55 protein-coding genes and 1 tRNA gene (1 of these 56 running past the window's edge) are annotated in these 57,671 nt (G+C 39.4%); 25 read left to right on the top strand and 31 right to left on the bottom strand.

The window, feature by feature from the left end; translation table 11 throughout:
* Positions 1-455: the beginning of an ABC transporter permease gene (locus tag B4A24_RS10935; RefSeq protein ID WP_293944889.1), read on the bottom strand. The gene continues 790 nt to the left of window position 1, outside the view; the window shows 455 of its 1,245 coding nt (coding positions 1-455); it begins with the start codon at positions 453-455; its stop codon lies off the left edge, out of view.
* Between the two features lie 184 nt (positions 456-639).
* Here B4A24_RS10935 and queA point away from each other — a divergent pair, with 184 nt between their 5' ends.
* Entirely contained in the window at positions 640-1,689 is a 1,050-nt protein-coding gene (gene queA / locus B4A24_RS10930; protein ID WP_293944887.1) for a tRNA preQ1(34) S-adenosylmethionine ribosyltransferase-isomerase QueA, read from the top strand.
* An 84-nt stretch (positions 1,690-1,773) separates the two neighbouring features.
* On the top strand, positions 1,774-2,463 hold the full coding sequence (locus tag B4A24_RS10925) for a 2-C-methyl-D-erythritol 4-phosphate cytidylyltransferase (protein WP_293944885.1): 690 nt from the start codon (positions 1,774-1,776) through the stop codon (positions 2,461-2,463).
* Positions 2,464-2,468: 5 nt separating this feature from the next.
* Here B4A24_RS10925 and B4A24_RS10920 read toward each other — a convergent pair whose 3' ends face one another.
* The 9 genes from B4A24_RS10920 to B4A24_RS10880 all read right to left on the bottom strand — a co-directional run bounded on the left by B4A24_RS10920 (position 2,469) and on the right by B4A24_RS10880 (position 9,413).
* The gene (locus B4A24_RS10920) at positions 2,469-2,621 is read right to left on the bottom strand and encodes a lmo0937 family membrane protein (protein WP_293944884.1); all 153 of its coding nucleotides are present in this window, start codon (positions 2,619-2,621) and stop codon (positions 2,469-2,471) included.
* A 70-nt stretch (positions 2,622-2,691) separates the two neighbouring features.
* Entirely contained in the window at positions 2,692-3,468 is a 777-nt protein-coding gene (locus tag B4A24_RS10915; RefSeq protein WP_293944883.1) for an MBL fold metallo-hydrolase, read from the bottom strand.
* Positions 3,465-3,737, bottom strand: a complete 273-nt coding sequence (locus tag B4A24_RS10910; protein WP_104382585.1) for a hypothetical protein — start codon at positions 3,735-3,737, stop codon at positions 3,465-3,467. The genes B4A24_RS10915 and B4A24_RS10910 overlap by 4 nt, the downstream gene beginning before the upstream one ends.
* Positions 3,738-3,892: 155 nt before the next feature.
* Complete coding sequence (locus B4A24_RS10905; protein ID WP_293944880.1) at positions 3,893-5,020, bottom strand: glycosyltransferase family 4 protein; 1,128 nt, start codon at positions 5,018-5,020, stop codon at positions 3,893-3,895.
* A gap of 6 nt (positions 5,021-5,026) precedes the next feature.
* The gene (locus B4A24_RS10900) at positions 5,027-5,977 is read right to left on the bottom strand and encodes a glycosyltransferase family 2 protein (protein ID WP_293945652.1); all 951 of its coding nucleotides are present in this window, start codon (positions 5,975-5,977) and stop codon (positions 5,027-5,029) included.
* A gap of 99 nt (positions 5,978-6,076) precedes the next feature.
* A complete protein-coding gene (locus tag B4A24_RS10895) occupies positions 6,077-6,679 on the bottom strand; it encodes a DUF4199 domain-containing protein (protein ID WP_293944879.1) in 603 nt (200 codons plus the stop codon).
* Between the two features lie 2 nt (positions 6,680-6,681).
* Positions 6,682-7,356, bottom strand: a complete 675-nt coding sequence (locus B4A24_RS10890; protein ID WP_293944877.1) for a hypothetical protein — start codon at positions 7,354-7,356, stop codon at positions 6,682-6,684.
* A gap of 3 nt (positions 7,357-7,359) precedes the next feature.
* The gene (locus tag B4A24_RS10885) at positions 7,360-8,628 is read right to left on the bottom strand and encodes a dihydroorotase (protein WP_293944875.1); all 1,269 of its coding nucleotides are present in this window, start codon (positions 8,626-8,628) and stop codon (positions 7,360-7,362) included.
* A gap of 215 nt (positions 8,629-8,843) precedes the next feature.
* The gene (locus B4A24_RS10880) at positions 8,844-9,413 is read right to left on the bottom strand and encodes a UbiX family flavin prenyltransferase (RefSeq protein ID WP_293944874.1); all 570 of its coding nucleotides are present in this window, start codon (positions 9,411-9,413) and stop codon (positions 8,844-8,846) included.
* Positions 9,414-9,759: 346 nt separating this feature from the next.
* Between B4A24_RS10880 and B4A24_RS10875 the strand changes: the two genes are divergently transcribed.
* Positions 9,760-10,410, top strand: coding sequence for an ankyrin repeat domain-containing protein (locus B4A24_RS10875; RefSeq protein ID WP_293944873.1), 651 nt, complete (start codon positions 9,760-9,762; stop codon positions 10,408-10,410).
* Here the strand turns inward: B4A24_RS10875 and B4A24_RS10870 are convergent.
* Together B4A24_RS10870 and ribD are read right to left on the bottom strand one after the other, a co-directional pair.
* Positions 10,407-11,684, bottom strand: a complete 1,278-nt coding sequence (locus B4A24_RS10870; protein WP_293944871.1) for a DUF2851 family protein — start codon at positions 11,682-11,684, stop codon at positions 10,407-10,409. The genes B4A24_RS10875 and B4A24_RS10870 overlap by 4 nt on opposite strands.
* Before the next feature lie 76 nt (positions 11,685-11,760).
* Positions 11,761-12,804 (bottom strand): bifunctional diaminohydroxyphosphoribosylaminopyrimidine deaminase/5-amino-6-(5-phosphoribosylamino)uracil reductase RibD, encoded by a 1,044-nt coding sequence (ribD, locus tag B4A24_RS10865; RefSeq protein ID WP_293944869.1) that lies wholly within the window; start codon positions 12,802-12,804, stop codon positions 11,761-11,763.
* Between the two features lie 33 nt (positions 12,805-12,837).
* On the opposite strand from ribD, the gene prmC reads away from it, so the two are divergent.
* The 5 genes from prmC (at position 12,838) to B4A24_RS10840 (ending at position 17,377) form a co-directional block, all read left to right on the top strand.
* Positions 12,838-13,698, top strand: a complete 861-nt coding sequence (gene prmC, locus B4A24_RS10860) for a peptide chain release factor N(5)-glutamine methyltransferase (protein WP_293944866.1) — start codon at positions 12,838-12,840, stop codon at positions 13,696-13,698.
* A gap of 118 nt (positions 13,699-13,816) precedes the next feature.
* Positions 13,817-13,889 (top strand) — tRNA-Lys (locus B4A24_RS10855).
* Between the two features lie 263 nt (positions 13,890-14,152).
* A complete protein-coding gene (locus B4A24_RS10850) occupies positions 14,153-15,214 on the top strand; it encodes a LacI family DNA-binding transcriptional regulator (RefSeq protein WP_293944863.1) in 1,062 nt (353 codons plus the stop codon).
* Between the two features lie 86 nt (positions 15,215-15,300).
* Positions 15,301-16,611: a Gfo/Idh/MocA family protein gene (locus B4A24_RS10845; RefSeq protein ID WP_293944861.1), complete on the top strand. Its 1,311-nt coding sequence runs from the start codon at positions 15,301-15,303 to the stop codon at positions 16,609-16,611.
* Positions 16,612-16,624: 13 nt separating this feature from the next.
* A complete protein-coding gene (locus B4A24_RS10840; protein ID WP_293944859.1) occupies positions 16,625-17,377 on the top strand; it encodes a 3-keto-disaccharide hydrolase in 753 nt (250 codons plus the stop codon).
* 84 nt (positions 17,378-17,461) lie between these two features.
* On the opposite strand, the gene B4A24_RS10835 is transcribed toward B4A24_RS10840, so the two are convergent.
* The 4 genes from B4A24_RS10835 to B4A24_RS10820 are packed head-to-tail and all read right to left on the bottom strand — an operon-like array spanning position 17,462 to position 20,339.
* Entirely contained in the window at positions 17,462-18,307 is an 846-nt protein-coding gene (locus B4A24_RS10835) for a hypothetical protein (protein WP_293944857.1), read from the bottom strand.
* On the bottom strand, positions 18,304-18,687 hold the full coding sequence (locus tag B4A24_RS10830; protein ID WP_293944856.1) for a GntR family transcriptional regulator: 384 nt from the start codon (positions 18,685-18,687) through the stop codon (positions 18,304-18,306). Before B4A24_RS10830 ends, B4A24_RS10835 begins: the two co-directional genes overlap by 4 nt.
* Before the next feature lies 1 nt (position 18,688).
* Entirely contained in the window at positions 18,689-19,504 is an 816-nt protein-coding gene (locus tag B4A24_RS10825) for a hypothetical protein (protein ID WP_293944854.1), read from the bottom strand.
* A complete protein-coding gene (locus tag B4A24_RS10820) occupies positions 19,488-20,339 on the bottom strand; it encodes an ATP-binding cassette domain-containing protein (protein ID WP_293944852.1) in 852 nt (283 codons plus the stop codon). Before B4A24_RS10820 ends, B4A24_RS10825 begins: the two co-directional genes overlap by 17 nt.
* A 738-nt stretch (positions 20,340-21,077) precedes the next feature.
* Here B4A24_RS10820 and B4A24_RS10815 point away from each other — a divergent pair.
* A complete protein-coding gene (locus B4A24_RS10815) occupies positions 21,078-21,551 on the top strand; it encodes a hypothetical protein (RefSeq protein ID WP_293944850.1) in 474 nt (157 codons plus the stop codon).
* Here B4A24_RS10815 and B4A24_RS10810 read toward each other — a convergent pair whose 3' ends face one another.
* The 3 genes from B4A24_RS10810 to B4A24_RS10800 are packed head-to-tail and all read right to left on the bottom strand — an operon-like array spanning position 21,552 to position 24,330.
* Positions 21,552-22,328: an enoyl-CoA hydratase/isomerase family protein gene (locus tag B4A24_RS10810; RefSeq protein WP_293944849.1), complete on the bottom strand. Its 777-nt coding sequence runs from the start codon at positions 22,326-22,328 to the stop codon at positions 21,552-21,554.
* A 7-nt stretch (positions 22,329-22,335) separates the two neighbouring features.
* Positions 22,336-23,175 carry a hydroxymethylglutaryl-CoA lyase gene (locus B4A24_RS10805; protein WP_293944847.1) on the bottom strand — a complete coding sequence of 280 codons (840 nt, stop codon included), beginning with the start codon at positions 23,173-23,175 and terminating at the stop codon, positions 22,336-22,338.
* Between the two features lie 9 nt (positions 23,176-23,184).
* Positions 23,185-24,330: an acyl-CoA dehydrogenase family protein gene (locus tag B4A24_RS10800; protein ID WP_293944843.1), complete on the bottom strand. Its 1,146-nt coding sequence runs from the start codon at positions 24,328-24,330 to the stop codon at positions 23,185-23,187.
* Positions 24,331-24,483: 153 nt separating this feature from the next.
* Between B4A24_RS10800 and B4A24_RS10795 the strand changes: the two genes are divergently transcribed.
* Positions 24,484-26,091 (top strand): acyl-CoA carboxylase subunit beta, encoded by a 1,608-nt coding sequence (locus B4A24_RS10795; protein WP_293944840.1) that lies wholly within the window; start codon positions 24,484-24,486, stop codon positions 26,089-26,091.
* A 109-nt stretch (positions 26,092-26,200) separates the two neighbouring features.
* Here the strand turns inward: B4A24_RS10795 and B4A24_RS10790 are convergent, their stop codons facing one another.
* Positions 26,201-28,132 carry an acetoacetate--CoA ligase gene (locus B4A24_RS10790; RefSeq protein WP_293944838.1) on the bottom strand — a complete coding sequence of 644 codons (1,932 nt, stop codon included), beginning with the start codon at positions 28,130-28,132 and terminating at the stop codon, positions 26,201-26,203.
* 166 nt (positions 28,133-28,298) lie between these two features.
* Positions 28,299-29,345 (bottom strand): ferredoxin--NADP reductase, encoded by a 1,047-nt coding sequence (locus B4A24_RS10785; RefSeq protein ID WP_293944836.1) that lies wholly within the window; start codon positions 29,343-29,345, stop codon positions 28,299-28,301.
* 177 nt (positions 29,346-29,522) lie between these two features.
* On the opposite strand from B4A24_RS10785, the gene B4A24_RS10780 reads away from it, so the two are divergent.
* On the top strand, positions 29,523-30,239 hold the full coding sequence (locus tag B4A24_RS10780) for a superoxide dismutase (protein WP_293944834.1): 717 nt from the start codon (positions 29,523-29,525) through the stop codon (positions 30,237-30,239).
* Positions 30,240-30,304: 65 nt separating this feature from the next.
* Here the strand turns inward: B4A24_RS10780 and B4A24_RS10775 are convergent, their stop codons facing one another.
* The gene (locus tag B4A24_RS10775) at positions 30,305-30,703 is read right to left on the bottom strand and encodes an SRPBCC family protein (protein ID WP_293944832.1); all 399 of its coding nucleotides are present in this window, start codon (positions 30,701-30,703) and stop codon (positions 30,305-30,307) included.
* A gap of 19 nt (positions 30,704-30,722) precedes the next feature.
* Positions 30,723-31,373, bottom strand: coding sequence for an orotate phosphoribosyltransferase (gene pyrE, locus B4A24_RS10770; RefSeq protein ID WP_077435452.1), 651 nt, complete (start codon positions 31,371-31,373; stop codon positions 30,723-30,725).
* A 22-nt stretch (positions 31,374-31,395) separates the two neighbouring features.
* On the opposite strand from pyrE, the gene B4A24_RS10765 reads away from it, so the two are divergent.
* The 4 genes from B4A24_RS10765 (at position 31,396) to B4A24_RS10750 (ending at position 34,314) form a co-directional block, all read left to right on the top strand.
* Positions 31,396-31,983, top strand: a complete 588-nt coding sequence (locus B4A24_RS10765) for an NUDIX domain-containing protein (protein ID WP_246250653.1) — start codon at positions 31,396-31,398, stop codon at positions 31,981-31,983.
* A 57-nt stretch (positions 31,984-32,040) separates the two neighbouring features.
* A complete protein-coding gene (locus B4A24_RS10760; protein ID WP_293944827.1) occupies positions 32,041-32,757 on the top strand; it encodes a 3-ketoacyl-ACP reductase in 717 nt (238 codons plus the stop codon).
* A gap of 106 nt (positions 32,758-32,863) precedes the next feature.
* Entirely contained in the window at positions 32,864-33,925 is a 1,062-nt protein-coding gene (locus B4A24_RS10755) for an NADH:flavin oxidoreductase/NADH oxidase (RefSeq protein ID WP_293944825.1), read from the top strand.
* Positions 33,922-34,314, top strand: a complete 393-nt coding sequence (locus B4A24_RS10750) for a VOC family protein (protein WP_293944823.1) — start codon at positions 33,922-33,924, stop codon at positions 34,312-34,314. The genes B4A24_RS10755 and B4A24_RS10750 overlap by 4 nt, the downstream gene beginning before the upstream one ends.
* Before the next feature lie 57 nt (positions 34,315-34,371).
* Here B4A24_RS10750 and infB read toward each other — a convergent pair whose 3' ends face one another.
* The 4 genes from infB to B4A24_RS10730 form a co-directional block, all read right to left on the bottom strand.
* Positions 34,372-37,512, bottom strand: coding sequence for a translation initiation factor IF-2 (gene infB, locus B4A24_RS10745; RefSeq protein WP_293944822.1), 3,141 nt, complete (start codon positions 37,510-37,512; stop codon positions 34,372-34,374).
* A gap of 103 nt (positions 37,513-37,615) precedes the next feature.
* Positions 37,616-38,857 (bottom strand): transcription termination factor NusA, encoded by a 1,242-nt coding sequence (nusA, locus tag B4A24_RS10740; RefSeq protein WP_104382659.1) that lies wholly within the window; start codon positions 38,855-38,857, stop codon positions 37,616-37,618.
* A gap of 5 nt (positions 38,858-38,862) precedes the next feature.
* Positions 38,863-39,327, bottom strand: a complete 465-nt coding sequence (gene rimP / locus B4A24_RS10735; protein ID WP_293944819.1) for a ribosome assembly cofactor RimP — start codon at positions 39,325-39,327, stop codon at positions 38,863-38,865.
* 139 nt (positions 39,328-39,466) lie between these two features.
* Positions 39,467-40,243, bottom strand: coding sequence for an XRE family transcriptional regulator (locus tag B4A24_RS10730; protein WP_293944817.1), 777 nt, complete (start codon positions 40,241-40,243; stop codon positions 39,467-39,469).
* 99 nt (positions 40,244-40,342) lie between these two features.
* On the opposite strand from B4A24_RS10730, the gene B4A24_RS10725 reads away from it, so the two are divergent.
* A complete protein-coding gene (locus B4A24_RS10725; protein ID WP_293944815.1) occupies positions 40,343-40,666 on the top strand; it encodes a hypothetical protein in 324 nt (107 codons plus the stop codon).
* Positions 40,667-40,762: 96 nt separating this feature from the next.
* Here B4A24_RS10725 and B4A24_RS10720 read toward each other — a convergent pair whose 3' ends face one another.
* Positions 40,763-43,135: a penicillin-binding protein 1A gene (locus B4A24_RS10720; RefSeq protein WP_293944813.1), complete on the bottom strand. Its 2,373-nt coding sequence runs from the start codon at positions 43,133-43,135 to the stop codon at positions 40,763-40,765.
* A 377-nt stretch (positions 43,136-43,512) separates the two neighbouring features.
* Here B4A24_RS10720 and rpoN point away from each other — a divergent pair, with 377 nt between their 5' ends.
* From rpoN to B4A24_RS10705, 3 genes are all read left to right on the top strand, one after another.
* Entirely contained in the window at positions 43,513-44,979 is a 1,467-nt protein-coding gene (gene rpoN / locus B4A24_RS10715; RefSeq protein ID WP_293944812.1) for an RNA polymerase factor sigma-54, read from the top strand.
* An 80-nt stretch (positions 44,980-45,059) separates the two neighbouring features.
* The gene (locus tag B4A24_RS10710; RefSeq protein WP_293944810.1) at positions 45,060-45,935 is read left to right on the top strand and encodes a carbon-nitrogen hydrolase; all 876 of its coding nucleotides are present in this window, start codon (positions 45,060-45,062) and stop codon (positions 45,933-45,935) included.
* Between the two features lie 79 nt (positions 45,936-46,014).
* Positions 46,015-47,091, top strand: coding sequence for an agmatine deiminase family protein (locus B4A24_RS10705; RefSeq protein ID WP_293944808.1), 1,077 nt, complete (start codon positions 46,015-46,017; stop codon positions 47,089-47,091).
* A 183-nt stretch (positions 47,092-47,274) separates the two neighbouring features.
* Here the strand turns inward: B4A24_RS10705 and agaR are convergent, their stop codons facing one another.
* The 3 genes from agaR to proS all read right to left on the bottom strand — a co-directional run bounded on the left by agaR (position 47,275) and on the right by proS (position 50,541).
* Positions 47,275-48,036, bottom strand: a complete 762-nt coding sequence (gene agaR / locus B4A24_RS10700; protein ID WP_293944806.1) for a transcriptional repressor AgaR — start codon at positions 48,034-48,036, stop codon at positions 47,275-47,277.
* A 231-nt stretch (positions 48,037-48,267) separates the two neighbouring features.
* Positions 48,268-49,056, bottom strand: coding sequence for a GDP-L-fucose synthase (locus B4A24_RS10695; protein ID WP_293944805.1), 789 nt, complete (start codon positions 49,054-49,056; stop codon positions 48,268-48,270).
* 12 nt (positions 49,057-49,068) lie between these two features.
* A complete protein-coding gene (proS, locus tag B4A24_RS10690; RefSeq protein ID WP_293944804.1) occupies positions 49,069-50,541 on the bottom strand; it encodes a proline--tRNA ligase in 1,473 nt (490 codons plus the stop codon).
* A gap of 177 nt (positions 50,542-50,718) precedes the next feature.
* Here proS and B4A24_RS10685 point away from each other — a divergent pair, with 177 nt between their 5' ends.
* The 6 genes from B4A24_RS10685 (at position 50,719) to purH (ending at position 57,627) form a co-directional block, all read left to right on the top strand.
* Complete coding sequence (locus B4A24_RS10685) at positions 50,719-51,858, top strand: hypothetical protein (RefSeq protein WP_293944803.1); 1,140 nt, start codon at positions 50,719-50,721, stop codon at positions 51,856-51,858.
* A 69-nt stretch (positions 51,859-51,927) separates the two neighbouring features.
* Positions 51,928-53,523 (top strand): hypothetical protein, encoded by a 1,596-nt coding sequence (locus tag B4A24_RS10680; protein WP_293944801.1) that lies wholly within the window; start codon positions 51,928-51,930, stop codon positions 53,521-53,523.
* A 113-nt stretch (positions 53,524-53,636) separates the two neighbouring features.
* Entirely contained in the window at positions 53,637-54,392 is a 756-nt protein-coding gene (locus B4A24_RS10675) for a hypothetical protein (RefSeq protein ID WP_293944799.1), read from the top strand.
* An 11-nt stretch (positions 54,393-54,403) separates the two neighbouring features.
* Positions 54,404-55,315 carry a LysM peptidoglycan-binding domain-containing protein gene (locus tag B4A24_RS10670; RefSeq protein WP_293944797.1) on the top strand — a complete coding sequence of 304 codons (912 nt, stop codon included), beginning with the start codon at positions 54,404-54,406 and terminating at the stop codon, positions 55,313-55,315.
* A gap of 33 nt (positions 55,316-55,348) precedes the next feature.
* Positions 55,349-55,987, top strand: a complete 639-nt coding sequence (locus tag B4A24_RS10665; protein ID WP_293944795.1) for a uridine kinase family protein — start codon at positions 55,349-55,351, stop codon at positions 55,985-55,987.
* 113 nt (positions 55,988-56,100) lie between these two features.
* Positions 56,101-57,627: a bifunctional phosphoribosylaminoimidazolecarboxamide formyltransferase/IMP cyclohydrolase gene (gene purH, locus B4A24_RS10660; protein WP_293944793.1), complete on the top strand. Its 1,527-nt coding sequence runs from the start codon at positions 56,101-56,103 to the stop codon at positions 57,625-57,627.
* The last annotated feature ends 44 nt before the right edge of the window (positions 57,628-57,671 follow it).

Genomic DNA, 57,671 nt, shown 5'->3' with positions numbered 1-57,671 from the left:
GCAAAATATCGACCGTCAACAATATTTAAGTTTTGAATATATAGATTTTCATAGGTAGCTGCATTTACGGACGAACCTTGGGCCGAATTGTTCTTATACTTAATCGTCGTATTGCCGATGTTGATCATATACGCCATATACTCGGCCGTGGTCATACGACTCCTTAAATCCTGGTAATTATTATAGGTAGGTTCAGGCCTATTCAAATATTTCCACCAAGGGTAATTGGGACCGCCATCCCAGGGCCATTTTTCGATATAAAGTGTCTTACTACCGATCTTCTTGACAGATTCCTCAATATTATTTCGTAGGGTATCTACCGCCGAAAACACTCCTATAATGGTAAAAATACCAATAGTCACGCCCAGCAAGGAAAGCAGGGTACGTGTACGATTGTCCTTTAATGCTGAAAACGCAAACTGACAACTTTCCAATATCAATCGAAGGAATAACATAATTGCATTCTAAAATACAATATAGTTTTGATTTAATGTCAAAATCAATAAAAATATATCCATAAATTAGAAATAAGGCCTTTTCATACCCAAAAAAGTTATAACTTTGTATGCTTTTTGCACCCTAGTATTTAGTGCACTGTAATGCACTGAAAGGCAGACATTAAAATATATATCATTAAAGATGAAGTTATCTCAATTTAAATTCAACTTACCAGAATCATTGCTTGCTTCTGAACCTTCTGAAAATCGTGACGAATCACGTTTGATGGTCCTACATAAGGATACTGGTAAAATTGAACACAAAATTTTCAAAGATGTATTGGACTATTTTGACGACAAAGACGTCATGATATTAAACAATACAAAAGTTTTTCCAGCACGCCTATACGGTAATAAAGAAAAAACTGGAGCTACGATTGAAGTTTTCTTGTTACGTGAATTAAACAATGAGCTTCGTCTATGGGATGTATTGGTTGATCCTGCACGCAAGATCCGTGTCGGCAACAAATTATATTTTGGTGAGGATGACTTATTAGTCGCTGAGGTTGTTGATAATACAACTTCACGTGGACGTACGATCAGATTTCTTTTCGATGGTACTGACGAAGAATTCCGTCGCAACATCGAAATTTTAGGGGAGACACCACTACCTAAATATATTAAACGTAAAGCAACTCCAGAGGACAAATTCCGTTACCAAACTATTTATGCCAAAAATGAAGGCGCTGTTGCAGCACCTACGGCTGGTCTTCACTTTTCCCGTGAATTAATGAAGCGTTTGGAACTTAAAGGTGTAGATTTCGCTGAAGTTACTTTACATGTTGGACTTGGTACCTTCCGTACTGTCGAAGTGGAAGATTTGACGAAACATAAAATGGACTCAGAGCAATTTATCATCACAGATGAAGCTGCAAAAGTAGTGAACAGAGCAATCGATAACAAACGTCGTGTATGTGCTGTCGGTACCACTTCCATGCGTGCAATTGAATCATCTGTATCTGCAGATCATCATTTAAAGGCTGCATCAGATTGGACTAGTAAATTCATCTATCCTCCTTATGATTTCAGTATTGCAAATTCAATGATTACTAATTTCCATACACCGGAATCTACTTTATTGGTCATGATTGCAGCGTTCGCGGGATATGAGAATGTGATGAATGCCTATGAGGTTGCTGTAAAAGAAAAATATAGATTCTACAGTTATGGCGATGCGATGTTGATTATCTAAACAACGTAGATTAAAAATATCTTGAAACGTGGGTAGCATGCAAACTATCCACGTTTTTTAAATAAATACACGCAATCTCTGTCTATGAATTTTGTCATTATCGTTGCCGCTGGAACGGGGAGCCGTATGAACAGCGACCTACCAAAACAATTTCTTGATATAAATGGTGTACCTGTGATTATGCATACCATTGATTGTTTTCAACAATCATCAGTTATTTCGGAGGTTATCCTTATCATCAGTAAAGAAATGGAGCAATTTTGGATGGATTTGTGCTTAAAAAGGCAGTACAACACGGCGGTTCATTTGGCTTTTGGGGGCTCTACTCGCTTTGAGAGTGTAAAGAATGGCCTCGCATATATTCAGGAAAATTTTGAATTAAGAACAAGTGATTATATCGCTGTTCATGATGGGGCTCGCCCTATTGTTTCCGACTCTTTAATTGCTAGGGCGTTTCAAGGCGCCTACACCCATAAAGCAATCGTATTGGCCCAAAAAAGCATCGAATCGGTACGGGTCGGCAATAGCACCTCAAATAGTGCTACCGATCGAAATCATATCTGGCTAGTGCAGACTCCCCAAGTATTTCACGCAGACTTACTGTTACAAGCGTACCGTCAAAAAGAAGATCCTTTATTCACAGATGACGCCTCTGTGGTCGAAAAAATGGGCAATCGTATCTACATTGTTGAAGGAGATGCTAAAAATATTAAAATCACCTATCCACAAGACCTACAAATTGCCCAGTTTTATTTGAATCTGATTAAAAAATGAATTGTTTAGGCATTACCGCGGATTACACGCAATAGCACAACAATAATTGCAATCACCAAAAGGATATGGATGATATTTCCACTTGCATAACCTCCAAAAAAGCTGATCGCCCAGATGATCACTAAAATAACGGCGATGATGTACAATAAGTTTCCCATTTCTTTATAATTTAATACCCTATTCTGTTTTATATAGGTATAACAACAAGAAATGATGTATGGTTTTATATTAAATGGATTCGTCTAGATTTATTTGTAAACCATCATAAGCTAAATACATGTTGGCAGGAAGTTCTTCCGACACCTCGGCATGTAAACCCATCCGATGCCCAATATGTGTAAAATAGGTCTTATCAGCGTTCATATCCTCTGCAAATGCTATCGCCTCCCGCAGGGTTAAATGGGAAATATGAGATTCCTTTTGCAGTGCATTGACGACTAGAATTTTTACACCTTTTAGTAGCTTCCTAGATTCTTCGGAGATAAATTTCGCATCGGTAATGTAGGCAAAATCATCTATCCTAAATCCAAGCACAGGCATTTTATAATGCAATACTTCGATAGGCATAATCTCTTTTCCAAATAGAAATAGTGGCTCCCCCGCTTTTATTTCTTCTAAGTCCAATCGCGGGGCTCCGGGATATTTAATTTCAGTAAAGGCGTAGTAAAACTCACGTTTTAGGGCTTCATGAAGCGCTTCCGTCCCATAAATAGCGATGGAAGAATGCTGCTGATAGTTAAACGCCCGTACATCATCCAGCCCAGCTATATGATCTTTGTGCGCGTGTGTCATCAAAACGGCATCCAGATGCATTACTCTTTCGCGCAACATCTGATAGCGAAAATCAGGACCGGTATCGACCACAAGCGTATGATCATTATATTCAATAAGAATAGAAGAACGTAGTCGCTTATCATGTTTGTCTTGAGATTGACAGACTTGACATTGGCACGCAATAACGGGCACCCCTTGTGATGTTCCGGTTCCTAAAAATGTTATTCTCAAACTATTGTCTTTGATTTCAATACCTCTTCATAAATCGGAAAAAGCTTTTCAGAAATAACCTCCGAATCAATTTCCACCTCCAATAAAATATTCCATAAGGACTGAATTTTTATCTCCAGATTGGAAAACTTATTCACGACAACAACCTTTGTCGCCTGCAACATGCAGGCCCCGGTGCGGAATGAACCTTTTTCATACCTTACTTTAAAGCCCTGCTCTTTAAAAAACTCCTCTATCTTTGTTAAACTACTCTGTGTAAACGGCAACAAAATCTCTCCTTCTTTTTAGTTTTTTTCTCAGTATTCCAAACTTAGATAAATTTGCCTTTATATACAAATAAATTCACTTACACACATTTTTCAGGTGTTTAAAATACAATTTCAAAAACCGCTATAGCACGGGATATTTTTGTTATTTCCAGGTATCAATCAACCAACTTAAGAATCTCATTTCCAAAGGTATCCCAACTGAATTTTTTCTTTTCGTCTATAATATTTGTTCTGAATTGTGCTTCCTTATCATGATGATAGAAGGAAACTATACCATTGACTATACTCTGCACATTTGGTTCTACCACATAACCTACGCTGCCGTCCTGTACCAGTTCGGGTAAGCCACCGACATTACTTACAATCATCGGTAAATCGAAGTGATAAGCAACTTGTGTAATGCCACTTTGTGTGGCGGTTCGGTATGGCAACACAACACAGTCAGCAGCTGAAAAATACCAGCCAACCTCATGATTGGGAATAAAATCAGTACGCATATAGATCCTATCTTCCAAATGGTATTTTTTGATAAGCGCCAGATATGGTGCTGGGTCTCCGTAAAACTCTCCGGCTAATAGCAATTTGATATTTAATTTCTGAACCTGTATGTCCGCTAAAGCTTCCAATAGCATATCCAACCCCTTATATTGTCGAATAAACCCAAAAAACAAAATAACGCGATCTTGCCGATCGATATTGAGCAACTTACGCGACTCAACCTTACTCAAATGGAGTCCATAATTATCGTAAAGAGGATGAGGTGTGTAGACAGCAGGCATACGTGGGCTCAACATCTTTAAATCAGCCAATACGCTTTTGCTCATAGTGACACAGGCATCCACAGATTTTAAAAAATAACGGATTAGCAATTTGTCGCCGAACCGCTGTTCGTGCGGAATGATGTTATCTGCTATGCAGACAATTTTTGTGTGTTTATTTTTTCGTACTTGGCGTTGAATAGTACCTAGGCAAGGACCAAAAAAAGGCATCCAAAAACGAACGATGAGTAGATCGTATTTTGCTTTTCTGAGTTCCCTTCCGATGCTAAACCAATTCAAGGGGTTGATTGAATTAACTTTAGTCTTGATATTCAGACCTACCGGGGGAGATTCATCCGAGTATTGGGATTTGCCAGGAAACAAAAAATTGGGATACTGTAAAGAAAAAGAATAAATATCCACCTCATGCCCCAACGTTTGAAAGTGGGATGCTAATCGTTCGTTGAAAGAAGCAATCCCTCCTCCTCTTAAAGGGTATGCAGACCCTAGGATCACGATACGCATGGTGAATTAAATAACTTTTTCAATTTGATAATCATTCCGATCCGAACTACTTCTTGAAACCAGCTCAGCCAAAAAACCTGTCAAAAACAATTGAGTCCCCAAAATAATTGCAGTCAGTGCAAAGAAAAATAGTGGCTGATCAGTTATATCCCTAAATGGCGTACCGCTAGCTATACTCATTAGTTTGTGGCAAATCATATAAATTGAGATAAATAAACCTGCTAGGAAGCTTACAACCCCCATTACACCGAAAAAATGCATTGGACGTTTAGCGAATTTTCCAACAAAAAATATAGACAAGAGATCCAAAAATCCTTTAACAAAGCGCCCAGGGCCAAATTTCGTCGTACCGTATTTACGTGGATAATGTTGAACAATTTGTTCTTGAATATTCGTAAATCCAGCCCATTTTGCGATAACAGGAATATAACGATGCATTTCACCGTATACTTCTATATTTTTAATTACTTCTTTTTTGTATGCTTTGAGACCGCAATTAAAATCATGCAGATTATGAATACCCGACATTGATCGCGTTACACCATTAAATAATTTAGTTGGAATCGTCTTTGTCAATGGATCATAACGCTTTTGTTTCCAGCCCGAGACCAGATCAGCGCCTTTATTCATAATTCGGTCGTATAACTCTGGAATCTCGTCTGGGCTATCCTGCAAATCCGCATCCATAGTAATGACCACATCTCCTTGAGCTGCTGCAAATCCGACATTTAAAGCAGCAGATTTACCATAGTTACGTCTGAATTTAATGGCTGAAATATTGCCATTTTGCGCTTTCAATTCTTCAATGATTTTCCAGGAATTATCCTTACTCCCATCATCTACCAAAATAATTTCGTAGGAAAAGTGATTGGCTGCCATGACACGGTCAATCCAGGCTGTCAATTCGGGTAAAGATTCTTCTTCATTAAATAATGGAACAACAACAGAAATATCCATGTGAATGTTAATCATGCTAAAAGTGTACTATATTAATACAAACAAAGGTATTACTTTTCTCAGCAATACCTTGTGCGCTATATTTTATTTTATAAAAAACTAGGTCGTACTTTGATTAAATGTCAATTTTTCTCTTTTTGAGAGCGCAGACAATAGCAAAGCAAACACGAATTGAAATAACAACGTAATGGCCAAGCCCTTAAAGATCTGACCCAAGGTTATTTTTCCGATCGCGTCAACCTGTTTTTCCAATTCGGCAATTTTCGAATCAATGACTTCGTCCGGCACATTATTTTTTTCCATGTACTCAATGGTCACATTAATTGTATGTTTCACCACCTGCTCCTGCAAGGAAGGATTGACAAAATTAACATAAACCTGTGTTCCGATCGTTGAAATAATCGTCGAAATAGCCAACATCATAAAAATGGATTTAAGTGCAATGGAAAAACTCCAGTAACCTCCATTTGCCTTTCTAAGAGAAAAAGAAAACAACGCGGATATAATAACAAATATACCGGTATTAACAACAAATGACATAGACATAACTCCCCAGAAGGAATTCAGGTCTTTAACGACGAATAAAACGATCAAACCGAGAATGAAAGAGATCACACCTAAAACGATGCCATAGATAATACTCTTTTTCTTATTAAATACCGCATCGAATCCGGCACTACTGGGGTTAATTGAATCCGTCATAATTAATTATTATAATAAGTGCTAAGTACTTTATAAAGCGCCAAATCAAAAGCTTTATTGTTTGATGCCGCAACGTAGTCCTCAAATTGTTGATCGCTTGGTTGCAATTCACCGAAGAAACTCATTACTGGATAAAAAAGCTCATATACTTCGCTTCTAGGGTTGACTCCTTTAGCCACTTTGGCTATTTCAGCATAAGGGCTATCAACTAAAATCTGATTAGCGATAATATCTTCGTAGATTTCATGTTCATCTTGAAATTCATCTTCATCGACTAATAAAAACTCTTTTAGAAAATCATCTAATTCCGGCTCTATCTCGTCATCTTTACATTCACCTAAATATAGAAAAATATTCAATAATTCAGTTCCACGATCTATTGTCTCATCTTCAATAGCTTCCCATTCTTCCGAATCTAGGTAGTCATCCTCAAGCTTGAGCACGTCGTTAGAAAAGAAATTCATCAATAGTAAGTCAACATAGACTTCACGAAGTTCATCAAACAACGGATAATCGTCAAAAGACTGATCCAGAAGTTCCAATTTCTCCAGATAGGTAGCTTCAGTATTGAATACTTGAATGATTTTCGTCAGAAATTCTGGGGCCGTTTCAATCCCGTCAACTTTTCCATAATTTAAAATACCTGCTTCAACAGCAGCTTTTATGTTTGCTTCCATGGTTTAATCGTTTTTAATGATTTGATTATTATTGATGACCAATTCGACAGCCCCCTTTAATGTCTGTCCGAATAACGGGGAATTTTTTGATTTGGATTTGTTTGTCTTTTCATTGAAAGTCCAGGATTTCGCAGGGTCAAACAACACAAGGTTCGCCATAGCCCCTGCTTTAATTTGCGGGATAGCCATCCCAAGAATTTGTCTTGGCCTAACAGCTAGGCTGTGTACAATTTGCTCTTCGTTTAATCCAGCACGAATTAGTAAAGGTAATACTGTTTGTAACCCTATAATACCATTTTTTGCAATATGAAATTCCACATTTTTAAATTCTATTTCCTGTGGCGTGTGCTGTGATACCACAGCATCTATTACACCATCCTTAACGCCTTTTATCAGCGCTTTTGCATCGGCTTTGGTTCTTAATGGCGGGCTCACTTTATAGTTACTGTCAAAACCTATGATATCCTCATCTGTAAATACCAATTGATGTGCTGCCACGTCACAAGTAACCCGAAGGCCTTTAGCTTTCGCTTTTTTAATTAGATCTACGGCTTCAGGCGTACTGATTGACGCAAAATGGATCGGGGCTTCCGTATATTCCGCGAGATATAGATCACGGGAAACCATCAAAGATTCTGCAAGATTAGGAATTCCTTTCATTCCTAAATAAGTGCTCATCGTACCCTCATTCATTTTATTGCCACCCGCCATGGATTCATCTTCGGCATGCGAAAAAATCAGTCCTTCAAATCCTTTTGCATACAACAAAGCTCTACTCATTAGTCCAGCTTGTTGCACGCTCCTATTTCCATCACTGAAAGCAACAGCACCATTCTGTTTCATATCATAGAGTTCAGCCATTTCCTTACCTTCCCGCTTCTTACTGATTGCGCCAATGGGATGTATATCGACAATATTTCCCTTTGCGGCATTGACCACGAGTGCCACTTCGGACCGGCTTTGAATAGCAGGTTCGGTATTGGGCATTACGGCCACGGCCGTGAAACCACCAGCAGCGGCAGCAGCCGTTCCCGTCCGGATATCTTCTTTGGTCTCTAAACCCGGTTCCCCAAAATTGGCATGTAAATCGAAAAATCCAGGCGATAAAATCTTACCTGTTCCATCGATGGTCTCTACGTTTTTATCAGCTACTTTGATGGTTTTGCCAATCTGTATAATCTTCCCTTTTTCGATAAATACATCAACAGTCTGCTGATGATATTCGTTACCCGGTAAAATTACTTTAACAGAAGTAATCAATAAGCTTTTCATATATGAATGTGATTGAAATTAATAGGATACAAATCGTCTATTGAAGCATGTAGCGTGTTCTCTAGCAACAAACAAAAAACGAATTTATCACTATATATTGTATAGCTATAAACAGATTTTTCGCGTGATGCTTTTGATTGCTTCATTTCGAGAAACAAAGTTACAAAATACAATTTTATTATAGAACACTAAAAATTGATTTTAGTGAACATTCATTAGGAATTTTCTCCCCATTGATAATGTTTAAAATCAAATCCAGCTAAGCTCAAAATCCGATCAACCACAGTCTCAGCCAACTCCTCCAAAGTTTTTGGCAAGCTATAGAAAGATGGAGAAGCAGGACAAATGATTCCACCTGCCTCGGTAACGAGTTTCATATTCTGAATGTGAATAATACTTAATGGTGTCTCACGTGTAACTAAAATAAGTTTTCGTCTTTCCTTTAACATAACATCCGCTGCACGGGTAGTAAGATCTGAAGACGTTCCATAGGCTATTCTTGATAAGGTCCCCATAGAACAAGGACATACAATCATCGTGTCAAAGCGCGCCGAACCCGATGCAAAAGGAGCGAAAAAGTCATTTTTATCGTAGAATTGAAAAGGTGCATCTTGATAGCTCTCATCGCCCAATTCCGCCCGCCATACATCCTTGGCATTATTTGACATTACGATGCCGACTTCTGCAATCTGAGATTTTAGAGAATTCAATTTTTCTAACAACAACTTGGCATATATAGAGCCGCTTGCCCCCGTAATAGCAACAACAATTTTTCTCTTTGACATTTCTTTTAAATATAAAACAAAGCTATAAAAAAAGGGTCGAAGTGAGAAACACTCGACCCTACATCTACCTATGAAAAACATGCCCTTGGGAGGGGCTTAACAAAAGTACATCTACTTTTTAATTTTCAAAAATATTATATGAATTACTACACATTTGTGTATATAAATTTTCCAAAAATGCCTTTTTCAGCCCGGTTCACATCCAAAATATTGTCCAATATTATACCCCAAGACATTTTTCAGGATGTTATGTCAATCTGATTTAGCAAATAAATTCGCTATTCAAACCGTTATTTTCATTAATAAAACCTATTTTAGTGGGAGTGTTACGCAATTACGTTTGAAAATGAACCTTTCTGTTTTAGAACAATATATTGAAGAAGGCAAAAGTCACGACATCGACCTCCTATTGATTGGAAACCCTGAATTATTACAAGAGACAACCAGTCATGGGATTTCTCCGTTATTATTGGCATGTTATTATAACAAACCTCAAATTATCCGAATACTCCTTCAACACAGCAAAACGATGACCATCCATGAGGCATGTGCAGCAGGATTAACCTCATATGTGGAGGCAATTATTCAGCAAGCTCCATCGGTTGTCAACGAATGGTCTTCACACGGTTTTACACCTTTGTTGTTAGCAACGTATTTTAACAAAGCGGACATTGTGCGTCTTTTGTTATCCAAAAAAGTAAATCCCAATATTGCCAGTAGAAACGAACAACTCTGCTACCCACTACATATCGCTGCCTCAAATAATAATGAAGAAATCGGCAAAATGCTCATTGAAGCCGATGCCGATGTAAATGCTATTCAGGCAACCGGTGAAACCGCATTGCATTTTGCTGCCCAACATGGAAATATTGACTTTATTGTGGCCCTACTTGAATTTGGCGCCGACACAAAAATTTTCAACCTCGCCGGATTAAGTCCGGCAGACTTGGCTATGGAGAAAGGATATAAAGAAATTGCCGAAATACTAGCAAACTAATCACCTCGCAAAATTTCGGCTCCAATCCGACAATGCAGACATTGTCTCTTGTCGCAATACATTTTCTTCAATTGTAATATTGCTTGGCTTTGAGAGGCGTTTTGAGCATGCCAATCCAATTCACCAAACTTTTTAATGATTGCATTTTTCTCAACAGGAAGCATTTCCAAAAAATGAACGGCTTTGTCTATATATTTCACTATCCCATAATATTTTCCATAAGCAAAGAGAAATAGCACCACAACATTAACAATGAGAATATCAATGGTATCTTTTCCAATTTTTCCAGAATGCTCAATAGTAGCCTTTCCTCCTATTGAAAAACGAGATTTCCAATAATCATTTAGTTGATCAAGACGAAACAATGAATGTGCATCTGCTAGATTTTCCAGATCCAAAATCTTTGAAAGACTTAGGGACTTCTCCTTAAATAGGGCTGTCAACTGTGCAATGCGGAGTTCAGGAAAACTATATGGCCTCAATCTCAGTTTTTTCCATTCACCATTCACCACTGCAATTCCATGAACACGTTGCTGGTAATTAAACTCATTATACAACAATTTCGTATAATCATCCTGCTTGTCACAGGTTAAGAAACCAGCAATTCCAAAAAAAATAGCTTCAACCTTCAACGGTTCTGAACGATATTTCTGCAATAAAGATAGTGGTAGTTTTTCTCCGAGTTCATGAAATGTCTCTGCGTTCACCTTCAATCCCATGCACCTACACATCCAGATCCAGAATACCTTTTCCCAATCGTTTTCATTATCATCCAGCAATTTAAAGATGGTCTGAACTTTCATTTCCAACCGTTCATAAGATAATATATCCAACCACATTGTTTTTTTTAATGAATCAATTGAACTTAGCTGGGCCTGACAAGGAATCCAGTTTGTCGTGTTCATCATCATTGAATACTTATTGAGTAAATGCTGATTTACAAATGCTGAAAGTACTAGGGTTGGAATAACACTTCCATCACTCCTGTGTATGATCTTATCATTTATCCAGACAATATGTAGTATGACATTGTTATAAGCAGTATCTTCCTGATGTCGATGTCTATCCCAGTCGGACGAACGAAGATGGAGTTCGATATTCCCATACCATTCTTTGTCCCCGAGTATTATACGAGATATCAAAAAATCTGGTCCTGCATCCCTGTTATGCTGACCAACGTTTATCACGATCAACGGCTCCCCATCGCTCGATTGTAGTCCTTTGGTATTGAATAGCCGTAGTTTCCAGATAAACTGCATTAAGTTTTCTGTCATCACCATAATTGTATACTAAGAAATTAAGCTAACCGGCTATGATTTATAATTTCCTAAATATACAATTTTATCTGAACTATTTCACATAAACCATCAGCAAATCACTGGAAATCATCCGTTTTTCCAAAATGCGTCCATTCAACTTTGGAGCGGAAACACCGCTATGCAATTCCTTCTCCGATTGAAACACGCGTGCTTCATCCCAAAGACCAGCATCAATAAATGTTTGTAAAGTCTTTGCTCCCCCTTCAATGATAATGGACTGTACATCCATCAGGTACAATTGATAAAGGATACTTTGCGGTAAATACAGGCCATAATTTTCAAGTTCAATATATTTAATATGCCCTTGCCAATCTGTTATTTTTGCGTTAAAAACGATCGTTTCAGCAGTTTCATCAAAAATTTTTGCCTCCGGAGAGATGACTAAATCTCGGTCTATCAACACACGGGTTGGATTTTTACCTTTCCAATGTCGTACTGTCAAATTAGGGTTATCAATTCGCGCGGTATTCGTACCTACTAAAATGGCATCCTCCTCTGCTCGCCAACGATGAGTCAGTTGCTGGCTAGCAGCATTACTAATCCACACTTGCTTATCCTCTTGACCTATAAATCCATCTTTAGATTGCGCCCATTTTAAAATAACATACGGGCGATGTTGACTAATTCGCGTAAAAAAACGACGGTTGAGCCAGATAGCTTCTTTTTCCAAGAGTCCAATTTCAACTTCAATACCGGCGGCCCTTAGTATTTCAACGCCTTTACCATTAACTTTAGCATAAGGATCCAAGCAAGCTATAAAAACTTTTTTCGGTTTTAAACCGGCGATCAAATTTGCACAAGGAGGTGTTTTACCATAATGTGCGCAAGGTTCAAGACTTACATAAAATGTACTTGCAGCCAATAAATCCTGTGCCCCCTTACCGTACCTATCCAACACCGAATTTATAGCATTAACTTCAGCATGGGGACCTCCGTATGGAGAAGTATATCCCTCGCCAATAATTTGGTCATCAAGAACGATAACTGCACCCACCATGGGGTTTGGGCTTACAGATCCTGCGCCTAACAGAGCGAGATCCAAACAACGTTGCATATATTGTCTGTGCATATTCATAACGCAAATCTATGAAAATCGTACCTTTGGTGGATGAGAATACTTCAAGATTTCGAATTATCATTTCAACATGAATTAAAAGCAGTCTACGACAGCAATGAAATAAAATCCATATTTCTACTTGTTGTTGAAGAGTTATTCGGTATAAAAAGAATAACATATCAATTAAAAAAAGGCAATATAGTATCGGAAATAGATACTGTTCGCTTGCAAGAAATTCTTCGGGATCTAAAAAAAAACAGACCCATTCAGTATATTTTAAATAAGGCAGATTTTTATGGGGAATTTTTCGAAGTCAACGAATCGGTTCTGATACCGAGACCAGAGACAGAGGAACTTGTTGACTTAATTATAAAAACACATGCTAACCCGCCTAATCTAAAGGTGATTGATATTGGAACTGGTTCTGGCTGCATCCCTATTATTCTGTCAAAACACCTTAATCAGGCACAGGTGACTACGGTAGATATTTCTAAGGATGCTATCAATACTGCGAAAAAAAATGCACAGCGACTAGGGCAACTTGTTCATTTCATCAATGCGGATATTTTGGAATGGGAATATATTTTTTCAGACCAACAATACGATATTATCGTTTCCAATCCTCCGTATATCACACCACATGAAAAACAGCACATGCAGCAAAATGTGCTGACTTATGAACCCGAGATCGCATTATTCATTGAGGATAGTGCACCTTTGATCTTTTATGATGTTATTTCGTCATTTGCATTAAAACATTTAGTTCCGAACGGAGCTCTCTATTTTGAAATTAATCAATATCTAGGGCCCGAAACAAAGGATCTTATCGAAAAAAAAGGCTTTCAGCATGTCGAGCTCATTAAGGATATCAATGGCGCCAACCGGATAATTCGCGCAAAGAAGAGTGGTTAACAAAAAATAATCTTTTTATTTATTAGACAGTTAACCTTGATTTAGCAAATTTTAGAATCAATTATTTGGAGCATATTGAAAGAAATTCTACCTTTGCATCACTTTCAAAATCGGAAAGGATTCCGTAGCTCAGCTGGTAGAGCAATACACTTTTAATGTATGGGTCCTGGGTTCGAATCCCAGCGGGATCACAAATAAAAGCTAATCGCAAGATTAGCTTTTTTTGTTTATGCTTTACCCTACTCTCTTCTGCTATATCAACTACCTAAAATAAAGCTTTTAGCCGGAACTACCATTGGATTTTGCAATCTCCATTTGAAAACCTTTTTTTTATCTTATCTTTATAATTTAATAATTCATCAGCTAAATACAATTAGACCTGGTAAGCAGCATTCGTAAAAATAAATTTACTTCATTCCGTCGTGAATGAATAAAACATGTATGGTTATAAGAAATGGAGAGGAAAGAGAACATGAAAAGAGTCACCTTAAAAGAGATCGGAAAACAATTAAACCTTTCACCGGGAACAATTTCCAAGGCGCTTAACGATAGTCATGAAATCAGTGCGGAAACAAAAAAAATGATTCGAGCTTACACACAAAAAATCAACTATATACCAAACTTTTCTGCCAAAAGCCTAAAAACAGGGCGTTCAAACACACTCGCCATTATCGTTCCCTTTATCTCTAGTTCATTCTTCTTTGATTTCTATGAAGAAATCTCACATATTCTGTCTCAAACAAATTATCAATTAATCTTGTTGCAGACGTTCAATGATGAAAAAAAAGAAAAAGAAGCGCTAGAACTCTGTGTACAAAGTAATATTGACGGCATAATCATTTCACCAGTAAAAAATGACTCTAGTTTATCCCTTTTGATGTATATTATGGATCAAATATGTCCAATCATCATCTTTGATCGAATAAACCATAAACTTAATACCTTTAAAATTGGAATACAAAACAACAAAGTGATTTATCAAGCGACAGAGGATATGATAAAAAACGGCCGTAAAAACATCATTCTACTACTTTGCAAGGATATTGGAGGAAATGCCAGCAGAATTAAAGGCTACAAAGATGCTCTTTTTAATTACTCAATCCCGTATAAGGAAGAAAATATTGTTGAAATATCTTATTCAAGCCCAAAAGATGATATCGATGAAGAACTCGAACGGAAAATAAGTGCTCTATTAAGCAATTCTCCGCACCCAGATGCACTTTTATCGACCACTGACACCTTATCTTTAAAGATCTTACATATTTTAAATAAGTTAAAAATAAAGATTCCAGAAAATATGAATTTAATCGGATTCAGCAACACACCCTTTGCGAATAGCCTGAACCCATCTTTGACAACTATTACTCAGCCTACACGTCTCATGGCAGATAAATCCGTAGAACTCCTACTTGAAATGCTAAAAAAAAGAAACAAGAAAAATTATTTTGAATTTGAGACTTATTTTCTAGATTGCCAAATAGAACATCGAAAATCGACTTCAGTATTTCTTGATTAAGCCAGGCTCTTGATAGACTTCATTCAAACGGTTTTGTGACAATTATTTAACCTTATTACAATCATTTATAAACATAGAATACGAATATGCCACTTCATTCCGATAATTATCCAGGAAACGATTCAAGAAGGTCTTTCCTGAAAAAATCCAGTATCATTGCGCTCGGAAGTTCACTACCAACTTCCTCCCTATTATCCTTTACAGATCGGTCGAAAGAACAGGTGATCAAAGTAGGATTAATAGGTTGCGGCGGCAGGGGAACCGGCGCAGCGATCCAGGCACTACAGGCTGACCCAAACGCTCAAATTACTGCAATGGCAGATATTTTTCAGGATCGTATGGATGAATCTTATGCCGCTTTGATGGAGGTCCGTCCAACACAAGTGAAAATCGACAATGGAAGCAAATTTTTGGGATTCGACGCATTTGAAAAAGTTATCAACAGCGATGTAGATGTCGTGTTGCTCACCACACCTCCAGCATTTAGGCCGCTCCATTTAAAAGCTGCTGTTCAGGCAAAAAAACATATCTTCTGTGAAAAACCAATGGCTGTCGATATCCCCGGATTACACAGCGTCCTGGAATCGGTAAAAAAAGCAAAGGAATTAAATTTATCGCTTGTCTCTGGTTTTTGCTTTCGTTATGACCTCCCTAACCGAGCCACGTTTACCAAGGTATTAGAAGGAGCAATAGGCCAAGTAAAATCAGTCAGCACATTTCGGTATGGCGGCGAGGCAACTTATATCGAACCTCGCCCAGAATGGAATAAAATGACGCAGCAAATGAGAAACTGGTTCTATTACAACTGGCTTTCAGGCGATTTTATCGTCGAGCAGGCAGTCCATAGTCTGGACATGATGTCCTGGGCCATGGGTGATGTCATGCCTATTTCTGCAATGGGCACAGGAGGCAGACAAGTCCGTGTAGACTCGAAGTATGGAAATATATATGACCATTTTGCAATCGAATTTAAATATGCAAATGGAGCGATCGGAACGCACTTCTGTCGACAGCAGGCGGGAACCACTCCAAGAAACTCAGTGAGCATGTTAGGAACCGAGGGGCTCGCTGAAGTCGTCATAGGCGGAAAGCATACCATATCAGGAAAAACAGACTGGAATTATACCGGCGCAAAAAACAATATGTACCAAACACAACATGATGAACTGTTTGCTGCCATCAGAAATAACAAACCGATCAATGATGGAGAATGGATGACCAATAGTACACTTCTCGCTATCTGGGCACGCATGACGGGTTATACGGGACAAAATTTGACATTTGACCAAGTAATGAATTCAAAAGAAAACCTTGGTCCTGAATTAGCTTCCTATAGTTGGGAACTCAACATTGATGGTCCACCAATTGCCATACCAGGAAAAACAAAATTTAGTTAAGGAGTAAAACCTGATGAAAAAACTCATTTATACTATTTTCAGCATGTTATTGCTTAACAATAGTAACCTTCTAGCACAAACCAAAACCTTATTCGATTTTGGTCAGGAAATCCAATGGGAAGATTTGATATCAAATGAGAAAAATTCAAAAACAATACATTGGATCAATGTCAATACGGATCCGGACACTTGGCTTATCAAGAAAGATCTCCTTATTTGTAAAGGAAAACCAATAGGTGTTGTACGCTCCGCAAAGCAGTACGAAAACTTTATGATTCAGGTTGAATGGAACCATCAGTATGCGGGCGGTAATTCAGGAATTTTCGTCTGGTCTGACGCCAAGCCCGACCCATCAGGTAGACTTCCCGGAGGCGTCGAAGTACAAATGCTCGAATTAGACTGGGTAAATCAAAACCTTATGGATGGAAAACAGGCACCGATCGCCTATGTACACGGCGAGCTTTTTGGCGTAGGGGGTGTCACAACAGTTCCGGACAACCCCAGAGGCACACGCAGCAAGTCCATTGAAAACAGGGCTAAGGGCAAAGGCGAATGGAACAAATACACCATCGTATGTATTGATGGCACCATTAAATTAGCGGTCAATGGAAAGTTCGTCAATGGCCTACGAAATTCAACCGTAAAAAAAGGCTACCTCTGCCTTGAATCTGAGGGATCAGAGATTCACTTCCGTAATTTCAAACTCATCAAACTGCCTCCCGGTGTCAAAAGTGACCAACAAGCTGCAGCAAGCATCACCCCATAATCGTTAATAGAAAAGGTCAACATTCCAACTGAGGGAATGTTGACCTTTTTTATCAGATACCTACAATAAAATTAGAAAATCTTGCTATTTGATCAAACCCCGTAGCGCATGCACGGGCAAATCTATTTTCGTGTCGTTTGATAGATTTCCTCGCAATGTGTTCCACTGCAAGCTATCCAGCCGAACAGAAGATACCCCTTCCGTTGTGATATCCAACACATCAACTTTGGATTTATCCCCCTTTTTATTGAAATAGATTTCCGAATTCTTTGCAAGAATATGAGCTGTCTTGTAATCAACACGCGGCAATCCCAGCATCGTATTCGTTGCATCAACGAATAAATGATTAACAGGCGCCGTATTTTTGTCATCACGGTACCCAAAATCGTCTATATGCGAATTTGTCAAAATCAAATTAAGTGTATTTATAGCGGTCTCTCCACTTAATGAAAAACTTTCAATGCTATCACCGACAATGGTAATTTCATCCAGCTTCGCCGAAAATTCATTCACACTAGCATTTTTCAATTTTAATATGTCCAGGTCCGGCGCAAAAACATAAACTGATTTGTAGTACCTATCACCGCCTTCCAAAAAATCCAGGATAAGGAAACCATCTCCATCCACCTTTGCCTTTACAAAATCAGCCTGGTTCTTATTGATCTTTACCAGAAACTTATCGCTTTTTACCAGGTACAGATTTATCCCCTTCGCATCCGCTCCGAGTAACTGAAGCTTATCAAATTTCCCGACCGGGAAGGATCGAAAATAAACATCCTTTGTGTCTGCACTTGACACTTCTTTACCCATCTCCGCATGATAAAGATTTGCATCTACCCGATTGGTTTGAACGATATAAGAGGCTACCAATGTTGGAATCACAAAAAGGATTACTGCGAGCCCTATCAATAATTTAGTACTTAATTTCATGATTCATTTTGATTAAAATTCTGTTCAACAAACTGTCTGTAACGTCGCTCCAATTCACTTAGACCAATTTCCAATAAATAGATATTCCGAAAGAAAGGCGGAAGATCCTCTTCCAAAAAAATGGTCTTCCGGTAGGATTTAACCTTTTTGACAGAATCTTCGGTCAGGAAGAAACCGATCCCGCGTTTATTTGCAATAATCTCCTTCTGCTGCAGTAGATCGTATGTCCGCATAACGGTATTTGGGTTAACCTCCAGCTGAACCGCCAATTCCCGTACGGATGGCACCTTGTCGTTCGTTTTCCAGGTCTCCATTAAAATATGATCACATACATATTCCGCAATTTGTAGATAAATCGCTTTGTTGGCATTAAATTCCATATTAAATCTCCTTCTCTTTTAGCCTTAAAAAGGCAAGCCCCCAGAATATCACCGTGAGCACTATTCCTGCAACGGTGATTAAACCAAAAATGTGATAGACATCTGACCAATAATTATCATCCATACGCTGCACGGTGTTCTCCGTTTGCGTTTTCATCAGGTACACAAAAAAGCATATCCAGATCACGCAGTAAAGAACAAGTGAAATGGCTGTTTTGATATATTGATAATTCTTAAAGACAATACCGCCCAGTAAAAATACCCCATTCAATAAGAATGGTAAAAAACATAAATAAAAAACTCCTCTTGGATAATCCACACTAAAATAATATGGCCAAAAATCCACGGTAACCTGCTCACCAAGCGAATTTACCTCAGTTCTTATGGCTGGGCCAAAGCCACGTAAATAAGAGACAAAGGCCAAATCGATCAGGTAATAGATCAATAAGTAAGAACTGATGCTAACGACCACCGTATAGAAAATCCCCACCAGAAATTTTTCCAGCCGGGAGGCCGGTATCATCAATTCAAAAATTGCTTTTGTCTTACTTCCGAGATCCGCAAAATAGCTACTCGAGATTACGGTCACAAAAAACATCCCTAAAACACAAAACAACGGTGATCTAAAGTTCAACACCGAATAAATTTGGATAGATTCATTTTTTATGTCATTATAATTTGCACCGATATTGAACGCATAAAAACAAAATATAATACCTGCTATCACCCCTATTGACATCAGATAAATTCGTCCAAAACCGATCCATTGCCTGCGGACCAGCGCAAAAAAACGAGTTGTATTAAATAGGTTTGACATATTCATCGACTTTAATAAGATTTGTAATTTTTTCCTTCTGCAACAATACGGCATTGAACAGCAACTCCAGATCTAGTTTGGAATCCTCCCCCAATGTATTTGGAAGAATCGCATTGAAACCTCCAAGCGCTTCTTCAGCATGGAGCGCATCAAAAGACAGCTCTTTCATCTTTTTGAAACAGAGCTTATCGGTAATCAGGTTAATAGGTGCATTCAACGCAACCTTATGCTCATCAAGCAAAATGACCGCATCAATCAAATTATCTAGATCCCGCACCTGATGGGTCGAGATAATTACACAACGGTCGTCTGTGATAGCCGAAGCCATAATTTTACGAAATTGTGCCTTAGAAGGAATGTCCAGACCATTTGTAGGTTCGTCCATGATAATGATTTTCGTATTGGAAGCCAAACCGAAGGAAATAATGTATTTCTTCTTCTGGCCATAGCTCATCTCCGCCAATTTTTGTTCTACCGGAATTTCAAACTCATTGATCAGGCGATAAAAATATTCCCGATCAAAATTTGGATAAAAACCAACATTGGCTTTTAAAAATTGTTCCGACTTTACCGCGGGCAAATAGAACTCCTCAGGAATAAAACTGATCTCCCGCAACAGCGAAGGTTCCCGTCGATTTGGGTTATGTCCCAGCACCTCAACATGCCCCGAAACGGGAAATACCAATCCGGCCATGTTCTTAAGCAAAGTAGATTTGCCCGCCCCATTCTTTCCAAGTAATCCGTAAATATGACCCTGCTTCAATGTGAGATCCATATGGAGAAAGAGCGGTCTGGATTTACTATAACTGAAATTTAGATTTTGGATAGTAATCATACTACTGTATTATTTAATTAATACACTAATATAGACACTAATTTCCCAAGTTTCCAAAAATTATTAAAAAAAAATAACGCTTTCAAAGTTTAAGGGGATCGATGGCGTACTTCCTATAAAACCCAAATTCACGAAGAAAAAAGAAAACAAATACTTTATATAAATAAATTTAAACACATGAAGATAAACAAATTAAATATAAATATTACGAAATTCATAATGAAAAAAACAAAGATAAAGACACTTGATTCGGCTTCCAAGCTAAAGTATACTCAATCGAAAAACGTTCATATTAGCCCCGTAGAAAGCGTTCGTATTTTTCCTAACAAAGGACTCGGTTATGTTATCAAGACAGCTTAGATCGCTTAAAAACCACATAAAACAGCCGCAAACACCTCAACCTCGTCTCCTTGATTCCAATTGGAGATATTCAACGGAAATTTTTAGTCGAACAGTTCAATTTTCAAATACAAAAAACGCATTTATCAGCTCAAAAACAGCATTAACCTTAAGTTAATAAGAAGCTATTATAATATTTAACAAACTAAAAATCAAAATAATAAAAAGATTATATAAACATAAAAATCACCCTATATTTAACAAGCATACTCCCCTATTTCTTCGATCAATGTTAACACCTGACATCCGGTTTATTCCTCAGATCGGTCTATTTATCCCGATCAAATTGGTACTATTGATGTGATTTTTTTTCCATTTTATACGCATCTTTGTCATGTGATGACTTCGATTTACCCTTTCATTTTGGCACTGCATTCCATCTGGCGATGGATTGTTTTGATTATTTTTATAAGCAGTTTACTACGTTTTGCTTATCAAAAAAAGAACAGACGTCGCTTCACCCCTACTGATAATTTCCTGAAAAATGCAGTTATTTTCACGTTTTATACACAGGCATTATTGGGTATCATACTCTACATATTAAGTCCGATCACACAGTATTTCCTGACTCATTTTAACACAGCCATACACTTACGACAGATTCGTTTTTTTGGAATGGAGCATAGCAGCATGATGATTCTCGCTGGCATATTTCTACTCATCGGTAGTCTAAAAAGCAAAAACGCCGATACGGATGATCGACGTTTTAAAATACTTTTAATCTGGTTTGGCCTTGCTTTACTGATTGCCCTGAGTTCTATTCCCTGGGAATTTTCCCCGTTGACCAGCAGACCAAGCTTCCGTTCGTTTTGATTAGCTATTCTTCCAATGCCCTTTTCGTTTATCGCGCATTGCCGCCATCCCTTCTTGGAAATCGGCCGTTTTGCGAAGCTTAGCGAGCTCATCCAGCAGAAAAGCATAGTTATCTGCCTGTGGATTTTTTTTCAATTGACGAAGCGCCTCAAAACCCCTAGAAATAGCCAAAGGTGCATTCGCTATAATAGCGTCTCTCAATGCTTCCAATTCAGCTTCCCCCGGCTCCAAAACGGCATACAGCAACTGCTTTTCCAGGGCTTCCACGGCGGAGAAAGATCCCCCACGGATACAAAGATCCATTGCTCTCCTTTCGGGCATGTATTCCAGCAGCAAAGCCAGCACCTGAAATGGAAAAAGCCCAATCTTCACCTCGGGCAGTGCAAACCGCACATCTGGCGTAGCAAACAAATACGTACAGGAAAGTGCAATCAAAAATCCGCCCGCAATAACATCACCCCGAACAACACAAATAGATGGCTTATTTAGCTGTGCAAACAACTCGGCCAACGACTTTTCTACTTTTGGAATACCGGGATTTCCGACATCAACCGTCGGGTCTTCGAAAGCCTTTAAGTCCATCCCTGCGCAAAATACCGGTCCCTCAGCTTCGATCTGTATCAAACGAACCTCTGGATCACTGTTAGCGATTTCCAGGGCGTAGGCAATCTCACTGACCATTGTTGGACTAAAGGCATTCCTTTTCTCTGATCGGGCAAGGATCAATATAAATACATGCTGTTCGCGACGTACCTTTATGAAATTTAATTTTTCCATGATTTATCTACAAGATCATTTGTCTGAAACTGTCTTCTAAGCGTGCTCTTTCGGTCAGGCTACCTCGACCGAAAAGATCCAGTAAAATTTCAGAAGGAATATTTCCAACCAGGTCGTCCTTGGCAAAAGGGCAGCCACCGTACCCTAATAGGGCGCCTTCAAACTTCCGGCAACCGGCATCATAGGCAGCACGAACCTTTACAAGACTATCTTCCCTTTTTGCGTGAAAATGTGCACCAATGGCTAACTGCGGATATCGCGTTCGAACAAGACCGTAGAGATCGGTGATCTGTACAGCATTCGCCTCAGAAGTTGTATCCGCCAAAGAGAATTCTGTGATACCTAGCTGCATGAGCTTATCAATCCATTCCTCAACCAGTACCGCAGACCAAGGATCGTTATATGGATTGCCAAACGCCATACTGATGTAGACGACCAGAACCTTGCCATTGGCATCAGCCAACGCCTTCATTTCCTTCAGTTGCTGATAAGATTCTTCTAGACCTCTATTCGTGTTCCGCAACTGAAAGGTTTCTGATATCGAAAATGGGTAACCTATCAAATCTATTTTTTCTTCCTGAACAGCATCCTGAACACCCCTCAGGTTGGCGACTATTGCCAATAACTTTATACGATCATCTTTTATAACACCGGCCAGCACTTCTTTGGTGTCAGCCAACTGCGGAACTGCCTTCGGAGAAACAAAGGAGCCAAAATCAATCACATCAAACAGACCACTTTCAATCAACCTATTGATATGTTTAATTTTCTTATCCGTTGCAATAAAATCATGCAGTCCCTGAATGGCATCACGTGGACAATCGACCAATACAACCTGATCTTTCATACGGTATAATTAAATATCTTTTTCAATTTCCCGGGCAATTACCATCTTTTGAATGCTGGAAGTCCCCTCTCCTATCGTACACAGTTTGGCATCGCGAAAGAACTTCTCTGCGGGATAATCTTTCGTAAACCCATATCCCCCAAAAATCTGCACAGATTCATTGGAAACACTTACTGCAGCCTCCGAAGCATATAATTTAGCCATTGCACCAATTTTAGATACACGCTCACCATGATCTTTGAGATAACCTGCCTGACGGGTCAATAGCTCACTGGCCTCCACTTGAGTAGCCATATCCGCCAAGGCAAATGAAACGGCCTGAAAATCGTAAATCTTCTTTCCAAACTGCTCTCTTTCATGCGCATATTTTAGCGCACATTCATAGGCCCCCCGGGCAATACCCAGCGAAAGCGCCGCAATAGAGATCCTACCGCCGTCTAAAAGTTTCAATGCCTGTACAAACCCTTGCCCCTCCTCACCAATCAGCTGATCGCGGTGTATTCTACAGTTGTCAAAAAACAGACATGCCGTTTCTGAAGCACGCATGCCTAATTTATTCTCTTTTTTCCCTGCAGTAAAACCAGGGGTATCTTTTTCAACGATAAATGCAGACATACCCTTTTTATCGCCCTTTCCCCCCGTACGTGCAATCACAACAGCAACACTCGAGCTAATGGCATGCGTAATAAAATTCTTTGAACCATTCAACACATAATAATCCCCATCCCGCTCAGCAAAGGTGGTCATACCGCCGGCATCCGAACCGGACCCCGTTTCTGTAAGTCCCCAGGCCCCGATCCATTCTGCTGTGGCCAGCTTTGGAAGATAACGCCGCTTCTGGTCTTCATTGGCAAAGCTTAAAATATGATTGGTACATAAGGAGTTATGTGCCGCAACCGAAAGTCCGATCGATCCACAAACTTTGGAGATTTCATCCAGCACGGTGATATACTCCTGATACCCCAGGCCCGAACCTCCGTATTCCTCAGGCACGATAACGCCCATGAAACCATGTTCACCTAATTTTTTAAAAAGTTCTATTGGAAATATTTGGGCTTCGTCCCATTCCATCACATAAGGTTTGATATGATGCTGTGCAAAATCACGTGCACTTTGTCTGATCATATCCATTTGTTGTTTATTTTCAATAAACATAAGCATGAATATTAAATTTACAATCGGTAATACAATTCAAATATATCAAAATATTTAGGAATAAAATTGCAAATATTTTAAAATTTTATTTTAAATTTATCTAAAAATAAGAAATTCTTAATTACATCGCTTTTTAAACCAGAATTATAAACTATGAAGGAGCTGCTCGCATTACTTCACCAAAAAAGAGAAAATCTAAAGCTCGGTGGTGGCATCGATAAAATCAAAAAACTAAAAGAAAAAGGCAAATTATCGGCCTGGGAGAGAATAACCTACTTACTGGATGCTGACCGCGAGTATCTTGAGATTGGCATGTTTGCAGGGGAAGGTATGTATGTTGAGCATGGCGGATGTACCAATGGAGGTTGTGCGGCTGTAATAGGTTATGTTAAATCCAAGCTTTGTGTAATTGTCTCAAATGATGCTACCGTTAAAGCTGGAGCTTGGTTCCCCATTTCAGCAAAAAAGAATCTTCGTGCGCAGGAAATCGCCATGGAAAACAATCTACCAATTATTTATCTGGTAGATTCCGCAGGTGTTTTCTTGCCTATGCAAGATGAAATTTTCCCCGACAAAGAACACTTTGGGCGGATATTTCGCAATAATGCGCGCATGTCGTCCATGGGCATTCCGCAGATTGCGGCAATTATGGGTAGTTGCGTTGCAGGAGGAGCCTACTTGCCCATCATGTCAGACTATGCTTTCATCGTCGAAGGCACTGGATCCGTATTCTTAGCCGGCCCTTATCTGGTTAAATCCGCCATCGGTGAGACCGTCGATGCAGAAACACTTGGCGGAGCTTCTACACATTCAGAAATATCTGGTGTTACAGATAATAAATTTCCCGATGACCAGACTTGTCTTACGGCTATTAAAAATGTTATCGATAAAATCGGTGGTCATGTGCAGGCAAACTTCAATCGAAAGGAAAGCCGTCCACCAAAAACAGATCCTGAAAAAATCGTAGAAATACTTCCGGAAGACCGCACCAAACCCTATCGGATGCAAGATATCCTCGAAGCAATTATTGATGCAGACACACTGGAAGAATATAAACCCGATTACGGCAAAACGATAGTGTGTGCACTTGCACGTGTAGAGGGATGGGCGGTTGGTATTGTTGCCAACCAACGGGAGATTATCAAAGCTAAGAAGCCGGGAAATGCAATGGAAATGCAAATGGGTGGTGTTATTTATAGTGACTCAGCAGACAAAGCTGCACGCTTTATTATGAACTGCAACCAGCAAAATATTCCCCTTGTTTTCTTTCAGGATGTCACTGGGTTTATGGTCGGCAGCCGGTCCGAGCAAGGCGGAATTATTAAAGATGGTGCCAAAATGGTCAACGCAATGGCAAATTCGGTTGTCCCTAAATTCACTTTTATTGTAGGTAACAGCTATGGTGCGGGAAATTATGCCATGTGCGGAAAGGCTTATGATCCACGCTTGATCTATGCCTGGCCAACCGCCCAAATGGCTGTCATGAGCGGGGCTGCAGCTGGTAAAACGTTATTTCAAATTCAGGAATCAGCATTAAAAGCAAAAGGGAAAGAAATCAATGAAGAAGAAAAAAACAGCCTTCTCAAGTCCATTGAAGATCGATATAATGAACAATTAAGTCCCTATTATGCCGCTGCCAGACTCTGGGTGGACGGCATTATCGCACCGCAGGAAACCCGAAAGGTAATCAGCATGGGCATAGAAGCCGCTAATGAAAAACCTATAGTCGAGCGGTACAACGTTGGTGTAATTCAGGTTTAGGAATATTCGACAAATAGGCTCCCTAAAAGATTTATCCCAACAATACAGCCCCCTCCACGATCGATAATCTTGGAGGGGGCTGTATAAAAGAGAACCATACATCTTTTATTTATGACAACTTATTCCATGTTTTGCTAATTATTTCAAATCCATTCACGGACTCCGGATTGCGCATGACATCTTTTGAGACTGCCCGCTCAGTAGGAATACCTGAGAAAATCTTTTTTATTGGCAGTTCCAGTTTTTTTCCGCTCCAGGTATAGGGGACGTCGGGAACCTGGAAAATTTGGTCGGGCACATGCCGGGGGCTATACTCCCTTCGAAGAGATTTCTTGATTTTATCCTTCAGTTCATCCGTTAAGATTCCGCTTTTTAGCTGAACAAAAAGTAACATATCAGAAGAGCCATTTTCGTGATCAACACAAATGACCAAGCTATCCTGCACGTCATCTGTTGCATTCAATACATTATAGATCTCGGCAGTCCCGATACGTACACCACCGCGATTAAGGGTAGCATCAGAGCGACCATACATAATTATCCCGTCATTCTTCGTAATCTGAATCCAGTCACCATGGCTCCAGATACCAGCATACTTATCGAAGTAACTATCGTAATATTTTTGATTCTCCGCATCATTCCAGAAGTAAATCGGCATACAGGGCATTGGTTCCAAAATCACCAGTTCCCCCACCTCTTCATAAACAGCGATTCCCTCTGTATTAAAAGCTTCTATTTTGGAACCTAAGGTACGGCATTGTATTTCGCCGGCGTGCACATCAAGCAATGCGCATCCTGAGAGAAAAGCACTGCAGACATCCGTACCACCACTCAACGAAATAATCTGGGTGTCCGGAAATTGCTGATGAATCCATTCAAAAATAGCTGGTGGTAATGGAGAACCGGTCGATCCAATTGTTTTTGGCGTATACGCCAATGCTTTTAAATCTTGATCCTGGCAAGAAATTAAATAAGCGGCACCCACGCCAAAATGATCAACACCTGTTTCTTTTGCAAACCTCCACAGGCTCAATTTATCCGGAAAGTTGGTTGCCCCGTCATATATACACAAGGTATTGCCCATTAATAGTGCCGAAAGTGCATAATTCCACATCATCCAGCCTGTTGTCGAATACCACATAAACCGCTCTCCCTCCTGCACATTCTGATGCAATCCCAAGGCTTTCATATGTTCTAACAGCATCCCTCCGGCGCCATGTGTGATCGCTTTGGGTTTGCCTGTCGTTCCCGAAGAATACAAGATCCATATGGGATCTTCAAAGGCCACGGCTGTAAACTGAAGTTCACCTTGGGGAATGGCAGAGTCCATTATCATTTGCCAGTTTTTATCATGGATAAAAACACAGGCCTTCAGAGAGGGCAAACGTTCCGCAAGCTTTCGTACACTTTCTTCCTTCTCAAAGACCCGTCCATTATAAACGTAGTCCGCATTTGCAAAAAGCAGCTTTGGCTCGATTTGCTCAAAACGATCTTGAATACTTGCCTCACCAAAATCAGGGGAACAACAGGACCAGATTGCTCCGATTGAATTCGTAGCCAAAAACAACGCTATGGCTTCCACTCCGTTAACCAGCACGCCTGCCACGCGATCCCCTTTCGAGACTCCCTGATTTTTTAAATACACCTGTAATCTGAGCACCATTACCCTCAACTCTTCCCAGGAGACTTCACGTGGAGAATCTTGTTCAGACCGAAAAACAAGAGCGGGCCGAGTATCGGTGGCAAGGCGAAATACATGCTCCGCGTAGTTTAACGTCGCTCCACTGAACCATTTCGTTCCGATAAAACTATCTCTGTTCGCGGGACGGGTTAATATATGCGTAAAATTTGAATGAAATTGTATGTTAAAATAAGTTGCAAGACTCTCCCAAAAGTCAGCAATATGCGCAGTTGACCATACCCAGAGCTCGTGATAAGACGCAAAGGATAATTGATATCGCTGTTCGACATACTGTTTGAATCTATTGATCTCCGATTGAGATTGCTGCTCTTCTGTCGGGCTCCAGAGTAATTTTACCATAATAGTTGGATATAAAAAACGGTTATATCCAAACTTAGCTAAATTTGCTTTGAAATGCAATTTTAATTCGGACTCAAACAGAACAAATAGATAACATCAACTACGTTATTGAAATATTATTCTGAAATACCCGTAGTTCATCAAATAAACGAGGTAAATCCGCCCTTTAAAGCACCTCGATCTCGGTTCCGTCCACCAGCGGATGACCAGTACACAGTAAGATCCGTCCATTCTCCATTTCACGGTCCGTTAGCACTTCGTTGTAATCCATTCTCACTTTTCCTTTGGAACATTGCGCAATACAGGTACTGCACATACCAGACTTGCAGGAATAAGGCAGTTTAATTTTATGTTCAAGCCCTACGTCCAGAATAGACTTATTGTAGGGAATCTCCAGATGATAGGTCTCACCTTGAAAACGTAATTTGATCCGATAAGAGGTCGTATCGATCACCCTTTCAGATTCATCGTCATCATCTTCTTCATTTTCGGGTAATAAGAACGTTTCTCTTTTGATCTGATTAGCATCAAAGCCCATTCCCAAAAGCGTGAAACGACATAAATCCATGTAAACCACCGGTCCGCAAGTGTAAAATAGTGTTTCCTCTTTTGCCCCCACGAGATGATCTTTGACGAGAGAATGAATATAATCGCGATTCAGACGGGCTTTCATCAGGTACTTGCTATTGGAATATATCCACACAATAGTGAGGCGGTCCGGGTATTGTAGAGCCCATTCCTCCAATTCCTCCCGAAAGGGCGCCTGATCAGCAGATCGATTACTGTATACCAACACGACCTTAGACTTCTCTTCAACAAGAAGCGCCGTTTTAAGAATCGAATACAAAGGTGTTATACCAATACCGGCGGCAAATAGAAACAAAGTCCTTACTTTATATTGTTCGGGCTCATAGGTAAATAATCCTTGCGGCTCCATGGCCTGAACGATATCCCCTTCGGCAATCGTATGATGAAGTAACCTCGAAATTTCGCCATTTTCAACACGTTTTACAGTGATGCTTAGCGGCTCGTTATAATCTGGGGAACTATTAAAAGAATAAGAACGACGCACCTCCCGATCACCGAACGCAAAGGAAAGCGTAATAAATTGACCGGCTTTATAACGAGGATAGTCGCCATCAGGAGATTCCAGCTGAAAAGTAATATTATTATTAGGCTGAGGAATTATCTTTGCTATTCGTAATGCGTACATAAGCCAAATATACTGTCGAATTTTGGCTTACACAAATCAAAAAACCGGATTCGAAAGCGGCTTTCTACGATGCGCTATATAACAATTTTGTTGTATTACAATTGACAGACAATTCTCGTACAATATTTGTAGAATTTCACGTTATATTTATATAAAAACTAATCATAATAAGATTATATGCAAACACGCAGAAACTTCCTTCAAAATGCAGCAAAAGCCACATTGGGTATTGCTGTATCTGGATCAATATTACAAGATATTGCTTCCGCGAAAGAAACTGAATTAAATGCCGCTACGTTAAAGTTTTCCCAAGTCAAGTTACCTTTCAGTTATGCCGCATTGGAGCCCAATATTGACGCCCTGACGATGGAAATTCATTATACAAAGCACCATATGGCCTATATCAATGCCGTCAACGAGGCCATTGTTGCCGAATCCATCAAAGAAACTTCCGAAGAGCAGCTTTTAGCTAATATATCCAAATATTCAGCGAAAGCCAGAAATAATGCAGGTGGTGCCTGGAATCACAATTTCTTTTGGGAAAGCCTGTCCGACAAAACAAGCCAGCCTTCGGAAAAACTATTGACCATGATCAACAAGACCTTCGGTTCAATCGACAAATTCAAAGAGCAATTTGCCGCGGCAGCGACCACGCGTTTTGGTTCGGGATGGGCCTGGTTGATCCTCGACGATTCAGGAAACCTGAAAATAACGTCTACGCCAAACCAGGATAATCCATTAATGGATGTTGCGGAAGTAAAAGGTATCCCAGTTTTGGGTCTCGACGTTTGGGAGCATGCTTATTACCTGCATTATCAAAACAAAAGAGCAGACTATATCAAAAATTGGTGGAACGTCGTCAACTGGAAAAAAGTAAATGAGCGAATAGCTTAACATAAAAAAAGCTCGATCTAACGATCGAGCTTTTTTTATGTTATATAATCCGTCACCAAGACCTACTATCCCAGCACAGCTTTCAGTTTGTTTACCTGAAAATCGATCAGCTTTTGAAGCGGACCCGTAGCGATCATTTTCATCATCATATTTAAATCTGCATCAATCACAAAAGTCGCTTTCGTCGCCGTATCCGATACGGCCTGCAGTTCCCAGCGTAAGGTAACCTCAAATGGTGCCTTTTCAGAAGGAATGAGCTTTATTAATTCATTAGCTACCCGTTCCTCAACTTTTAACGCCAATTTCGCCATATTTTGAATGGTAAATCGGGCTTCGTCTGCTGTTGAAGACCAGTTGTAGATATTTTCGGGCATTAACTGCTCATGATTATTGAGATCAGTTAAAAAAGCAAATACTTCGTCAACGCTCCTGTTAATTTCTGTGGTATTCTGAATAGTGGTCATAACAGTAAATTATCAATCTTTATTGAAAGTTTTCCCCCCATCCGGCAGGATTCAATCTCCATTTTTTCAAAATTTCAACATCTTCTTCCAATACATAGCTATTCTCAGCTGCGACCTGAATCAGTGCATCGTAGTTACATAAACTGAAATAAGGACATTTTGCATCTGCAAAATTATCTGTCGCTTGTTGCAATCCATACGTAAATATGGAAACCAATCCAACAACATTACAACCTGCTTCGCGCAATGCTTTTACTGCGATCAGGCTGCTTTTACCAGTTGATATTAAGTCTTCAACCACAACGACCCGCTGGCCACTAACAACTTCGCCTTCAATCATATTTTGACGACCATGATCTTTTGCTGAGCTTCTAACATAAGAAAATGGTAGGCCTAAATCCTGCGCTACTAACACACCTTGTGGAATGCCCGCCGTAGCAACTCCAGAAATCATATCTACTGATCCAAACTCTTCTTGAATAAGCTTAGAAAGCTTCTGACGAATATACGTGCGTATCGCTGGATGAGATAAAGTGATACGGTTATCACAGTAAATTGGAGACTTCCAACCCGACGCCCAAGTAAAAGGACTTTTAGGTTGCAATTTTATTGCTTTAATTTGCAATAAGGATTCAGCAACTTTTTGTTCAACCTCATTTAAATTATTCATGGCGCAAATTTATAAAATTTATATGAACGAAACCCTGCTAATTTTAGCAGATTTTGTTCCCTCGAAAACTAAAAACACGCAAACAATTAGTATTCAAGACATTGAGCTTCAAAAACTTTTCAAACAATCTGAAATTGACAAAGTTCCGAAAACATATCTCTATGTTAATAGGGATTTCGAAACTGTATTTCAAAATTTAAAAAGCAAACTTAAAATCATCAAAGCAGCTGGCGGATTAGTCAAAAACGGTGATGGAGATTATCTTTTTATTTACCGTTTAGGCAAATGGGATCTTCCGAAAGGCAAAGTTGAGGACAATGAAAAGATGAAAGAAGCCGCTGTACGGGAAGTAGAAGAAGAATGCGGTATTAAAATAAATTATTTAGGTAAGAAGATAACCACATCGTACCATACCTACTATTTACGTAACGGAGAGTTTGTATTAAAGGCAACCAATTGGTATGAAATGGGCGTTAATAAAGTTCCGAAATTGATTCCTCAAACAGCTGAAGATATTACAAAAGCGGAATGGCGTCACGTGGACCAATTTGATGAAGTGCGGGCCAATACCTATCCCATTATAGAAAACCTCATCAAAAAGCTTAAATAGGCTGCCTTTTGAGGTTCATCTGACAGTAATCTGGCAGATCATTCTTATTTTTATCGTATGGAAAATATAGCAGGAAAAAGGGCCTTAGTTACAGGTGGGGCAAAGGGATTAGGAAGGGCTATTGCTATTGCATTGGCTAAAGAAGGGGTCCATGTAGCGATTACAGGCAGAAACGAAACTGCATTGAAACAGACCGTTGCCGAACTGGCTGAATTAGGGACCGAGGTTACCTACGCGGTATTTGACGTGGCTGACAACACTGCCGTGCAACAGGAAGTTAAAAATCTCAATGAAACCTTTGGCTATTTTGATATTTTAATCAACAATGCGGGTATATCTTCCTTTTCCTCGGTGATGGATATGGACGTTAACGACTGGACGGCGATTATCAATGTTAATCTGCTGGGAACCTATTTTGTTACAAAGGCTATCCTGCCACAACTTATTGAAAAAAATCAAGGCGACATTGTGATGGTGTCTTCTACCGCTGGACTGAATGGCGCGGCTACCACCTCAGCCTATAGCGCTTCAAAATTTGGCGTTATTGGATTTGCTGATTCCTTGATGCGTGAAGTACGTAAAAACAATATCCGGGTATGTACCCTGATGCCAAGTACCATCGCTTCGGATATGTCGAAAGATCTTGGCCTCACGGATGGTGATCCAGAAAAGGTATTGCAACCCGAGGATTTCGCAGAACTAATTATTGCGAATTTAAAATTACCGCGAAGAGCGATGTTAAAATCTGCCTCGTTATGGTCCACAAATCCGTAAAAATACAATATTTTGAAGCTTCACGAATTTAGAAATTCGCAATAAAACTATTAATTGTAATCACCAATCTTCCTGGACAGCCCCTGTCCAGGATAAGAAAAAAATTATGAGTCAACTATTTTCATCAATAAACATCGGTTCTTTACATTTGAAAAACCGCTTAGTCGTATCCCCCATGTGCCAATATTCAGCTAAAGATGGTTTTGCAAACAACTGGCACCTTGTTCACCTGGGTCAGTTCGCTACCGGAGGTGCGGCGGCAGTCATACAGGAAGCAACAGCCATTGTTCCTGAAGGCAGGATCAGCTACGGAGACCTTGGGATATGGGATGATCAGCATATCGAAAAACTACGGGAGATAACAACATTCATTAAAGAAAACAATGCAGTTCCGGGCATTCAGCTTGCCCATGCAGGCCGCAAAGCAAGCAGCAATAAACCCTGGCTGGGCAGAGGTCAATTTGCCCCTACAGACCCGCTAGGATGGCAGACTGTCGCTCCATCCGCACTGACTTTCCATTCGGGAGATTATGTCCCACAGGAACTTAAAATAGCTAAAATTGAAGACCTGATTGAGCAGTTTGGACAAGCAACAAAAAGGGCAATTCAAGCTGGCTACCAAATCATCGAACTCCATGCTGCACATGGCTATCTCATTCACCAGTTTCTCTCGCCACTGAGCAATATACGAACCGATAAATTTGGTGGTTCTTTTGAAAATAGGATTCGTTTTTTACTGGAAATCATTAGACGAGTAAAACTGGAAATAACAACCCAAAGTTTATGGGTACGTATTTCTGCAACAGATTGGGCCCCGGGTGGCTGGGACCTGGATCAATCCATAGCCTTATCACAGCTCTTGACCGAGCAGGGAGTTGATATCATTGATGTATCGAGCGGTGGAGCAGTTTCCCATCAAAAAATTGATGTTGGCCCTGCCTATCAACTTCCATTCGCCCTCGCAATCAAAGAAAAAACTGGAAGTAAAACGGCTACTGTCGGAATTATTAAAACAGCAACTCAGGCCGCCGATATTATTGAGAAAGATCAGGCGGATTTAATTATGATCGCTCGGAGTTTTTTAGATGATCCACATCTCCCATTACACTTTGCAAAAGAATTATCCGTAGATATCCCCTGGCCAAAACAATACGAAAGAGCAAAATGAAATTAAGCTTAAACAAAATACATCATATTGCGATCATATGTAGCGATTATCAGCAGTCGAAAAAATTCTATACCGAGATCCTCGGCCTTGAAATTTGGCAGGAACATTATCGACAAGAGCGGGATTCATACAAATTGGATTTAAAACTCAACGAAACCTACATCATTGAACTATTTTCCTTTCCCTCCCCCCCTAATAGACCTAGTTTTCCTGAAGCTGCTGGTTTAAGACATTTAGCTTTTGAAGTCGATAATCTGGATACGGAAATACATAAATTAGAACAGGCAGGTATCGCACATGAAGGGATAAGGATCGACGAACTAACACAAAAAAGATTCACTTTCTTTGCCGACCCCGATCAGCTTCCGATAGAACTTTACGAACGTTAAAACAAAAAAAGCGTTGATTTTCATCAACGCTTTTTTATTATGTCGTAAATCGGAATATTACAATTTACGTTTTACTTCTACTTGTTCGTAAGCCTCAACGATATCACCTACCTGGATGTCGTTGAAACGGTCAATGTTCAAACCACACTCGTAACCTTGTGCAACCTCTTTCACGTCGTCTTTAAAACGTTTCAGGGAAGCCAATCTACCTGTATGGATAACCACACCTTCTCTGATTATGCGGATATCATTATTTCTATTGATTTTACCTTCTCTAACCATACATCCCGCAATGGTACCCACTTTAGAGATTTTAAATGTTTCTCTGATTTCAACCTCAGCAACAATTTTCTCTTCAAATTTCGGAGCCAACATACCTTCCATCGCAGATTTAATCTCTTCGATAGCATCATAGATGATAGAGTATAGACGAACGTCGATTTGCTCATTCTCAGCCAATTTACGTGCATTTTGTGTTGGACGTACTTGGAAACCAATGATGATCGCGTCAGAAGCAGATGCCAATAATACATCTGATTCAGAGATCGCACCCACTGATTTATGGATAATATTTACTTGGATCTCATCTGTTGACAATTTCAATAATGAATCTGATAATGCTTCGATAGAACCATCCACATCACCTTTCACGATAATATTAAGTTCCTTAAAGTTACCGATAGCCAAACGACGACCGATCTCATCCAAGGTAATATGTTTCGTTGCACGCATACCTTGTTCACGTTGTAACTGAAGGCGTTTGTTTGCTACCGTTCTAGCCTCAGATTCGCTTTCAAGAACATAAAGCTTATCCCCTGCTGTAGGCGCTCCGGCCATACCTAAAATCTGTACAGGTACAGAAGGTCCCGCTTCTTTAACACGTTCACCTCTTTCATTGGTTAGCGCTTTCACCTTACCTGAATGCGAACCTGCCAAAATTGGATCTCCAACACGAAGAGTACCACCTTGGATCAACACTGTAGTTACGATACCACGACCTTTATCCAAGGCTGCTTCGATCACCGAACCAACAGCACGTTTTTTAGGATCCGCTTTCAAATCCAACATTTCAGCTTCTAAAAGAACTTTTTCTAAGAGAAGATCAACGTTTTCTCCAGTTTTTGCAGAAATTTCTTGTGCTTGGAATTTACCGCCCCAATCTTCAACTAAGATATTCATTGCAGAAAGCTGTTCACGGATTCTATCCGGATTTGCACCAGGTTTATCCACCTTAGTAAAGGCAAATACAATTGGTACGCCAGCTGCTTGAGCGTGATTGATCGCTTCTTTCGTTTGTGGCATGACTGCGTCGTCCGCCGCAATAACGATAATAACGATATCTGTTACTTTCGCACCACGTGCACGCATTGCCGTAAAGGCTTCGTGACCTGGTGTATCTAAAAATGTAATCTTACGATCATCATCCAACTTCACGGCATAAGCACCGATATGTTGTGTGATACCACCAGCCTCGCCAGACGTGACGTTCGCTTTACGAATATAATCCAACAAAGATGTCTTACCGTGGTCAACGTGTCCCATCACTGTAACAATTGGTGCTCTAGGCACCAAATTTGCCTCAGTATCCGCTTCTTCCAGTTCCGCAGTTTCCTCATCTTCAGGTTTAATAAATTCAACTTGATAGCCAAATTCATCTGCTACAATAGTCAAAGTCTCTGCATCCAGACGTTGATTGATGGATACAAACATCCCTAAACTCATACATGTAGCGATAATCTGTGTAACCTGAACGTCCATTAAATTTGCCAGCTCATTCGCCGTAACAAATTCTGTGACGCGCAATACCTTTGCCATCAATTCTTGCTCCATTGCAGCTTCTTCTGCATGTTGCGCAACATCATCACGTTTTTGACGTCTTAATTTCGCACGTTGTGCAAATTTACCAGATTTACCAGCACCACTTAAGCGGGCAAGTGTTGCTTTGATTTGATCTTGGATTTCTTTTTCAGAAGGCTCCTCTTTATTTTCAACAGGTCTTCCTTTTCCTCTATTATCAAAACGGCCATGCTGAGGTCTACCCCCACCTTGTCCTGGTCTAGCTGGATGTTGGTTGTTTCCACCTTGTCCTGGTCGGCCTGGATGCTGGTTGTTTTGTCCCGGACGATTGTTCGGATTGTTGTTACCTTGAATCCCACTTCGGTTTCCTTGTTGGTCACGATTGTGGTTATTATTTCCATCACGAGGACCACGGTTTTGGTTGTTATGACCTTGACCTTGTCCCGCATTAGGATTTACTGGACCGTTAGGATTCGTGCGCTTACGCTTGCGTTTCTCATTATTTCCAGCATTTGAAGATGATGCCACAGGTTTGTGGGAAGGTCTAGCAGAAGGTAATTCAATCTTACCAATTACTTTAGGACCTGTCAATCTTTCTGCACGTGCAGAAATGATATCGTCTCCTTCTTTTTTCACAGGCTCCACTTTTGGAGTTACTGGTACAGCAGCTTTAGGCGCTGTTTCGTCTTTTTTCTTTTCTTCTACCTTCACAGGTTCGGTTTTTGTCTCTACAACCGGAGTTGCTTTTACTTCAGTTTTATCTACTTCAGGTTTAGGAGCTTCTGCCTTAGGTGTCACGACTTCGGTTTTTTGCTCAATAACCTTTGGTTCTTCTTTTTTGGGTTCGACGACTGGTTCTCTGACTTCAGCCCCTTTATTCTCGATCACTTTATCTACCACTTTAGGCTCCGCAGGTAAGTCGTTCGCTACTTTAGGCTCCTGCTTATTAGGTTCCTCTTTTTTAACCTTGTTTCCCCCTCTATTTAGGGCATCAAGATCTATTTTGCCTACCACTTTCATTCCTCCTTGATGAACAGGTTCATCTGCTTTGGCAGGAGCGGATTCTTTGGTAGATGGGATTTCTACAGTATTCTTAACCAAAATCTCTTTTGGTTCTTCATGTTCTTCAAAATCCTCATTTCTAGATGACTCTTTAGGAGAAGCGGACGGCGACTCCTCACGACGAATTTTGCCAATAACAATTTGTTTAGCTTCATCTTTCAGTGATTTGTCTCCCTGAAACTCTTTTAACAGCACACCATACATCTCTCCGCTCAATTTAGTGTTAGGCTTTGCTTCTACATCATATCCTTTTTTCACTAAACATTCTACGGCAGTATGTATCCCGATGTTGAGTTCCTTTGCTGCTTTAAGCAAGTTTGTTCCTTTTCCTTCAGTCATCTATAATATAAACTATTTTAATATAATTACAAAAATATGTTTTTTTCCATCCATAAACAATTTATTCCGAATGTTAGATAGAAAAAAATTAGCAAGCTGAATTTTATTCAAATTCAGCTTGCAATATGCGTACGATATCACGGATGGTGTCTTCTTCCAAATCGGTACGTCTAACCAGCTCTTCTTCACTGAGTGATAGTACAGATTTTGCAGAGTCCAAGCCAACACGTTTCAATTCGTCAATAACCCAGCTTTCAATTTCGTCGCTGAATTCCTCGATATCCACATCCTCATCAAATTCATCATTCTCTCTATAAACATCAATCTCGTAACCAGTCAATTTGCCGGCCAATTTAATATTGTGTCCACCACGACCGATTGCCAAAGAAACCTGATCCGATTTTAAATATACAGCAGCAGTTTTATTTTCTTCATCAATCTTAATGGAGCTAATGCGGGCAGGGCTCAATGCACGGGCGATATACAGGGAATGATTTGTCGTAAAATTGATCACGTCAATGTTTTCATTACGCAATTCACGCACAATACCATGAATACGAGACCCTTTCATACCCACACATGCACCAACGGGATCAATACGGTCATCATAAGATTCCACAGCCACTTTAGCACGCTCACCAGGTTCGCGGACAATTTTCTTAATGGTAATCAGACCATCAAAAATCTCAGGTACTTCCAGTTCAAATAAACGTTGTAAAAACGCTGGGGCTGTACGCGAAATAATAATTTTAGGATTGTTGTTCATCATATCCACTTTGTGAACAACAGCACGAATACCATCACCTTTTTTGAAATAATCCGCTGGGATTTGTTCAGATTTAGGTAAGATCAATTCGTTACCATCCTCGTCCAACACCAGGATTTCTTTCTTCCAGATTTGATAAACCTCACCGATGACCAACTCACCTTCTCTATCTTTATATTTTTTAAAGACTTCGTCTTTTTCCAACTCTAATACTTTCGACACCAGTGTTTGACGAGCAGCTAAAATAGCACGACGTCCAAAGCTCTCTAATGTGATCTGTTCGATAAAATCATCCCCTACTTCCAAGTCCTCATCGTGTTTTCTTGCTTCTGCCAACTCAATTTCGAGATCATCATCCTCAGAAAATTCATCTTCAACAACGACACGCGTTCTCCAAATCTCTAAATCCCCATTATCTGGATTCACGATAACATCCACATTTTCATCCGTACCGAAACGACGACGGATCATACTACGAAAAACCTCTTCTAATACTGTAATGACCGTAGGTCTATCGATATTCTTAAACTCCTTAAACTCCTGAAAAGAGTCTATCAGATTGATGTTGCTGTTACTCATTATTTTTAAAATGAAATTACCACTTTTGTTGCTTTTATTTGATCAAAAGGAAGTTCTTTTTCCACCTCTTGCGCTTTTTTACCTTTTTCTTTTACTTTTTGAAGAATGTTAATCTTGGTTTCGTCTACCATCAATAAAGTTCCTTCAATTTTTGTATTATCGTGCAACTTGACCTGTACAGTACGACCTATATTTTTTTGATATTGCCGATTATTGACAAAATTTGAATCTATACCAGGAGATGAAACTTCCAAACGATAAGCATTATCGATCACATTTTCTTCTTCTAAATGGAAACCGACATGACGACTCACTTGTGCACAATCATCAATATTAACACCGTTATCCCCATCTAAGAGAATTTCCAAAATCTTATTTGGAAGCATCTTTACACTAACAATAAACAAATCCTCGCGATCTGCTATTTTTTCTTCTATAAGTTCGATAACTCTTTTTTCTACATCTTGCATTGTTCTGCTGCCTAGAATGCTAAATTAATTGTATTAAAAAAAGGGGGCAATACGAGCCCCCTTCCTTTCAGATATGCAAATATAGTATTTTATAAAATAAAAAACAAATATCCCATCTACAGCAGAACTATTTTTTCGATTATTTTGAATTATCAACGACTGCATTAATTGTCTTTTGCATCTGAGCCATCATGCTGGTCAATGTTTCCATCGTCGGTTCAGGAGTTGGTTCCGGCAGTTGGGTGCTAATAAAAGCTTTCGCCTTCCATACCTCAAGAATATCAGGAGTCTCAACCCAGTATGGTTCGTAGGTTTTATTATCAGAAACGAGCTTTAAACCTTTATCTTCTTTAAATTTAAATGCAACCCGCTTATAAACCACCCCCTCCTCTCGAGACACGACTACATAAGTATGCCCTGGTTTTATATCATGCCAATTTTCGACATATTCCGCTACAATAATAGATCCAGATGGCAAGGGCAACATCGAATCTCCTTTAATCTCAAATGCCCGAAAAGTCCCCTGACCAAACATTGGTAGCGAAAATTTTGGAAGCTCGGCTACATACTCGGGATCACCATATCCATTTAAATAACCCGCACTTGCTTTAATGGGCACGAGCTCAATGTTTTCACGATCATTCCCGTCAACAGTCACACTCAATACCCGAAGGTTCGAAGCATTGCTTTTAGGTATAGGCTTCCATTTATCATCAATCACATCATTCGCCAACTCATCCATGGTTAACCCATAAAACTCGGCAATTTTTTTTAGCAATTCATATTTAGGTTCCGCTCTATCCTCTTCATAAGCACCGACAGAAGCTCGCTTAATCCCCATAATATCAGCAAATTGCTGCTGCGTAATTCTCTTTCCTTTTCGAAGGAATTTCAAGTTGGATGAAATATTTGACATATTATTTTTCAAAAATATTTTGCAAAAACTAAATTTATTAGTATTATTGTGCCAATAAAATTAGTAAATAAAATTTAAACATCCAAATAATTTAGCATTATGAGCAATTTTATTGTATATATATTAACTGACAACAACAGAAGACACTTTGAAATCAACTTCACCTCCAATATATTGAGCACTGTATTGGAACTCCAACAGACCAATAGCTTTATTTTCCAACAGGGCGCCAATTTAAACAGAATTATTTATTCTGAAGCCTTTACGGAATTGTCCTGCGCTAAAAAAAGAATAAACGAATTGCAGAATTTTACACATATGCAAATCGAGCGAATTATTCGTAAAAATAATCCAAACTGGAATAACCTATACCCGCAACAACAGCAGTCTTACATCAAAAGAAACAGCAGTTATGCAGCCTAATAAAATATAATAAAAAAAGCCACCTAATATTCATTAGATAGCCATTTATCTTAAATCCAAAACAGGATAATAAACTGTTAACCAACTTTACGCAAACTACAGATTCTCCGATGTACCCAAATTTTCGCTGACACCGCCTTCATTTTGGTTGCGTTCCGCATTTCCCTCTGTCGATTCTTCCTCAGGTCCAATAAAATCTTCATCTATTTGCTCCTCAACACTTGTCGAATCGCTCTGTTCTGGTTCAGGATCACTATAACGCGGGGTTTCACATTTGTAGGCTTTTGTAATTTCAACGGTAGGTTCGGGAAATTTACCCTGCGTGTACCCCAATTGTCTATCTTTATAAACAGACTCCAAAAACACGCCAAATATAGGTAGGGCTGTACGTGAGCCTTCTCCTGTGTGTGAATTTTTGAAATGTATACTTCTTTCATCACATCCCACCCAGATTCCAGTGACCAAATCCTTTGTTACTCCCATATACCAGCCATCAACATATTCCGACGAAGTACCAGTCTTACCGCCAATTTGATTTTCATTATCAAAAAGGTCCCACTCCCATAATCCCTGCGAGGTACCTCTCGGCTCTTCCATCCCACCCCGCAACATATAAGTCATCAACCAAGCATCCTGTTTATCAACCACTTGCTTACGTTCTGCCTGAAAAGTAGCAATAACATTCCCATCATGGTCTTCAATTTTAGAAACCAGTACCGGAGTAACCCGCTCACCATGGTTCATCATCGTAGAGTAACCGTTGACCATCTCAAAGACCGATACATCATTAGGTCCCAACCCAACCGATGCTACCGGATTAAGCCTACTCGTAATACCACAACGCTGTGCGGCATCCACAACTTTTGCTGGCGTGACCTTATCAGTCAACTGAACAGTCACTGAGTTAATAGACCGAGCCATTGCATGACGCAACGACATCTCACGGTATGAAAAATTCCAATCTGCGTTTTTCGGTTCCCACACTTCAATGGAATCCCCCTTATCAATCTTAATTGTAACAGGCTTATCCGTAATCTTATCACAAGGTGCCATGCCCGATTCTAGGGCTGCTAAATAAACAAAAGGTTTAAATGTAGACCCTGCTTGTCGTTTCGCCTGCATCACATGATCATATTTGAAATACTGGTGATCTATACCACCTACCCAAGCTTTAATTTCGCCCGAGTAAGGATCCATCGACATCATTCCTGCATTCAACATCATTGCATAATATTTCAAAGAATCCATCGTAGACATCTCCTTCTCGATTTTACCATTGTCCTTCCAATTATAGACCTCCATTTTTTTCTTCTTATTCAGAAAATAATTGATGCTGTCTGGACTATTAGCATATTTCTTACTCAAAAATGCATAATAAGGAGTTTTCTTAGCCAAATTCTCCAGAAAGTTCGGAAGTACTTTTCCAGAAAGATCCCGCCAAGGTTCTTGACCGGCCCATGTATTATTTAAACGTTGCTGCAACTCAGCCATCTGCTTTGCAACAGCCTCTTCTGCATGCTTCTGTAATTTAGAATTGATGGTTGTGTAAATTTTTAAACCATCGGTGTAGATATCGTAATTATTCTCCTCCGACCATTTTTCTAACCATTTAGCAACAGCGGCTCGCAGATATGAATCCCCTCCAGCGTTCACATCTCGATTATTGGCATTCAAAACGATCTTTTCTTTAATCAATGCATTATATTCTTCTTTTTTTAGAAAGCCACTCTTATGCATTTGACTCAATACCGTATTTTTACGATCAAATGCCTTCTCAGGATTTCTTATCGGATTATATAAGGTTGTTCCTTTCAACATACCGATCAAAACAGCAGCTTCATTTTGGTTCAGCTGATTAGCTCCTTTTGAAAAATAACGCTTCGCAGCGGTTTCTATACCATATGCATTATTACTAAAAGAAACCGTATTGAGATACATTTCTAAAATCTGACTTTTACTATATCGCTGCTCTAGTTTATAAGCAGTCATCCACTCTTTAAATTTCGTAATGACCAATCCGGCAACAGGCAAACGTGTCAATAATCCTCCTGCCTTATTATAACGAGTACGGTAAAGATTCTTTGCCAATTGCTGCGTAATCGTACTTGCTCCACGCTTATCCCCTTTTAAGGTAGAGACTATACCTGAACCGAGTCCAAGAAAATCAACACCATTATGCTGATAGAAACGTACATCCTCCGTCGCAATAAGCGCGTTGATAACAGTTTTAGGAATACTGTCAAAAGGAACAGGATTTCTATCCTCATCAAAATACCGTCCTATCAGTACGCTATCGGCAGTATACAACTCTGTCGAAATATTGACACTAGGCATAATAATATCTTTTTTAGTGGGAGAATAACCAAAAAGCCACAAAAAATTGAGTTGTATGGCACAAACCAAAACAACAACAAAATATATTGCAATAATGAGATAACGAAGAATCCGATTCTTTATACGTCTAAACATAAATGGAAATTTATCTTATAATCAACATATTGAATCAGCAAAAGGTTTTACCCTCACTCAATATGCGCCTATATGTGTTTCAGGGGCTAAATATACAACTAAATACATCTCCCTAATCAACTATTTACATTTTTTAACAATAAAAAATAAGCCTTTAATTTGAACAAACTCTTTCGTGAAAAACGGCCAGTAACAATACCGTCATACTCGATTTGCAAAATTAAAATGCAAAAAAATTGAAGGAGGACTTTGTTTAGATCAATAAGTTAGCCGATGCTTCCACAAATATTATACCTACTTTTGATTTAATATCTATTTTATTTTAAAATAATAATGATATTTGTTTAAATTTAGATGTAAACTAGTCAACGATTAGCATGTTAAAACAGACATTACAACAAAAGCTATTACAAAAACTGTCTCCACAACAAATTCAATTTATTAAGTTGTTGCAGGTACCAACAGTTTCATTAGATGCCAGAATAAAAGAAGAATTAGAGGAAAACCCTGCATTAGAAGATGGTAGCTTGACTAATATGACCGATCCAATCGAAGAGTACCCCGATAAAGATCCGGATGACAATTTTGACAATGAAGAGAGCTTTGATTCAGATGACTTCAGCTTAGAGGACTATATACAGGAGGATGATTATAAAGACTATGGAAATGGATACGATTATGGTGACGACGACGATGAACGAAAAGAAATGCCTGTTGCCATTCAACATTCCTTCTACGAGCAGCTGCAACAACAATTAGACCTCCTTGCCTTAGATGATAAGCATTTTCTAATCGGCCAGCAAATTATCGGAAGCCTTGATGACGACGGTTACCTACGACGTCCGATCATAAATTTGGTAGACGATCTAGCTTTTGGTCAGAATGTGATGACTGACGAGCAGGAAGTAGTGGAAATGTTAAAAATAATCCAGGACTTCGAGCCAGCAGGGATTGGGGCCAGAGATTTACAAGAGTGTCTTTTGATTCAGTTACAAAAGAAAGATGCAAACAACCCAACGATCAAACTCGCCATTAAAGTGGTTGCCCATTATTTAGATGAATTCACAAAAAAGCATTACGATAAGCTTGAAAAATCCCTAGGGGTTTCTCCTGAAGATTTAAAAAATGTGGTGAATGAAATTCTAAAGCTCAATCCCAAACCAGGTGATTCAGGAGCAGTGGCAGGCAAACAGCTTCATATCATTCCCGATTTTCATATTAGCAACAACGATGGCATTCTTCATTTAACCCTAAACGGACGCAATGCACCAGAACTTCGTATAAGCCGGGACTATCAACACATGTTTGAACATTACGAAAAGTCTGATCAAAAAGATAAAAAAATGAAAGAAGCGGTACAGTTTGTCAAACAGAAACTCGATTCGGCAAAGTGGTTCATCGACGCCATCAAGCAGCGTCAACAAACGCTCCTCAAAACCATGAATGCAATCATGGAATATCAGTACGATTACTTTCTTACCGGTGATGACCGTAAACTGAAACCCATGATCTTAAAAGATATCGCAGACAAAATAGACATGGACATCTCTACCGTCTCCCGTGTAGCGAATTCGAAATATGTACAGACTGAATTTGGAACATTTCTATTAAAATCGTTTTTCTCTGAAGCCATTCAAACAGACTCTGGAGAGGAGGTTTCCAATAAGGAAGTTAAGAAAATATTGGAAGAATGTATCGCCAAAGAAAACAAGCGCAAACCACTGGCTGATGAAAAATTAACCGAAATTCTTAAGGAAAAAGGCTATAACATCGCCCGCCGAACGGTTGCAAAATACCGAGAGGCATTAAATATACCCGTCGCAAGATTACGAAAAGAGCTCTAAGAGCTCTTTTTGTTTTACCCAATAATCAAATCTAAATTAAGAATAGTATCTTTGTGCCTGAATTAAATAAGCATTAAGGAATGAGCAAAGTAAAAGTTGGAGTTGTACAGATGAGCTGTACCGCAAACAAACAAGAGAATCTCGAAAAAGCAATCGCTAAAGTAAAAGAAGCCGCTGCAAAAGGTGCGCAAATTGTGTGTCTGCAAGAACTCTTTACTTCTTTATATTTCTGCGATGTCGAAGATTATGACAATTTCGCCCTGGCTGAATCTATCCCCGGCCCGTCTACAGACGCCCTATCCGCTGTTGCGAAAGAAGCAGGAGTCGTTATTATCGCTTCATTATTTGAAAAAAGAACTGAAGGCCTTTATCATAATACGACGGCCGTGTTGGACGCTGACGGATCCTATTTAGGCAAATACCGTAAAATGCATATCCCTGATGATCCGGCATTTTATGAGAAATTCTATTTCACCCCTGGCGATCTAGGTTATAAAGTATTTAAAACAAGATTTGGTCGAATCGGTATATTGATCTGTTGGGACCAATGGTACCCTGAGGCATCCAGAATTACAGCATTGATGGGCGCAGAAATCCTATTCTACCCAACAGCAATTGGCTGGGCTACAGATCAGGATGAAGAAACCAATAAAGATCAATACAATGCATGGCAAACCATTCAACGTTCTCATGCTGTCGCAAACGGTGTACCTGTGGTATCCGTTAACCGAGTCGGATATGAACAAGATGGTGCCATGAAATTCTGGGGCGGCAGCTTTGTAACAAATGGACAAGGCAAGTTATTGTACTTGGCCTCCCATGACAAGGAAGAAATTGAAGTCATCGAATTGGATCTAAGTGAATCTGACTATTTCAGAAAACACTGGCCTTTTCTACGTGACCGTAGAATCGACACGTATTCCCCAATCACCAAACGTTTTATTGACGAAGACTAATAGTAAATCATATTGGCCATTTTAATTTGTGATTCATGAAAAGAAGAACAGATTAAAATGGCTTTTTACATTTTAAAGCATGGAACAAGAAAGTACTTTCACTCAGGCATATTTTGACAATTCTCCCAAAAAACAAGGTTTCACATTCCCCCCTGAATGGGCAAAACAAGAAGCTATGTGGTTGAGCTGGCCGCATAAAGAGGAATCTTGGCCCGGAAAAATTGAAACCATATACGCGCCTTATTGCGAATTCATTAAAACTGTTGCTGCTGGGCAAAAAGTAAGAATTAATGTAGCTAACGAAGCCATGAAGGTGTTTGCGATCACAGAATTGAAAAAAGTAACAGTTGATTTTAGCAATATTGAATTTTATTTCAATCCAACTAATGATGCTTGGTGTAGAGATCATGGTCCTGCCTTCCTTATCAATCAACATTCAGATACAAAAGCCATTGTTGATTGGGGCTACAATGCCTGGGGCGGCAAATACCCCCCCTTTGATCTCGATGACGTTGTCCCTACACGTATAGCAGAGGAGTTCGATCTCCCTCTATTCACGCCTAATATCGTGATGGAAGGCGGTTCTGTCGAATTTAACGGCGCTGGAACCGTTATGACAACAACAGCATGTTTGCTCAATGAAAACCGAAACCCTGATTTCACAAAAGAACAAATTGAGACTTATCTCAAAGAATTCTATGGGCAAGACCAGGTACTGTGGTTAGGGGACGGGATCATCGGAGATGACACAGACGGCCATATTGATGACATTACACGTTTTGTAAATGAAAATACAGTTTTAACTGTTGTCGAAGAAAACCCTGAAGATGAAAATTATGCGATCCTTCAAGAGAATTTGGAAACACTCCGTTCTTTCAAATTATTAAATGGTGAACCGCTTAATATTGTCGAACTTCCCATGCCTGCACCGGTAATCTATGAAGATACCAGACTGCCAGCATCATACGCCAACTTCTATATAGCAAACGATGTTGTCGTTGTACCAATTTTCAAGGATGCCAATGACCAAAAAGCATTAGATATTATCCAAGGCTGCTTTCCGTCGCGAAAAGTAATAGGGATTAATTCAGTAGACATTATTTGGGGACTGGGTAGTTTTCATTGCTTGAGTCAGCAAGAACCGGCGCGCAGCTAAAGATAAAATTAAATATACAGGAAATGCTTCATTTATATGCAATGAAGCATTTCTTTTATAGCTTAATTAATACAAGTAAACACTTAACATGGTCAATCTGCTATATAAAAAATAAGAACTTTATTTTTCGATTGTTCGAAGCGTCTAACCTCATTGAAATCATTTATTGCTATCAACTAAAAGCTACACAACAATAACTTGTACACCATATTTCTCGAGCGATTCAACAAATCCGGCGCTGACTTTATCGTCGGTAATCAATATATCAATTTTATCGAAACCACAAATTCGACCAAAGCTACGTCTACCAAATTTAGAGGAATCGGCAAGTACTACGACCTTTTGAGCAGTGTCAATCATGATACGGTTTAACTGGGCCTCTTGCGCGCTGGATGTTGATACCCCATAGTCCAGATCAATACCATCTACCCCCAAAAATAGCTTACTGCAATAAAAATCATGCAGTAAATTTTCCGCATACTTACCCGTCACTGAAGTGGAGGTTTTCCGTAATGTACCGCCCATTTGCATTATTTCCACTGATGGATACTTAATTAACTCCATAGCAACATTTAACGCTGATGTGACAACTGTAATATTTCCCTTCGGTGTAATTTGCCTCGCCAATGATTGCATGGTTGTGCCTGAAGCAATAATAATTGAATCATTTTCTTCGATCATTTCAGCAGCCTTTTTTCCGATTCTACTTTTATCATCAGACCGAAGTTTCTCTTTTTCAAACACGGTCCGATCTGTTGTATAAGGATTATATTGTGTCGCCCCGCCGTGGGTCCGAAAAAGCAGACCACTCTCCTCCAATAATGTCAAATCTTTTCGAATGGTGACAGAAGATACGCCCAATTCTTCACAGAGATCAATCACTTGGACTATACCTACTTCTTTTAGTTGTTTTAAAATATATTGATGTCGTTCTACGTTTGTCATGGCTCTCTATAATATATGCGCTAAATATTAAATCCACTAGTGATTTATTCATACGAATAGCGCTGTATACCTAAAATATACCTCACTCACTATCCAAATTTTAGTGGACAACTATTCTATAAAATCTCTCTAGCAGAACTGACGTTAAAATAATGAAATTATTTAATTATTTACACCAATATGTAAATTTAACTTTATTTCAAGAACGTAAGGCCTGCGGTTTTCATAAGTTTAAAAACCCAAAGGATCAGGCCAGATATATTGATAATCCAATTCATTTTGCAGTAAGCTTCCGATCACTACTTTCTGAAAAGAATCGCCTTTTTCAAATTTGGTGGGTAAATCGAAGCCATATTTTTGTGCAGACGCCAGTATAACCTCTTTTTTTTGCGGGTGTACTGGTGCGACAACATTATAAATGCGATGACTGAAATCCTTTAGAGTAGCCAAGGTAATTAAACGCACGGCATCATCGAGGTGGACAAAATTGGCAGGCTGTTCACCTGTTGTGCAAATACGATTCGCGAAATACTTTGCGAAGATGCGATTTTTACCAAATAAGCCACCAAGTCGATATACATGAGTATCGTGCAGTTGTAACATTAGCTGTTCTGCTAAAAGGAGCTTTTCGGAAAACTCAATTCCTTCAGCATTCAATTCACTATAAACTCCATCCTTGTCTGGATAGATCCCAATGGAACTAAGAAACAGCTGCTTGGCCCATTGGATATTTTCAAGAAATCTCGAAATATTCGAAAAACGGAGTTCTAAATCCGATAGGCTGTTTTTTTTGCTGGCAGGAATGCTGTTTAACACAAAGTCAAATTGGCTTGGAAGAATCACCTCGGACGGCACATTGCATTGATCAAAGTTGGTAATAAATGAAAAAATACCGTCAGCTTTTAGCCGATGGTATTTTTCATATTGTGTTGTACTTGCCCAGACCTCATGTCCCTGATGTTTCATATCCATAGCAAATGATTCCGCTAACCATCCACAGCCTAATATGAGTATCCGCATAAGATCAAAAGATTAGTAAGCTTTCGCAAATAAAACTCGTCTATTGGAAGGTTTTCCAGTGAAGATACAAACACCCTGTTCCTCCTTTACATCCAAAGGAATACAACGGATTGTCGCCTTTGTTTCCTCTTTCACTCGTTTTTCTGTTTCTGTTGTTCCATCCCAGTGACAGGAGATAAATCCGCCTTTACCTTCCAGCACTTCTTTAAACTCATCATAAGAATTCACTTCCGTAAAATGAGATGCTCTAAAATTCAACGCTTTTTGGTAAATATTCTCCTGTATTGCATGCAATAGCTGCTCGATATTTCCCGCCAGTCCTTCTTGTGCTACAGTTTCCTTTGTTTGTGTATCACGACGTGCCAATTCAACGGTACCATTTTGCATATCTCTCGCTCCAACGGCTACACGTACAGGCACACCTTTTAGTTCCCATTCCGCAAATTTAAAGCCGGGGCGTTGAGTATCTCGATCGTCGTATTTCACGGAGATATTTTTTATCTTTAATTCGTTTGTTAGTTGATCCACGAAAACATCAATCTGTGCTTTTTCTTCTTCAGTTTTGAAAATCGGAACAATAACAACCTGAATTGGCGCCAGTTTTGGAGGCAATACCAATCCTTGATCATCCGAGTGGGCCATAATCAAAGCGCCCATTAAGCGCGTAGAAACACCCCAAGAAGTCGCCCATACATGCTCCAGTTTCCCTTCTTTAGACGTAAACTTCACATCAAAAGCCTTCGCAAAGTTCTGACCGAGAAAATGCGATGTTCCTGCTTGTAAAGCCTTTCCATCCTGCATTAAAGCTTCAATACAATAGGTATCTAAGGCACCAGCAAAACGTTCATTTTCAGTTTTACGACCGCGTATAACAGGTACAGCCAAAATATTCTCAGCAAATTCAGCATACACGTCCAGCATACGTTCTGTTTCCTCTATTGCTTCTTCCTTAGTTGCGTGTGCTGTGTGTCCTTCCTGCCATAAAAACTCTGCTGTACGCAGAAAAAGACGTGTGCGCATTTCCCAACGAACAACATTCGCCCATTGGTTTACTAAAATCGGTAGATCACGATACGATTCGATCCAGCCACGGTATGTATTCCATATAATGGTTTCAGAAGTCGGACGTACAATTAGTTCTTCTTCTAATTTTGCATCTTCATCCACCACGATTTTACCTGTACCATCATTTTTTAGTCTATAATGTGTGACCACTGCACATTCGGTTGCGAAACCCTCCACATGGGCCGCCTCTTTAGAAAAAAATGATTTTGGGATGAATAAAGGGAAGTAAGCATTGCTATGGCCTGTCTCTTTAAATCTTTTGTCTAAGATCGCTTGCATTCTTTCCCAGATAGCGTATCCGTATGGTTTGATCACCATACAGCCCCGTACAGCTGAATTTTCAGCCAGATCAGCTTTGATCACAAGGTCATTGTACCATTGCGAATAATCTTCTGCACGACTTGTAATTCCTTTACTCATATGAAATTGATAAATTATTGTAACATTATAACGTTAAGTCTCGTCTGTATTTCAATACAAAAAGCGTTCAATAAAAAATATTTGTATTTTTGATTACTTCGATTAAACCCCGTCGAGAAATTTGCGTCTAAGATAGTAAATAAGGCTGTATAATCGAAAATAACGATTTAGGATATTATGAAAAAAAATAGATTATTTATCGGAGCACTTGCCATGACAGGAGCATTTATGTTAGGTTCCTGCGGTACGAGTAGGCAAATCTATGGCGACGATGTCTATGGCAATAATGGACAAGCTAGACAGAAAGTCTATCAAAGTCCGGATTACTATTACACAGATGCGGACCAGGTTCAACAGGAAGGGCAATCACAGGGCGGTTATTATGATGACGAATATTCAGATCAGGATTACAATAACGATTCCTACGAAGATCTTGAATATGCAAATCGGATAAACCGGTTCTATTATGCCTCTCCAGGAATGACCTATTTTGACCCATTCTTCGATCCATGGTATGGTTATGGATTTGGTGGAATGTATGGATATGGTCCTTCCTTCGGTTTAGGTTGGGGTTGGGGATCTTCATGGTCAATCGGCCTAGGCTGGGGCTGGGGGTCTGGCTGGGGATCTCCTTGGTATGGTGGCTATCACCCTTGGGGCGGCTGGTATGGCGGTGGATACTGGGGATCTGGCTGGTATGGTAATGGTTATTGGGGCGGGGGCTACTGGGGTAATTCAAGACCTCGTTACGCATCCTCCCGTTCATCTTATAGAGATAACTATAATGTACGTACTTCATCTTCTCGTACCAGAACTTCGGGTTCTTATGACCGCACAGGTGTAGCTCGGGATTCAAGAGGACGCATCACCTCGGTTGCAAGTACACGATCGACTGCTGGCGGACGAACAAGAACTTCCGACGGTTCAATATCACGAAGCTCCTCCTATGATAGATCTGGTGGTAGAACTAGATCTTCAGATGGGATCTCTACAAGAGGCGGTTATATTGATAGAGGCAGAACACGTACTTCAGATAGAACCAATGGAACATATCCAAGTATGCGAAGTTCCAATGGCACTTCGAGAACTCGATCAAGCTCTGGTGAAGTTTCCCGTCCAATGAACCGTTCGATGGAAACGCGCTCAAGCAATCCGAGTTCAACTTCGAGACCTTCTTATACTCCACCAACAAGAAGTTATGATAGCGGATCATCACGCTCAAGTGGTGGCTTCTCCGGAGGCGGAAGTTCAAGATCCAGCGGCGGATTTTCTGGTGGCGGCGGAAGTTCAAGATCTAGCGGTGGACGTACACGCTAGTAAAAAACAGCTTACAGTAGCATACATAATCTTGTGTGCTACTGCTTATTTCAGACGATATTTTAGCTTATGACAATCAAAAAATTACTTTTTGGAACTGCATTTTTATTAGGTGCAGCAGGAACTGCCCAAGCGCAATATACGAAAGATGTACTTTTGTTTTCCCAAGGGGACAATGGCGGTACGGCTCGTTTCAAAGCGATGGGAAATGCCTCTACCGCATTGGGTGGTGATATTAGTTCAATTACTGGCAACCCTGCAGGTTTGGGCTACTTCAATCAATCCGATATCTCTGTAACAGGTAGGTATCTTAACAATAAAAATAAAACAGATTATTTTGGACAAAATTCAAATAGCAGCAAAAATAATTTCAACCTCGATAATGCGGGCATAGTTTTTCATTTACCAACTTACCGAAATGGTGGGAGCCTGGAAAAAGGTTGGCTAAATTTTAATGTTGGTATTGCTTATAACCGCAATTATGTCTATAACAATTTATTAGAGTATAAAGGTATTAATAACACAAGTTCAATAGCGGATGCCTATTCTGACCGCTTGTCTGCGCCGGGTGGAATGAATGGTTGGGGCCAGGAAGTCTATAATAATTCTTTGTTATTTGATGAAGAAACAGGCAATAAAGGGAGCTATTTTCCTATTACTGACTTTGATAATTTTAATGGAAAAGATGGTTTTAACCAAGTCAATTCCATCCTTGAAAAAGGAAGCAAATCAGAATCAGTGTTGTCCTTTGGTGCCAACTATAGCAACAAATTATACTTAGGAGCCGCCTTGGGTTTTACAGCTTTTACCTATGATAATTCCAGCTGGTTTACTGAATATGGCAGAACCATGACCTCCGAAAATTTGGCAAAACGCAATCCAGGCTCTGAATTTTTAGATCCAAAAAATGTCAAAAAGAATGAGATGTTAGGCAAGGACTATGAATTATATGATGACTATGCACAAGCGACGGATGGTACGGGAGTGGATTTCAAATTAGGGGTAATCTATAAATTCACACCGACCTTTAGTATGGGCTTTACAGCGAAGTCTCCGACATTCATGAGCATCCGAGACGAGTCTTATAGCAATTCGGAATTCCGTTATTTTAAACAGGGCGAAGACAAAACATTTAAGGATCCTTATCGCACCAGCGATGATGCAGGACATAGCTACCTCGAGTACAATATGAATACGCCATATAAACTTTCCTTAGGTGCTAGTCAGGTATTCTCTAGAGGATTAATTACCGCAGATGTAGAATGGGTGGATTATGCTGCGATGCGTTTTAAGGATGCGGGCGCATATAATAAAACCTTAGAACAGGAAATGAACCAAAAGATAAAAGACTCTTATCAAGGCGCCTTGAATGCGCGCATTGGTGGTGAAGTTTTATTTGACAACGTGTTTAGTGGTAGAGCTGGTTTTAATTACAGTGGTAATCCTTATAAAGATGTGGATTACACAAACTATACAGCCTCTTTGGGTATTGGTGCAAAACTTGGTCGCGGTATGTATATTGATCTGACCGGAGCCTATAATTCCATCAAGTATGAGGAAAGACCTTATCTTATAGATGAGCAGTACTGGAACAATACGAGTCCAGTAGCCAATATCAAAAATCAACGGACCAATGTCGTGTTGACAATCGGTTCTAAATTTTAAGAGATTCTTCTCAGAAAAAAACGTCCAGCTAGCCTGGACGTTTTTCATTTATTACAATCCCAACAGCCATAATTTAAAAGCTTTTAGTAAATTTGTCCTCTTGGTTAAAACACATGACGAATCAGCGCATCTTAAAAGCATTCAATATCCTATTAACATACCCCATTTGGCGGATCGAAATCGATGCTGAAAATAGACTGATTGCAGTAGAGACCAGAAATCCAGCAGACACACTCCCCTATTTCAATGTCATTACTTTTGATGGGGATTATCTGATTCAAGACCTGGAAGCAATAAGCAAAGAGTGGGTGCTTGCAGGAATTCAATGCCATAAACTAATCTTAAAAAAGATTTCCAGCAACTCACCCATTGATGCAGGTGTACACCTGATAGATTGCTATCAGCCAGATCAACAAGAAACTTGGTTTAATTATCTTTTTCTTGAAATAGTCGATGGAGGAATACTGCTTCGTCCCAAAATGATCGAACAAGGAATGCAGTTGTTTTTAGATCTAAAAACAATGTCCATTGAAAACAAAAAAGAGGAATTACTTAAACCTTTTGACAGCCAAATAGTCTACCCTATAATTTACAATGGTCAAATTCCGCAATTTTTGACAGATTTCACCGCCGATGGCGAAATTTGGATTAGCGCATTGGACGACCATTTTATTTGGGCTTTCTATGAAAAAAACACCGATAATCACTATCAAATCCGGATAGTGCGATCTACAAAAGAGAGACTAATTGATTCTATAATTGCAGTTGATCAGTTGTCCTTAAAGTTTTTCAACATCTATTTTCTTGTTAACGAACAAATATTCCTTTTGACAGACAATAAACGGGAGTTTGTTTCGTATTTAGTATAATTGCAAAATATATGAAACTATTATTCGAATTAAATACATATAAAAAGATAGTCATTTTATCGATTTCAATGCTATCTCTTCAACAAGTCGAAGCTAGAAGTTTGGCTTCTTTACATTTAAATGCGATTCCGGACTCCGTTGGTACCGAAGTGATCAATGGCGAAGAATTTGTCCTTTTTAAGATAGAAAAAGGAGATAATTATTATCAACTCAGCAAGAAATACAAAACAACAGTAGGACAGCTCACACAAATAAATGGCAATGGCACATTAAGCCTCGGTCAAATTGTTAAAGTACCCACTGGGCGAAAACCTGTTGTAAAGAAACCTTCTGGCAACAATACACAGCTGAATCCACGAGATCCACAACAGGGTTTTACAGAATATATAGTTGGCGAAAAAGAGACGTTATATGCCATATCCAAGAGGTTTGGTATAACTGTTGAAGATATCAAGAAAACCAATAACCTAAAAAACAACATCATTAGCGGTGGAATGAAATTAATGATTCCGAATCAGCCACTGCCACCGGAAAGACCAAAATTGGTTGAACCTAAAGGGATCGAAATTATTACGCCCGATTCCACAAACGATGACGATAAAGAAGAAAATCAAATTTCAACAAATCGCTATGGAATACGTGAAAAATCCGAGCGGGGGATTGGCGTATGGATTGATGGTTTGTCTACCCAAGGAACAAGCAATCTCGCACTTCACAAAAGTGCACCCGTGGGAACGATCTTAAAAATCACCAACCCGATGACAAAAAGCGTTACCTATGCGAAGGTTGTCGGAAAATTTAATGATAATGCCGAAAACCAAAATGCCATTGTAGTGTTATCAAAGTCTGCTGCAGCAAGTATCGGCGCATTGGATAAACGCTTTCAGGTCGAAATTGCCTACGGATTACCTTTAGAAAATTAATTAAATAAAATAGCTCTTATAGCGCAAACAAGAATGAATAACAAACCGTATGTCATAGGGATTGCCGGAAGTAGTGGTTCTGGAAAAACATTTTTTTTGAATAGTTTTTTGAAACATTTTAAAACAGATGAGGTTACATTGATCTCCCAAGATGACTATTACATTCCTGCCAATACAAAAACACAGGAGGAGAATAAGCTCTATAATTTTGATATTCCGACATCCATCGACCGGGAAGCTTTCTATAAGGATATCAAATCTCTTTTTAATGGAGAGACAATCTATAAAGAGGAATATACCTTTAATAACCCTTCGCTCACCCCCAAGATATTAGAGATAAAGCCAGCTCCGATATTGATCATCGAGGGACTATTCATTTTTTATTACACAGAGGTCAATGCGCTTATAAATCATAAAATTTTCCTGAGCGCTGATCAGGATATCGCGCTCCGAAGAAGGCTCCACCGTGATTTAGTTGAACGTGGTTACTTTGAAGACGATGTTATGTACAAATGGGTCAATCACGTCCTCCCCTCATATAACGAGTATTTGCTACCATTTCAGGACACTTGCGATCAAGTGATATTTAACAATACAGACGAACCTGAACCCATCTGGGATATTACCAATCAGATTTCAGAAGAGCTGAAAACAAGACTCAATTTAGTATAATATAAACAAAGGAGGCTTATCTATTGGTAAACCCTCTTTATTTAAAAGTACTTGATTAATTGACATCAAGACTTTAAATTCTTATCTTTGCGCCACGAAACAAATCCATCATAATGAACCATCCTGTAAAGATTAAAAATGCTTTGGTCTCAGTCTATTATAAAGACGGCCTAGCTCCTTTAGTTGAATTATTAAACAAATACGGTGTTACATTCTATTCCACTGGTGGGACAGAAACATTTATCAAAGATTTAGGTATAGCTGTCGTTCCAGTGGAAGACCTGACCAGTTATCCTTCGATTTTAGGAGGCCGTGTTAAGACCTTACATCCAAAGGTGTTCGGAGGTATTTTAGCACGTCGTCCGCTTGAATCAGACCAACAGCAACTTGCTCAATATGAAATACCAGAGATCGATTTGGTTATCGTGGATTTGTATCCATTTGAAGAAACAGTTGCTTCTGGTGCCGCTGAACAGGATATTATTGAGAAAATTGATATCGGGGGAATCTCATTGATTCGTGCAGCAGCGAAAAATTTTAATGATGTTGTCATCATTTCTTCTAAAAATGATTATAAAGAGCTTGAAGAAATTCTAGCGAACCAAGAAGGTAATACTTCTTTGGAGCAACGTAAAGAATTTGCAAAACGTGCTTTCAACACATCATCTCATTATGATACCGCAATCTTCAATTATTTCAACCAAGAAAACCCAATTGAAGTATTTAAACAATCTGAGCAAAAAGCTCAAGTATTGAGATATGGTGAAAACCCGCATCAAAAAGGTATTTTCTTTGGTGACTTGGACAACATGTTCGACAAGTTAAATGGCAAAGAACTTTCATACAACAACCTTGTTGATGTGGATGCAGCTGTAGCTTTAATCGATGAGTTCAAAGAACCTACATTTGCTATCCTAAAACATACAAACGCTTGTGGTGTAGCATCTCGATCAACAATCAAGCAAGCATGGATCGATGCCTTAGCCTGTGATCCTGTTTCAGCATTTGGAGGAGTCTTGATCACCAATGGTGAAGTTGATGGTGCAACAGCCGAAGAAATTAATAAATTATTTTTTGAAGTCTTAATCGCACCTTCTTACTCAGCAGAAGCAATTGCTATCCTTACGGCCAAGAAAAATAGAATTATTCTAGTCCGTAAAGATGTAAAATTACCTGCTCAACAATTCAAAACTCTATTGAATGGTGTCATTCTTCAAGATAAGGATAACACAATTGAAGCGCCTGAGCAAATGGTGGCTGTAACAACTGTAAAACCTACTGCTGAACAATTGGAAGATTTATACTTTGCCAATAAAATTGTAAAACATACCAAATCAAATACGATTGTTTTTGCAAAGAATGGCACCCTGTTAGCCTCAGGTGTTGGACAGACATCACGCGTTGATGCCTTAAAGCAAGCAATTGAAAAAGCAGTTTCCTTTGGCTTTGACTTAAAAGGCTGTGCAATGGCATCGGATGCCTTCTTCCCTTTCCCGGATTGTGTTGAGATTGCATCTGAAGCAGGTATCGCAGCGGTGTTACAGCCGGGTGGTTCTATCAAAGATCAATTATCCATTGACATGGCCAATGAAAAAGGCATTGCAATGGTAACTACTGGTGTAAGACATTTCAAACATTAAGAACGGTCTAACCACTTCATAAAAAAAGGTACTGTTTTAAATTC

The sequence above is a fragment of the Sphingobacterium sp. UBA7249 genome (assembly GCF_002472835.1).
Taxonomy (GTDB): domain Bacteria; phylum Bacteroidota; class Bacteroidia; order Sphingobacteriales; family Sphingobacteriaceae; genus Sphingobacterium; species Sphingobacterium prati.
This window is presented reverse-complemented; position numbering and strand designations above follow the sequence as displayed.

Coding starts and splice junctions, on each gene's coding strand:
- queA (WP_293944887.1), top strand. CDS start 640: ATGAAGTTATCTCAATTTAAATTCAACTTACCAGAATCATTGCTTGCT.
- B4A24_RS10925 (WP_293944885.1), top strand. CDS start 1,774: ATGAATTTTGTCATTATCGTTGCCGCTGGAACGGGGAGCCGTATGAAC.
- B4A24_RS10920 (WP_293944884.1), bottom strand. CDS start 2,621: ATGGGAAACTTATTGTACATCATCGCCGTTATTTTAGTGATCATCTGG.
- B4A24_RS10905 (WP_293944880.1), bottom strand. CDS start 5,020: ATGCGTATCGTGATCCTAGGGTCTGCATACCCTTTAAGAGGAGGAGGG.
- B4A24_RS10900 (WP_293945652.1), bottom strand. CDS start 5,977: ATGGATATTTCTGTTGTTGTTCCATTATTTAATGAAGAAGAATCTTTA.
- B4A24_RS10895 (WP_293944879.1), bottom strand. CDS start 6,679: ATGACGGATTCAATTAACCCCAGTAGTGCCGGATTCGATGCGGTATTT.
- B4A24_RS10890 (WP_293944877.1), bottom strand. CDS start 7,356: ATGGAAGCAAACATAAAAGCTGCTGTTGAAGCAGGTATTTTAAATTAT.
- B4A24_RS10885 (WP_293944875.1), bottom strand. CDS start 8,628: ATGAAAAGCTTATTGATTACTTCTGTTAAAGTAATTTTACCGGGTAAC.
- B4A24_RS10880 (WP_293944874.1), bottom strand. CDS start 9,413: ATGTCAAAGAGAAAAATTGTTGTTGCTATTACGGGGGCAAGCGGCTCT.
- B4A24_RS10875 (WP_293944873.1), top strand. CDS start 9,760: ATGAACCTTTCTGTTTTAGAACAATATATTGAAGAAGGCAAAAGTCAC.
- B4A24_RS10870 (WP_293944871.1), bottom strand. CDS start 11,684: ATGACAGAAAACTTAATGCAGTTTATCTGGAAACTACGGCTATTCAAT.
- ribD (WP_293944869.1), bottom strand. CDS start 12,804: ATGAATATGCACAGACAATATATGCAACGTTGTTTGGATCTCGCTCTG.
- prmC (WP_293944866.1), top strand. CDS start 12,838: ATGAGAATACTTCAAGATTTCGAATTATCATTTCAACATGAATTAAAA.
- B4A24_RS10850 (WP_293944863.1), top strand. CDS start 14,153: ATGGAGAGGAAAGAGAACATGAAAAGAGTCACCTTAAAAGAGATCGGA.
- B4A24_RS10845 (WP_293944861.1), top strand. CDS start 15,301: ATGCCACTTCATTCCGATAATTATCCAGGAAACGATTCAAGAAGGTCT.
- B4A24_RS10840 (WP_293944859.1), top strand. CDS start 16,625: ATGAAAAAACTCATTTATACTATTTTCAGCATGTTATTGCTTAACAAT.
- B4A24_RS10835 (WP_293944857.1), bottom strand. CDS start 18,307: ATGAAATTAAGTACTAAATTATTGATAGGGCTCGCAGTAATCCTTTTT.
- B4A24_RS10830 (WP_293944856.1), bottom strand. CDS start 18,687: ATGGAATTTAATGCCAACAAAGCGATTTATCTACAAATTGCGGAATAT.
- B4A24_RS10825 (WP_293944854.1), bottom strand. CDS start 19,504: ATGTCAAACCTATTTAATACAACTCGTTTTTTTGCGCTGGTCCGCAGG.
- B4A24_RS10820 (WP_293944852.1), bottom strand. CDS start 20,339: ATGATTACTATCCAAAATCTAAATTTCAGTTATAGTAAATCCAGACCG.
- B4A24_RS10815 (WP_293944850.1), top strand. CDS start 21,078: ATGACTTCGATTTACCCTTTCATTTTGGCACTGCATTCCATCTGGCGA.
- B4A24_RS10810 (WP_293944849.1), bottom strand. CDS start 22,328: ATGGAAAAATTAAATTTCATAAAGGTACGTCGCGAACAGCATGTATTT.
- B4A24_RS10805 (WP_293944847.1), bottom strand. CDS start 23,175: ATGAAAGATCAGGTTGTATTGGTCGATTGTCCACGTGATGCCATTCAG.
- B4A24_RS10800 (WP_293944843.1), bottom strand. CDS start 24,330: ATGTTTATTGAAAATAAACAACAAATGGATATGATCAGACAAAGTGCA.
- B4A24_RS10795 (WP_293944840.1), top strand. CDS start 24,484: ATGAAGGAGCTGCTCGCATTACTTCACCAAAAAAGAGAAAATCTAAAG.
- B4A24_RS10790 (WP_293944838.1), bottom strand. CDS start 28,132: ATGGTAAAATTACTCTGGAGCCCGACAGAAGAGCAGCAATCTCAATCG.
- B4A24_RS10785 (WP_293944836.1), bottom strand. CDS start 29,345: ATGTACGCATTACGAATAGCAAAGATAATTCCTCAGCCTAATAATAAT.
- B4A24_RS10780 (WP_293944834.1), top strand. CDS start 29,523: ATGCAAACACGCAGAAACTTCCTTCAAAATGCAGCAAAAGCCACATTG.
- B4A24_RS10775 (WP_293944832.1), bottom strand. CDS start 30,703: ATGACCACTATTCAGAATACCACAGAAATTAACAGGAGCGTTGACGAA.
- pyrE (WP_077435452.1), bottom strand. CDS start 31,373: ATGAATAATTTAAATGAGGTTGAACAAAAAGTTGCTGAATCCTTATTG.
- B4A24_RS10765 (WP_246250653.1), top strand. CDS start 31,396: ATGAACGAAACCCTGCTAATTTTAGCAGATTTTGTTCCCTCGAAAACT.
- B4A24_RS10760 (WP_293944827.1), top strand. CDS start 32,041: ATGGAAAATATAGCAGGAAAAAGGGCCTTAGTTACAGGTGGGGCAAAG.
- B4A24_RS10755 (WP_293944825.1), top strand. CDS start 32,864: ATGAGTCAACTATTTTCATCAATAAACATCGGTTCTTTACATTTGAAA.
- B4A24_RS10750 (WP_293944823.1), top strand. CDS start 33,922: ATGAAATTAAGCTTAAACAAAATACATCATATTGCGATCATATGTAGC.
- infB (WP_293944822.1), bottom strand. CDS start 37,512: ATGACTGAAGGAAAAGGAACAAACTTGCTTAAAGCAGCAAAGGAACTC.
- nusA (WP_104382659.1), bottom strand. CDS start 38,857: ATGAGTAACAGCAACATCAATCTGATAGACTCTTTTCAGGAGTTTAAG.
- rimP (WP_293944819.1), bottom strand. CDS start 39,327: ATGCAAGATGTAGAAAAAAGAGTTATCGAACTTATAGAAGAAAAAATA.
- B4A24_RS10730 (WP_293944817.1), bottom strand. CDS start 40,243: ATGTCAAATATTTCATCCAACTTGAAATTCCTTCGAAAAGGAAAGAGA.
- B4A24_RS10725 (WP_293944815.1), top strand. CDS start 40,343: ATGAGCAATTTTATTGTATATATATTAACTGACAACAACAGAAGACAC.
- B4A24_RS10720 (WP_293944813.1), bottom strand. CDS start 43,135: ATGTTTAGACGTATAAAGAATCGGATTCTTCGTTATCTCATTATTGCA.
- rpoN (WP_293944812.1), top strand. CDS start 43,513: ATGTTAAAACAGACATTACAACAAAAGCTATTACAAAAACTGTCTCCA.
- B4A24_RS10710 (WP_293944810.1), top strand. CDS start 45,060: ATGAGCAAAGTAAAAGTTGGAGTTGTACAGATGAGCTGTACCGCAAAC.
- B4A24_RS10705 (WP_293944808.1), top strand. CDS start 46,015: ATGGAACAAGAAAGTACTTTCACTCAGGCATATTTTGACAATTCTCCC.
- agaR (WP_293944806.1), bottom strand. CDS start 48,036: ATGACAAACGTAGAACGACATCAATATATTTTAAAACAACTAAAAGAA.
- B4A24_RS10695 (WP_293944805.1), bottom strand. CDS start 49,056: ATGCGGATACTCATATTAGGCTGTGGATGGTTAGCGGAATCATTTGCT.
- proS (WP_293944804.1), bottom strand. CDS start 50,541: ATGAGTAAAGGAATTACAAGTCGTGCAGAAGATTATTCGCAATGGTAC.
- B4A24_RS10685 (WP_293944803.1), top strand. CDS start 50,719: ATGAAAAAAAATAGATTATTTATCGGAGCACTTGCCATGACAGGAGCA.
- B4A24_RS10680 (WP_293944801.1), top strand. CDS start 51,928: ATGACAATCAAAAAATTACTTTTTGGAACTGCATTTTTATTAGGTGCA.
- B4A24_RS10675 (WP_293944799.1), top strand. CDS start 53,637: ATGACGAATCAGCGCATCTTAAAAGCATTCAATATCCTATTAACATAC.
- B4A24_RS10670 (WP_293944797.1), top strand. CDS start 54,404: ATGAAACTATTATTCGAATTAAATACATATAAAAAGATAGTCATTTTA.
- B4A24_RS10665 (WP_293944795.1), top strand. CDS start 55,349: ATGAATAACAAACCGTATGTCATAGGGATTGCCGGAAGTAGTGGTTCT.
- purH (WP_293944793.1), top strand. CDS start 56,101: ATGAACCATCCTGTAAAGATTAAAAATGCTTTGGTCTCAGTCTATTAT.